General features: G+C 36.9%; 55 protein-coding genes and 1 pseudogene (2 of these 56 cut by a window edge). 27 read left to right on the top strand and 29 right to left on the bottom strand.

The features are described from left to right. The 3 genes from ABMA78_RS11320 to ABMA78_RS11310 all read left to right on the top strand — a co-directional run. On the top strand, positions 1-210 hold the 3' portion of the coding sequence (locus tag ABMA78_RS11320) for an ABC transporter ATP-binding protein (protein WP_392860129.1). 732 nt of this gene lie to the left of the window's left edge; the window shows 210 of its 942 coding nt (coding positions 733-942); its start codon lies beyond the left edge, outside the window; its stop codon occupies positions 208-210. 123 nt (positions 211-333) lie between these two features. Then, positions 334-858: a hypothetical protein gene (locus ABMA78_RS11315; RefSeq protein WP_392860127.1), complete on the top strand. Its 525-nt coding sequence runs from the start codon at positions 334-336 to the stop codon at positions 856-858. Between the two features lie 16 nt (positions 859-874). Continuing rightward, complete coding sequence (locus ABMA78_RS11310; RefSeq protein WP_392860126.1) at positions 875-1,375, top strand: hypothetical protein; 501 nt, start codon at positions 875-877, stop codon at positions 1,373-1,375. Between the two features lie 60 nt (positions 1,376-1,435). Here the strand turns inward: ABMA78_RS11310 and rpmG are convergent, their stop codons facing one another. Further along, positions 1,436-1,612, bottom strand: a complete 177-nt coding sequence (rpmG, locus tag ABMA78_RS11305; RefSeq protein ID WP_021268365.1) for a 50S ribosomal protein L33 — start codon at positions 1,610-1,612, stop codon at positions 1,436-1,438. A 126-nt stretch (positions 1,613-1,738) separates the two neighbouring features. Between rpmG and ABMA78_RS11300 the strand changes: the two genes are divergently transcribed. After that, a complete protein-coding gene (locus ABMA78_RS11300; protein WP_392860124.1) occupies positions 1,739-2,035 on the top strand; it encodes a hypothetical protein in 297 nt (98 codons plus the stop codon). 123 nt (positions 2,036-2,158) lie between these two features. Continuing rightward, positions 2,159-2,425, top strand: coding sequence for a type B 50S ribosomal protein L31 (locus tag ABMA78_RS11295; protein WP_392860122.1), 267 nt, complete (start codon positions 2,159-2,161; stop codon positions 2,423-2,425). 56 nt (positions 2,426-2,481) lie between these two features. Here ABMA78_RS11295 and ABMA78_RS11290 read toward each other — a convergent pair whose 3' ends face one another. Next, on the bottom strand, positions 2,482-3,066 hold the full coding sequence (locus ABMA78_RS11290; protein WP_392860121.1) for a hypothetical protein: 585 nt from the start codon (positions 3,064-3,066) through the stop codon (positions 2,482-2,484). A 239-nt stretch (positions 3,067-3,305) separates the two neighbouring features. Here ABMA78_RS11290 and ABMA78_RS11285 point away from each other — a divergent pair, with 239 nt between their 5' ends. Continuing rightward, the gene (locus tag ABMA78_RS11285) at positions 3,306-3,731 is read left to right on the top strand and encodes a hypothetical protein (protein WP_392860119.1); all 426 of its coding nucleotides are present in this window, start codon (positions 3,306-3,308) and stop codon (positions 3,729-3,731) included. Between the two features lie 28 nt (positions 3,732-3,759). Here ABMA78_RS11285 and ABMA78_RS11280 read toward each other — a convergent pair whose 3' ends face one another. The 3 genes from ABMA78_RS11280 to pyrE all read right to left on the bottom strand — a co-directional run bounded on the left by ABMA78_RS11280 (position 3,760) and on the right by pyrE (position 6,895). Beyond that, complete coding sequence (locus tag ABMA78_RS11280) at positions 3,760-4,791, bottom strand: small ribosomal subunit Rsm22 family protein (protein WP_392860117.1); 1,032 nt, start codon at positions 4,789-4,791, stop codon at positions 3,760-3,762. A gap of 69 nt (positions 4,792-4,860) precedes the next feature. After that, a complete protein-coding gene (locus ABMA78_RS11275) occupies positions 4,861-6,132 on the bottom strand; it encodes a citrate synthase (protein WP_392860115.1) in 1,272 nt (423 codons plus the stop codon). A 130-nt stretch (positions 6,133-6,262) separates the two neighbouring features. Next, positions 6,263-6,895 carry an orotate phosphoribosyltransferase gene (gene pyrE / locus ABMA78_RS11270; protein WP_392860113.1) on the bottom strand — a complete coding sequence of 211 codons (633 nt, stop codon included), beginning with the start codon at positions 6,893-6,895 and terminating at the stop codon, positions 6,263-6,265. 179 nt (positions 6,896-7,074) lie between these two features. Between pyrE and ABMA78_RS11265 the strand changes: the two genes are divergently transcribed. From ABMA78_RS11265 to ABMA78_RS11255, 3 genes are all read left to right on the top strand, one after another. Then, positions 7,075-8,439, top strand: a complete 1,365-nt coding sequence (locus tag ABMA78_RS11265; protein ID WP_392860111.1) for a hypothetical protein — start codon at positions 7,075-7,077, stop codon at positions 8,437-8,439. Positions 8,440-8,569: 130 nt separating this feature from the next. Beyond that, positions 8,570-9,001, top strand: coding sequence for a DUF3015 family protein (locus tag ABMA78_RS11260; protein WP_392860110.1), 432 nt, complete (start codon positions 8,570-8,572; stop codon positions 8,999-9,001). A gap of 59 nt (positions 9,002-9,060) precedes the next feature. Continuing rightward, positions 9,061-10,932: a DUF4105 domain-containing protein gene (locus ABMA78_RS11255; protein WP_392860109.1), complete on the top strand. Its 1,872-nt coding sequence runs from the start codon at positions 9,061-9,063 to the stop codon at positions 10,930-10,932. A gap of 10 nt (positions 10,933-10,942) precedes the next feature. On the opposite strand, the gene ABMA78_RS11250 is transcribed toward ABMA78_RS11255, so the two are convergent. Further along, complete coding sequence (locus ABMA78_RS11250) at positions 10,943-12,295, bottom strand: hypothetical protein (protein ID WP_392860107.1); 1,353 nt, start codon at positions 12,293-12,295, stop codon at positions 10,943-10,945. 81 nt (positions 12,296-12,376) lie between these two features. Between ABMA78_RS11250 and sfsA the strand changes: the two genes are divergently transcribed. Then, positions 12,377-13,129, top strand: a complete 753-nt coding sequence (gene sfsA / locus ABMA78_RS11245; RefSeq protein WP_392860105.1) for a DNA/RNA nuclease SfsA — start codon at positions 12,377-12,379, stop codon at positions 13,127-13,129. Here the strand turns inward: sfsA and ABMA78_RS11240 are convergent. The 6 genes from ABMA78_RS11240 to ABMA78_RS11215 form a co-directional block, all read right to left on the bottom strand. After that, positions 13,124-13,945, bottom strand: a complete 822-nt coding sequence (locus ABMA78_RS11240) for a hypothetical protein (RefSeq protein ID WP_392860103.1) — start codon at positions 13,943-13,945, stop codon at positions 13,124-13,126. The genes sfsA and ABMA78_RS11240 overlap by 6 nt on opposite strands. Positions 13,946-14,042: 97 nt before the next feature. After that, positions 14,043-15,083 carry a quinone-dependent dihydroorotate dehydrogenase gene (locus ABMA78_RS11235; protein WP_392860102.1) on the bottom strand — a complete coding sequence of 347 codons (1,041 nt, stop codon included), beginning with the start codon at positions 15,081-15,083 and terminating at the stop codon, positions 14,043-14,045. Then, positions 15,083-16,006 (bottom strand): hypothetical protein, encoded by a 924-nt coding sequence (locus tag ABMA78_RS11230; RefSeq protein ID WP_392860101.1) that lies wholly within the window; start codon positions 16,004-16,006, stop codon positions 15,083-15,085. Before ABMA78_RS11230 ends, ABMA78_RS11235 begins: the two co-directional genes overlap by 1 nt. Further along, complete coding sequence (locus ABMA78_RS11225; protein WP_392860099.1) at positions 16,003-17,400, bottom strand: hypothetical protein; 1,398 nt, start codon at positions 17,398-17,400, stop codon at positions 16,003-16,005. The genes ABMA78_RS11230 and ABMA78_RS11225 overlap by 4 nt, the downstream gene beginning before the upstream one ends. A gap of 36 nt (positions 17,401-17,436) precedes the next feature. Continuing rightward, positions 17,437-21,066, bottom strand: a complete 3,630-nt coding sequence (gene dnaE, locus ABMA78_RS11220; RefSeq protein WP_392860098.1) for a DNA polymerase III subunit alpha — start codon at positions 21,064-21,066, stop codon at positions 17,437-17,439. Positions 21,067-21,144: 78 nt separating this feature from the next. Continuing rightward, positions 21,145-21,582: a YqaA family protein gene (locus ABMA78_RS11215; RefSeq protein ID WP_392860097.1), complete on the bottom strand. Its 438-nt coding sequence runs from the start codon at positions 21,580-21,582 to the stop codon at positions 21,145-21,147. Between the two features lie 97 nt (positions 21,583-21,679). Here ABMA78_RS11215 and ABMA78_RS11210 point away from each other — a divergent pair, with 97 nt between their 5' ends. From ABMA78_RS11210 to ABMA78_RS11170, 9 genes are all read left to right on the top strand, one after another. Continuing rightward, entirely contained in the window at positions 21,680-22,153 is a 474-nt protein-coding gene (locus ABMA78_RS11210; RefSeq protein WP_392860095.1) for a CBS domain-containing protein, read from the top strand. Positions 22,154-22,287: 134 nt separating this feature from the next. Beyond that, the gene (locus ABMA78_RS11205; RefSeq protein WP_392860094.1) at positions 22,288-22,914 is read left to right on the top strand and encodes a hypothetical protein; all 627 of its coding nucleotides are present in this window, start codon (positions 22,288-22,290) and stop codon (positions 22,912-22,914) included. Positions 22,915-22,938: 24 nt separating this feature from the next. Continuing rightward, positions 22,939-23,568 carry a hypothetical protein gene (locus tag ABMA78_RS11200; protein ID WP_392860093.1) on the top strand — a complete coding sequence of 210 codons (630 nt, stop codon included), beginning with the start codon at positions 22,939-22,941 and terminating at the stop codon, positions 23,566-23,568. A 17-nt stretch (positions 23,569-23,585) separates the two neighbouring features. Beyond that, positions 23,586-24,092, top strand: a complete 507-nt coding sequence (locus ABMA78_RS11195; RefSeq protein WP_392860091.1) for a hypothetical protein — start codon at positions 23,586-23,588, stop codon at positions 24,090-24,092. A gap of 1 nt (position 24,093) precedes the next feature. Then, entirely contained in the window at positions 24,094-24,957 is an 864-nt protein-coding gene (locus tag ABMA78_RS11190) for a TIGR02147 family protein (RefSeq protein ID WP_392860089.1), read from the top strand. Next, positions 24,954-26,030, top strand: a complete 1,077-nt coding sequence (locus ABMA78_RS11185; protein WP_392860088.1) for a hypothetical protein — start codon at positions 24,954-24,956, stop codon at positions 26,028-26,030. Before ABMA78_RS11190 ends, ABMA78_RS11185 begins: the two co-directional genes overlap by 4 nt. Before the next feature lie 106 nt (positions 26,031-26,136). Next, the gene (locus ABMA78_RS11180; protein WP_392860087.1) at positions 26,137-27,048 is read left to right on the top strand and encodes a hypothetical protein; all 912 of its coding nucleotides are present in this window, start codon (positions 26,137-26,139) and stop codon (positions 27,046-27,048) included. Between the two features lie 384 nt (positions 27,049-27,432). Next, a complete protein-coding gene (locus tag ABMA78_RS11175; protein ID WP_392860086.1) occupies positions 27,433-30,207 on the top strand; it encodes a fibronectin type III domain-containing protein in 2,775 nt (924 codons plus the stop codon). 130 nt (positions 30,208-30,337) lie between these two features. Continuing rightward, positions 30,338-30,685, top strand: coding sequence for a hypothetical protein (locus tag ABMA78_RS11170; RefSeq protein ID WP_392860085.1), 348 nt, complete (start codon positions 30,338-30,340; stop codon positions 30,683-30,685). A gap of 110 nt (positions 30,686-30,795) precedes the next feature. Here the strand turns inward: ABMA78_RS11170 and ABMA78_RS11165 are convergent, their stop codons facing one another. The 7 genes and pseudogenes from ABMA78_RS11165 to ABMA78_RS11135 form a co-directional block, all read right to left on the bottom strand. Further along, the gene (locus ABMA78_RS11165; protein WP_392860083.1) at positions 30,796-32,121 is read right to left on the bottom strand and encodes a hypothetical protein; all 1,326 of its coding nucleotides are present in this window, start codon (positions 32,119-32,121) and stop codon (positions 30,796-30,798) included. A gap of 40 nt (positions 32,122-32,161) precedes the next feature. Further along, positions 32,162-32,524, bottom strand: coding sequence for a hypothetical protein (locus ABMA78_RS11160; RefSeq protein WP_392860232.1), 363 nt, complete (start codon positions 32,522-32,524; stop codon positions 32,162-32,164). Between the two features lie 69 nt (positions 32,525-32,593). Then, positions 32,594-33,010 (bottom strand): annotated as a pseudogene (locus ABMA78_RS11155) (signal peptidase II); the annotation flags it as partial. Between the two features lie 308 nt (positions 33,011-33,318). Further along, a complete protein-coding gene (guaA, locus tag ABMA78_RS11150) occupies positions 33,319-34,872 on the bottom strand; it encodes a glutamine-hydrolyzing GMP synthase (RefSeq protein ID WP_392860081.1) in 1,554 nt (517 codons plus the stop codon). Between the two features lie 11 nt (positions 34,873-34,883). Beyond that, entirely contained in the window at positions 34,884-36,362 is a 1,479-nt protein-coding gene (gene guaB, locus ABMA78_RS11145; RefSeq protein ID WP_392860079.1) for an IMP dehydrogenase, read from the bottom strand. 93 nt (positions 36,363-36,455) lie between these two features. Then, positions 36,456-37,733, bottom strand: coding sequence for a hypothetical protein (locus ABMA78_RS11140; RefSeq protein ID WP_392860077.1), 1,278 nt, complete (start codon positions 37,731-37,733; stop codon positions 36,456-36,458). After that, positions 37,699-38,418, bottom strand: coding sequence for a tol-pal system YbgF family protein (locus ABMA78_RS11135; protein ID WP_103219163.1), 720 nt, complete (start codon positions 38,416-38,418; stop codon positions 37,699-37,701). Before ABMA78_RS11135 ends, ABMA78_RS11140 begins: the two co-directional genes overlap by 35 nt. A 243-nt stretch (positions 38,419-38,661) precedes the next feature. Here ABMA78_RS11135 and ABMA78_RS11130 point away from each other — a divergent pair, with 243 nt between their 5' ends. Further along, complete coding sequence (locus ABMA78_RS11130) at positions 38,662-40,842, top strand: cytochrome c biogenesis protein CcdA (RefSeq protein WP_392860075.1); 2,181 nt, start codon at positions 38,662-38,664, stop codon at positions 40,840-40,842. Here the strand turns inward: ABMA78_RS11130 and ABMA78_RS11125 are convergent. Together ABMA78_RS11125 and ABMA78_RS11120 are read right to left on the bottom strand one after the other, a co-directional pair. After that, the gene (locus tag ABMA78_RS11125; protein WP_392860073.1) at positions 40,839-41,657 is read right to left on the bottom strand and encodes a flagellin; all 819 of its coding nucleotides are present in this window, start codon (positions 41,655-41,657) and stop codon (positions 40,839-40,841) included. The two genes, ABMA78_RS11130 and ABMA78_RS11125, sit on opposite strands and share 4 nt — an antisense overlap. A gap of 174 nt (positions 41,658-41,831) precedes the next feature. Continuing rightward, positions 41,832-42,110, bottom strand: coding sequence for an HPF/RaiA family ribosome-associated protein (locus ABMA78_RS11120; RefSeq protein WP_392860072.1), 279 nt, complete (start codon positions 42,108-42,110; stop codon positions 41,832-41,834). Positions 42,111-42,316: 206 nt separating this feature from the next. Between ABMA78_RS11120 and ABMA78_RS11115 the strand changes: the two genes are divergently transcribed. Together ABMA78_RS11115 and ABMA78_RS11110 are read left to right on the top strand one after the other, a co-directional pair. Further along, positions 42,317-42,835, top strand: coding sequence for a MotA/TolQ/ExbB proton channel family protein (locus ABMA78_RS11115; RefSeq protein WP_392860071.1), 519 nt, complete (start codon positions 42,317-42,319; stop codon positions 42,833-42,835). Further along, positions 42,832-43,230 carry an ExbD/TolR family protein gene (locus ABMA78_RS11110; protein ID WP_392860070.1) on the top strand — a complete coding sequence of 133 codons (399 nt, stop codon included), beginning with the start codon at positions 42,832-42,834 and terminating at the stop codon, positions 43,228-43,230. The genes ABMA78_RS11115 and ABMA78_RS11110 overlap by 4 nt, the downstream gene beginning before the upstream one ends. 13 nt (positions 43,231-43,243) lie before the next feature. Here ABMA78_RS11110 and ABMA78_RS11105 read toward each other — a convergent pair whose 3' ends face one another. The 3 genes from ABMA78_RS11105 to ABMA78_RS11095 all read right to left on the bottom strand — a co-directional run bounded on the left by ABMA78_RS11105 (position 43,244) and on the right by ABMA78_RS11095 (position 46,974). Then, entirely contained in the window at positions 43,244-44,374 is a 1,131-nt protein-coding gene (locus tag ABMA78_RS11105; protein WP_392860068.1) for a glycosyltransferase family 4 protein, read from the bottom strand. A 32-nt stretch (positions 44,375-44,406) separates the two neighbouring features. After that, positions 44,407-45,876 (bottom strand): LysM peptidoglycan-binding domain-containing protein, encoded by a 1,470-nt coding sequence (locus ABMA78_RS11100; protein ID WP_392860067.1) that lies wholly within the window; start codon positions 45,874-45,876, stop codon positions 44,407-44,409. Between the two features lie 99 nt (positions 45,877-45,975). Next, a complete protein-coding gene (locus ABMA78_RS11095) occupies positions 45,976-46,974 on the bottom strand; it encodes an enolase C-terminal domain-like protein (protein WP_392860066.1) in 999 nt (332 codons plus the stop codon). Positions 46,975-47,018: 44 nt separating this feature from the next. Between ABMA78_RS11095 and ABMA78_RS11090 the strand changes: the two genes are divergently transcribed. The 3 genes from ABMA78_RS11090 (at position 47,019) to ABMA78_RS11080 (ending at position 50,804) form a co-directional block, all read left to right on the top strand. Further along, positions 47,019-47,960 carry a hypothetical protein gene (locus ABMA78_RS11090; RefSeq protein ID WP_392860065.1) on the top strand — a complete coding sequence of 314 codons (942 nt, stop codon included), beginning with the start codon at positions 47,019-47,021 and terminating at the stop codon, positions 47,958-47,960. Positions 47,961-47,982: 22 nt separating this feature from the next. Next, entirely contained in the window at positions 47,983-49,626 is a 1,644-nt protein-coding gene (locus ABMA78_RS11085; RefSeq protein ID WP_392860064.1) for a hypothetical protein, read from the top strand. A gap of 80 nt (positions 49,627-49,706) precedes the next feature. After that, positions 49,707-50,804, top strand: a complete 1,098-nt coding sequence (locus tag ABMA78_RS11080) for a type IV pilus twitching motility protein PilT (RefSeq protein WP_392860062.1) — start codon at positions 49,707-49,709, stop codon at positions 50,802-50,804. Positions 50,805-51,066: 262 nt separating this feature from the next. Here ABMA78_RS11080 and ABMA78_RS11075 read toward each other — a convergent pair whose 3' ends face one another. The 4 genes from ABMA78_RS11075 to ABMA78_RS11060 all read right to left on the bottom strand — a co-directional run bounded on the left by ABMA78_RS11075 (position 51,067) and on the right by ABMA78_RS11060 (position 55,950). Next, positions 51,067-51,312 (bottom strand): hypothetical protein, encoded by a 246-nt coding sequence (locus ABMA78_RS11075; RefSeq protein WP_392860061.1) that lies wholly within the window; start codon positions 51,310-51,312, stop codon positions 51,067-51,069. 12 nt (positions 51,313-51,324) lie between these two features. Further along, on the bottom strand, positions 51,325-53,520 hold the full coding sequence (locus ABMA78_RS11070) for a carboxy terminal-processing peptidase (protein WP_392860060.1): 2,196 nt from the start codon (positions 53,518-53,520) through the stop codon (positions 51,325-51,327). A 115-nt stretch (positions 53,521-53,635) separates the two neighbouring features. After that, positions 53,636-54,847, bottom strand: a complete 1,212-nt coding sequence (gene thiI / locus ABMA78_RS11065) for a tRNA uracil 4-sulfurtransferase ThiI (RefSeq protein ID WP_392860059.1) — start codon at positions 54,845-54,847, stop codon at positions 53,636-53,638. A gap of 11 nt (positions 54,848-54,858) precedes the next feature. Next, positions 54,859-55,950, bottom strand: coding sequence for a cysteine desulfurase family protein (locus tag ABMA78_RS11060; RefSeq protein WP_392860058.1), 1,092 nt, complete (start codon positions 55,948-55,950; stop codon positions 54,859-54,861). Positions 55,951-56,097: 147 nt separating this feature from the next. Here ABMA78_RS11060 and ABMA78_RS11055 point away from each other — a divergent pair, with 147 nt between their 5' ends. Continuing rightward, positions 56,098-56,583, top strand: a complete 486-nt coding sequence (locus ABMA78_RS11055) for a hypothetical protein (RefSeq protein ID WP_392860056.1) — start codon at positions 56,098-56,100, stop codon at positions 56,581-56,583. Between the two features lie 58 nt (positions 56,584-56,641). Then, the gene (locus ABMA78_RS11050) at positions 56,642-57,463 is read left to right on the top strand and encodes a phosphatase domain-containing protein (RefSeq protein ID WP_392860055.1); all 822 of its coding nucleotides are present in this window, start codon (positions 56,642-56,644) and stop codon (positions 57,461-57,463) included. 20 nt (positions 57,464-57,483) lie between these two features. Here the strand turns inward: ABMA78_RS11050 and ABMA78_RS11045 are convergent, their stop codons facing one another. Continuing rightward, positions 57,484-57,671, bottom strand: partial view of an AMP-binding protein gene (locus ABMA78_RS11045; protein WP_392860053.1) — the final stretch only. It continues 1,381 nt past the right edge of the window; only the last 188 of its 1,569 coding nucleotides appear in the window; its start codon lies off the right edge, out of view; it ends in the stop codon at positions 57,484-57,486.

Below are 57,671 nucleotides of genomic sequence, written 5' to 3'. Positions count from 1 at the left end.
TTAAAATCAGCTCATGCTGTTGAAAACGAAGTGATTAAGACATTCCCTCCACTTAAGAATGTGGAACTTCCCTCACCTCTTGATCCACCGACCGGCTGTAACTTCCATACTCGCTGCCCTCTTGCAGTAGAGCATTGTAAGAGCAAAATTCCAGAGTGTCGTCACATCGACAGTAGAGATGTCTTCTGCCACGAAGTTATTGAAAAATAGATATGTTATGCCCTCCACATGTAGGCCTTTGGAGGGCCTTCTTTGTAATTCTTTCAACTTATTTTTATTTACTCTCAAAAATTGATATAAGCCTTCAAACAAAAATTTTGAAGGAGAGATCAGATGAAGAAAATCATCGCAAAAGTACTAATTATTGCAACAATATGCTCAACAGCTGCAGCATCAACTTGCTCTGAGCAATATCAAGCAGATATCACTGCATATAATAATAACAAGCTAATCAAATCACTTAGAAAGAATACGTCGGCCTACCATGCGGTAACAGCAATAGGTCTATACATGGTTGGTGTTCCTGCATTTCCTGCATACTTTGCCCTTCCAATAGTAGGACTGGCCCTAACATCACAACAGAAAAAGCTTAAAGGTTATGTTCAGTTCTTTAATAGTGCGGAATCTCAACAAGAGCAAGCAGCACAATTGCAAACAAAGCTTGCAAAGAAAGGTGTTGAAGTATCAACAGAAGAAATTATTAATGAGCTGATGATACTTAATGAGACTGGTGCTCTTTGTGATGGATCTATTTTCTACACAATGACTGGTGGACATCGTAACGATAATAGAAAGCGTAAGGCGGTAAAGGCCCCTTCACAAAATCAAGTTGTTAAATACCTAAAGAAAGCTCTTTAAGAAAAAGGATAAGTATATGAAAGCAATTATTTTACTAGCACTAACATCTTCTGTATTTGCAAATTTCTGTGCCAATGAGACACTCTTTGACCCAAGCTGGCCAGAGAACAAAATTTCAAATGTAATTAAGTGTAATCGCGTGAAAGCAAAGTCGTACGTTCTTGAAGAGAATATGCTCCTTGGTGAAGTCGCTTGTTTTGGAATTATAAAGAATCAATACTCAGACTATAAGAATACAACTTATAAAGTGTCTTTTTGGAATACTGAAAAGAATTATGAGGGACTAAGTATTATCCCAACAATTCTTGAAAACGGTAGAATGTTTGAGAAAGCGAAGGTTTTAGTAAGTGACAATGGCGAGACACACCTCTCTTTCAGAGATCCTAGTCGTGGTTACACAACAGAAGTTGACTTCAATCTTGATAACCCTTCTTCAATGAAGGCCCATGTCTTTAAAAAGAAATTCTTTTCAAAGAAGTCACTGGAAACGGCCGAATACGAATGTCAGTTTGAATAATAAGCAAAAAAAAGCCTCGCAATGCGAGGCTTTTTTTATATGTAAATTTGAAAGATCAAATTACTTAATTTCTTTGTGAAGTGTATGCTTTCTTAAGAAAGGATTGTACTTCTTAACTTCAAGTCTCTCTGGGTGAGTCTTTTTGTTTTTAGTCGTTGTGTAACGAGATGGAGTTTGTCCATTCTTTCTCGCTTCTGTACACTCAAGTGTAATGATAACTCTTGGCCCCTTTGCCATAACTGCCTCCTAAAATATATAAAACCTTAAAATTGTTTTCTCTAATTGATACAAATTACAATTCGTAGGTTAGAAACTTACTAGAAATACATTGTCATGGCAAGGGCCAACTGCTAAAAATACAGCATGGAAACACAAAATCTTGTAAATCTAAAGAACTGGAACTTTGCTCACTTCAATAGCGAGCACTTTAAGTCATTCATTGGCATGACTGGAGATGTCCAGGAAGTAGATGGGCAAATAAAAGAGCTCATCCTCTATTCAGTTACTGTTGTTGACGGTGAAGATATGGAAGTATTCCAACGAGATTTCAGCTCTTTAAAGAGCGCTATTGACTTTATCAATGAAAAATATGGACATTGGCAATTCAATGATCCTACCGATAAGTCTGGCGGAGGCTGTGGTTCTTGTAGCGCTCACTAGGAAGTACTGGAAGCACTACATTAGATCTTGACAAATGGTCCTATATGGGCGAAATTGCTCAAATCTCTAATTAATACTAAATCAGCATTGTACCAAGCAATGCAAAAGATAACGAGGTTTAAAATGAAAAAAGGTATTCACCCAGAGTACAGAGAAGTTCTTTTCCATGACATCTCTGCAGACACTAAATTTGTAGTAAAATCAACAATCAAAGCTGATTCAGAAGAAGAGTTTGATGGGAAAACTTACCCATACGTAAAGCTTGATATCTCAAGTCTTTCTCACCCATTCTATACTGGGAAAACTAAAGTTCTTGATACTGAAGGTCGTATTGACAAGTTCAGAAAGAAATTTGGTACTTCTTACGCTTCACTTGGGAAGAAAAAGTAATTATCGAATTAAATTTTTCGAATATAAAAGAAGCCTCGCATTGCGAGGCTTTTTTTTTAGATACCTGTACAGTGTGAGTAGTACGTATCAAATGAAATATTTGTATCGTAACCGTATGGAGTATTCCAACTTGAACCGTTATAGACTCTAACTCCTGTATAAGACAAATACCCAGGAGAAGTAATAGACATCGAAAAGTCACCTCCTGCAGTATCAACAACAAGATAGTAAGTTTTCCCAACTTGAAAAGGAACAGGGGAAGAAAAGTAAAGGTCATGCTCTGTTGCAGGATCAGCACTCCCCAGCCCACTAGTTAAAGTTGCACTTCCTACTAAGACGCCATCATCAGGGGTGTGCAAGTGTGCTTCTTCAAGGTCTCTATATACACTTACTGTAATTGAAGTTAAATTCTCGGAAGACATAAAGAGCCTGATTCGGTCCATATAAATAGTTGCACCAATAATTCCATTCATCCATAGCTCTTGCGCGACTCGCTGGCCAGATGTTAAATCCACAGAATAACCTGGCCCCGAAATATCTTCACTTGAAGGACAGTGGCCAAAAACAGAATCTAAATCATCCTCAGATACACAACTAGTCATAGTAGCTAGCATAAAAAGTAACATGATAATTTTCTTCAAGGCGCTCTCTCCTTTGTCTTAGTTAATCACTCAAATACTATTCGGCGTGACTAAATAAAAAGATGAGAAGAAAAATTCATAACATACTGATATTACTAAACATATCTAAGTGGAGATAATATAAAATTGAGTGATTGCGTAACAAAGCTTAAGGAATCATCTACAAAAAAACTTTGGTTACACTTATGGTTAAAAATTTATTCCATGTTAAAATTTAAAAATATAAAGACAGGACTTCTATGCGTAAGATTTTATTTCTCTCATTTTTTCTACTATCAAATTCGGCATTGGCAAACCTTGATAATAAGATCAATTATATCGCCGACATTCTTATCAAAGAACAATACTTAATCAACGACTCAAAAGAGCGTGCGGATTTTGTTAAGAGACAATTGATAGAAAAGTCTGCAAAGAGTTTAGATAATAAGAAACTCGAAAAAATTATTGATGACAATACAAGCTTCGTTGATATCAAAGAAGAAATCAAAAAGCGTATAAAGGCCAATTACACTGAAGAAGAAGTAAATCGACTTATGGCCATTCTCGAAACAAAAGAGATGAGAAAACTAGCTAAAGATGTTCTCTCTAAAGTTTTAACGATGCCACACTTCAAAATGGATAAAGAAAAAATTATCTACGAAGTCAAAGAGTTAAAAAGTAAATAGTGGGGTAGCCTAGCTAAGTGTCGCCCCCCTATTCAATCCCTTCAACGACAATACTCTTAACTCGCACAGTAGAGTTTTCGAGTTCCTTATCGATTGTATAGCGCACACTAATTCCTGAAGAGATCTCTTCTAGTTGTTTGACAACTTTCTTTTTAAAAAGCTTCTTAGGAACTTCAAGAGTAACGGACTTATTATTTTCATCACAAACATCCCAAAGGAATGCATGTTTAACATTCTTTTTAAGACGAATGATTCTAGCTTGTCCGGCCTTGTCTTCAACATGCTCAAGAGCATAGAAGTGAATTGTTGCAGGCATGACCTTGCGGTCTAATTTAGCAACTTGTGAGAGAGACTCAAGTTCGAAGTCTAGGGATGTTTTGATCGACTGGTGGCACCAGTCATCGATTCCTTCAAGAGGACAAGTCCCCTGTCCCATGCAAGGATATTGAATTTTATAATCAATAAGAAGAAGTTTTTTTCGAAGCGCTAGCAGGTCCTTAAAAACATCCTTTGTTCCTGGCTCAATACAGATAATGAACTTAGGATTATAACGTTTAATGATTTTAAAGGCCGCCGGCATTCCCATCTCATTAATCGAGTTTCCAAAGATAAGAGTTCGTGGGGCATCATCAACATTTGGAAGAGTCTGTGAAAAACTAATTTTAGAGTTTTGAAAGTACTCATCGTTTAGCTTATTGGCCTGGTCAATCATAAGCTTCGATTCATCAACTCCCGTAAATGAGAGAGCATCTGAAAATAACTCACTGGCCGCAAAGGCATATGTTCCAGGCCCAGTTCCAATATCTAAGATATGAGTTTTAGATATTTCTGCCTTCATTTGCTCACTTAAATGCTCAACTAAGAATTCAAGTTTTAGAGCGTTTGTAGGAAAGTAAAATGATGTATAAGCGCTGATTAAATCTTCATCAGAGTAATTATTCTTAAGCTTAGTACGCTCACTTGTAAATTGAGTTGATTGAGTCCCAATAAGTTTTGCAAGTTGTTGCTTATTAAGATTTGGATTTAAAAGACTCTTTAAAATTTTATCGTATTCAAACATTCCTACTTCCTAAAAAAAAGGGCCCAAGAAGTCCTTGGGCCCAAATTAAATATGCTTTAAAAGATTATACTATCTTTTTTCTGGCGCTACGTAATCTCTTTCGTTTTCACCAATATAAACTTGGCGAGGACGTGAAATACGTGCTCCATCTTCTCTTAGCTCTTTCCACTGAGATAGCCAACCTGGAAGACGTCCTAATACGAACATTGCTGTAAACATATTAGTTGGGATTCCAAGTGCCTTGTAGATAATACCAGAGTAGAAGTCTACGTTTGGATATAGGTTACGCTTAACGAAGTACTCATCTTTAAGAGCAACTTCTTCAAGACCTTTAGCGATATCAAGAAGTGGATCTTCGATTTTAAGCTTAGTAAGAATTGTGTCACATGCTTTCTTAATGATCTTTGCACGTGGGTCAAAGTTCTTATAAACACGGTGACCAAATCCCATAAGACGGAATGGATCTTCTTTGTCTTTCGCTTTCTCGATGAATTTTTGGTAATCACCACCATCTTTCTTAATTTCTTCAAGCATTTCAAGAACTGCTTGGTTTGCACCACCATGTAGTTGTCCCCAAAGAGCTGTTACACCAGCTGCAATTGAAGCAAATACGTTAGCGTGTGAAGAACCTACAACTCTTACAGTTGAAGCAGAACAGTTTTGCTCGTGATCTGCGTGAAGGATAAGAAGAGTATCAAGAGCGTCAGCAACGTCTTGGTCAACTTCACCATCAAACATTAGATTTAAGAAATCTGCTGAGTAATCAAGTTTTGCATTTGAAGTAAGTGGGCTTTTACCCATCGTCTTGCGATAGAATTGCGCCATCATTACTTTTACTTGTCCCATAAGTTGAACAATTGCCTTGTTCTTGATTTCTTCTGTTGCTTCTGGATCTAGGAACTCTGGGTAGAAACCACTTAGAGATGAAATCGCAGCAGCTAGAACACCCATTGGGTGAGCAGAACCAGGGAATTGGTCGATAATTTTCTCAACACCACCTGGCAGCTTGCTATTAGCAGAAATTTCTTTATTGAACGCATCTAGTTCTTTAACAGTTGGAAGTTTTCCATTGTAAAGAAGGTATGAAACTTCAGAAAAGTTTGAAGATTCAGCAAGTTGTTCAATTGGGTAACCACGGTATCTTAGAATACCCTTTTCTCCGTCTAAGAAAGTAATCTTTGACGTACATGATCCTGTGTTAACAAAACCAATATCTAAAGTAATTGCACCTGTTTGTGCTCTTAGCTTTGAGATGTCTAAAGCGACTTCGTTTTCAGTTCCTTTGATCACAGGAACTTCAATAGTTTGACCATTGATTTCAATTTTTGCACTATCGGCCATTTTATTCCTCCAAAATTTAAGTTGGATATAACTTAAATACGTTAAAAAATACGAATTAAATTAAGTAGATACATATCTTTTTTTGCTAAATCTGTCGACACGTCTTGCGTCTAAAATGCACAGCGTTGCATTAATTTTCCCAATTATCTGGGTCTTGCTGCCATTTCATAAGAAGGGCGTGGCCTCTTTCTTCGATCAATTTTTGCGACAAACAAATATCGGCTAATTGATTCAGATTTATTAAAGAAAAAATATCAATTCCTAGCTCTTTGGCAACTCTTTTGGCATTAGGGGTTTGGTAGTCAACCAAACACAGCACAGAGTCTACCACATGGCCCTGCTCGCGAATAAGCTTAATGACTTTTTCAATACTTGAGCCTTGATTAACGAGGTCTTCCACTAAAAGTAGTTTACTATTTTCGCCAACTTTTCCTTCCACTACTTTACCAGTGCCATGGGCCTTCGGCTTTGAGCGAACGTAATTCATTGGCTCACCACGATGATATGCTAATGCTGCTGCGTGAGATATTCCAGCAGTTGCAACACCAGTGATAAAGTCATAAGAAAGTTGATTTTCATCAATTTGCTCACACATTAATTCAATAGCAAGCTTCCACATTTTTGGATCTGAAGACATAAGACGGTTGTCGCAATAAATAGGCCCTGTTTTACCAGAAGCGTATTTAAATGGATTTTGTGGAGAAATTTTAATTAAGCCAAATTTTATCATCTCTTTTACAAGAGCGACTGTCTTTTCTGTCATGCTAACCCCTTTAAAATAGTTTAAACAAATTTATCCATCTTAAAAAGTCGAATTCTTGTATAATTACCAATTGTTTGTTTATTTTTTTTACTAACTAAATTTTATTATTTCAATAACTTACCGATGTAGAGGATATATTTAAAAGAATTGATTATTTAGTTGATTAAAGGAGTACGTTTTTGAAAGCATTATATATTTGTGATGAGAAGGATGAATGGGGATATATTAGGGATTCATTTTCTAATTGTTTTCCAAATATCCAACTTCATTGCGCAATTAGTGGTGATGATGCAATTGACCTATTAAGTTTTGAAGGTCCATTTGCCATGATCATTATAGAAGTTTCTCTTAAAAACGAAGACCCTTCTCAACTAGCAGGAAAAATACTTTCCATTACTGGTCAAAGGCCATTTATCTTTATTGGTATGGAGGCCATGATTAAGCAGAGAATTCCAGATGCTCTGTATGCACGAAGTGAATCAAGCTCTGCCCTTATGCGCCCTATTGAAGAAGAAGATTTTATGGCCGCAGTAAATAAGGCCCTCGCTTGGGTAAAAAGTGAAGACTTCGGCTCAAGCATCGAAGAATTCGAAGACGAAGATTTACTACCAATGAAAATTCGTGGCTTCTACTTATTTGATACTATCGCCTATGATGTCTACTTAGAGCTAACACAAACAAAGTATACAAAGATTATTTCAGCAAATAAGAAGTACTCTCATTCAACGATCCACTCTTATGCAAGAAAGAATATCAAGGTTCTCTATTTAAAGAAGAACGATTATTTAAAATTTCTAGAAGAAGGAATCGAGAACCTTCTAAAAACATTTGAAAGTAGAAAGAAGCTACAAGACTCAGAAGTTATTGAGAACCAAATTAAGGCGGTTCTTCTTATTCATCAATATGTAAAAACAGTTGGTGTATCTGAGAACGTCATCAAATTATGTGATGAAGTTATTCTTTGCAGTCGCGACATTATTCTTGAGAATAAGAAGTATCGTAATGTTCTTTCATTATTTCCAAAAGGGCCATTTGATGTTGCAACACAATCGATTATGACTCTTTACTTATCTCACTTTATTCTTCAGGCACTAGGTTGGGCCTCTGAAACTTCTAAAAAGAAACTTGGACTTGCTTCACTTCTGTATGATTCAATGCTTGATAATGAAGACCTTGCTTCGATTCAGTCGCTAGAAGATCCACAGCTTAAAATGTTCAAAGAAAGTGAGCAGGAAAATTATCGCGTCCACCCTCTTAAGGCGGCCGAGATTGCACAATACTTCACAGGCTATCCAGAGGCAGACTTTGTCGTGGCCCAACACCATGAAAGACCTAAAGGAGATGGCTTTCCTCATAAATTAAGTACAAATAAACTGACGGCCCACTCATGCGCATTTATCCTAGCAAATAACTACATTTTAAAGTTATGTACGAGTACTGGCGGCAAAAAGAACTTATTAAATATCTTCCGAGAGATTAAGGAAGTTTACAATCAAGGTAACTTTAAAGACCCGCTTAACGCTCTACAAAGGACGATTCTGTAAATTAAAGATTTCTTAAAAGATGGAGTCCTTTACTCTATTAAAAACGAGGGATTTTTAATTTACATTTTTCTTAGTTGAGTTAAACTCTTTGTATTGTTTTACAAACATCTCAATATTAAGGAGTTTATTGATGAAAAAACTATTATGCGCAGCTCTTTTTACAGTTGTTACTTCTTCTGCAATGGCAGCTCACGGGCCAGCTGGTTGTGGTCTTGGTTCGGTAATTTTCGAAGGTAAGTCAGGACTTGCTCTTAACGTATTAGCAGCAACGACAAACGGTATCTTTGGTAACCAGACATTTGCAATGTCAACAGGTACTCTTGGTTGTGAAGATGCGAAAACTGCACGTGTTGCAGCTGTATCATTTGTAGAAAACAACATGATCGCACTTTCAAGTGATATTGCTCGTGGTGAAGGTGAAAGCCTAAATGCATACCTTGCACTAGTAGATGCTCCAGCAGCTAACAAAGCTAGCCTTAAGCAAAACTTTGATATGATCTTTGCTGAAAATGCTGACGCTCAAACAATCCACAATAACATCCAATCTGTATTAGCGATGTAATATGGTGGCCTACGGTGAAAGCTGTAGGCCATTTTTAATACGCCAAAGTTGATTAAAGAATGAAATTACTTTTTACTGCAACACTACTCGCCTTTGTCTTTGGACAAACGTCTTATGCAACGTGGGCACCATCTAACCTAGATTCTTTTTCAAAATCACAAAAGTGGTTAAAGCTAATCCGTTATGAAAAGGGACTGTTCGGTTATGAATCCCTTGTGAAAGCTGACGAATACTTCCTCTCAAAAGAGGGAAAGACTTCTCCTCTCCAAGAATTAAAGAAGTCAATTTCAGGCATTGAATCTGCTGCAATCAAAGACATGAATAATCATCCAAAATGTCTTTTCCCTGCAAGATTTATGCTTTTAAAAGAACATAAATTAATTAATCAGTCTCTTAATTTAAAAGACTGTCCTGCTTACCAAGCTTATATTGAAAAAATCGATATCTCATCTGTATCAATCATTTTTTCTTCTTACTTTATTGAAAAGCCGGCATCAACTTTTGGCCACACCTTCTTTCGTGTTCGATCAAAGTCTTCGGAAAACCAAGATAATGACCTCTTAGATTATGGAGTCGACTTTAGTGCTAAGGTTGATACCATCAATCCTCTTGTCTATGGCTACAAAGGGATCTTTGGTGGGTTTAAGGGCATGTATGCCATGATGCCATACTATGTGAAAGTTAAAGAATATAATAATATGGAATCAAGAGATCTATGGGATTATGAATTAAACCTAGATAAGGAAGATCTCATTTATTTTCAGGCCCACCTATTTGAGATGAATAGGGCCTATTTTGATTACCTCTACTTTACGAAGAATTGCTCTTATCATATTTTGGCCTTCGTGGATGCGATAAGAACAGACTGGAAATTAATCGATAATATTGATACTACAGTTCCACCTGTTGATACGATCTATGCTCTCTTCAAGCAAGATAATATCGTAAAGAATATTAAAGTTAGGCCTGCTTCTTATACAAAATTGAAAGCAAGATATAATGAGATGGCCCCGGAACAAGTTGAACTTTTTAAAGAGCTTGTAAAGAATTCAAAAAATATTAGCAATATCAAGGATAACCCAAAAGAGCTCTTTGTTCTGGATACTTATAACCTCTATGTCGATTTTAAAAATGCTGATGTTGATGCAACAAAGTCTTTAAAGAATAAAGAGAAAAAAGAGTATCGAACAAAGAAGTTTCGTATCAATAGTAAGCGTGCAAAACTTGCATCAAAGTCACAAGATATTAACTATGAATTTCTTATGCCAAAGTCCCCTGATAAGGGCCACTACACAAATCAGATCACTCTAGGTTCTAGCTTTGATACACATGGAGAATACCTAAACTTCGAATTTCGTGGTGCCCTTCACAATGCACTCGATCGCCAAGATGGCTATCTACCAATGTCCACGACAGAATTAGTGAACTTAAAATTTGATTACAATCGCTATCAAGAAGATCGCCTTAGATTAGTTGATGCAAAGCTTGCCCGTATCGAGGCCCTTAGGCCTGTTAGTGTCTTTGCAAAAAAACTTAGCTGGCAATTTGGTTTTGGTTTTGCTGAGAGCTTTACATATCAAAGCCGAACGCTAAATCCATACCTGGACTTTGATCTTGGCTACACTCTTGGTGATGAAGCATTCGCAGTAGCAGCATTTATCGCTACTCAAAACTCATATATCTACGAATCTGACTATGACTACTCTCTAACATATGGGCCTAAGCTAAGACTTATCTATTCAGGAAAGTACCTATCATGGCAAGGAAGCTACCAGTATGCTTTTAGAAACCATAGTAGCTTAAATAAGTTTCATGAATGGAATACTGAGGCAAGATTTCACTTCACTAAGAATGTGGGCCTTAAGATTGCTTATGAGTACTACGATAGTATTTATCAGAGAGCTGTGGCCGGATTAAACTACTTTTACTAATTGATATAAGTTAAATTTTAATCGTTGCCAGCGTTTCAATAATTTTCTTATATGTGTGCTTAGTGAATCGTTCACGTAACTTAGTGATCACATCTTCAACATTGATCTTCTGGCGATCTTCAATTCGTTGATAAATCTCTTCAGTGAACGCTTCAGCAATAATCAGAACTTTTGCAAGTGGTGAAATATCATCTTTGAAACTTGTGGCAAAGCCAAGTCCGTTTGATGTACCATGGTGTTGCATAATAATAACATCGGCACCCAGTGGACAGGCAGGATAGCGCCTAATTGCGTCTGCGGCCTCGGCAGCGTGGTTAATAATGATTTCCTTATCCTCTTCAGAAACTTGAGGATCAAAGATAATCTTATCTTCATACATAAGATCAGGATATTTCTTATACACCTGAACAAGGTACATATCATGAAAATAGAGAACAAATTTAAGCTTTTCTTTGTGAGCTGGGCCACCCCACTCAACATTCTCAAGAATGTGAGAAGAAACATAACCAGCAATAATCGAGTGACTATAAAGAAAGCCCGATTTAAGAGCAGCGAGGTCTTTTAAAATTGACTTAAGATCTGGCACGCTATCGATAACTTCTTCCATTGTATCCATACACATTTGTGATAACTGGACGACTTCTTTAGTCACGCCTTCATCTTCAAATAATTGCTCAGCAATCGCATCAATACTCTGTTCGACAAAATCTAAAGATTCTTGCTGTGGTGTCTCTGGTGTTACTTTTTCCATACTTTCGATAAGTAGCTCTGTCACTCTTTTCGTAAAAGCAAAACGCTCTCTTGCAGGAATAAGAAGATGAGAAACATTCTGATCCAAGAACTCTCTTACCTTGGGCCAAACATCACTGTCTGTATCATAGATCTTGGCCGGAGTTTTAACACCATCATTTTCAAGCATATAGTATGTGTCACAGAATGCTTTATTAAATGGAAAGAAGAGACGGATTGGCATTTCATATAACTCTTCAGTTACAACGGCCAAAACTTCTCTTGGTGTAATTTTTAAGCATTCAAAAATATTTTGTAAAATTCCAGGAATATCAAATTGATTCTTTACGACATAATTCTCATCTGGAACAAGATCCCCTTCTCCAATAACAATTGAAGGGATGTCGCGATCATTTTCAATAAGATTATGAAAGGCCAAAAGGGCCGTATCCTCATCTCCAATGGATGCCATCGTCACGAGTAAATCAATTGGGATATCGGTATTTTCAATATGAATAAGCGCCTCATCTAATGATGACGTAAAAATTAAATTCAACTCTGTATAAGTTTTGAGATTTACACTATAAATTGAATTTAAAACTTCATTGTCACAAATAACTAAAGCGGTTTTCACAAAGTCCTCTTAAAATGATATCGTATTGCTAATTGTAACATATAATTACAGATGCTTAGCAACTTGCACACAAGGAAAAATATGCAATTTAAAGAAAATGAATTGGTTTTAGGAACAATTATTGAACGCTATAAACGATTTTTATTAGACTTTAAATTGGATAAGAACTTTAAAGAGTATAAGTCTAAGGATGTCCTAACGGCCCACCTCGCTAACACAGGAAGTATGAGAACCTGTTGGGAACCAGATTGGAAAGTTCTCATGACTCACTCGGATGATCCAAAAAGAAAACTAAAATTCTCTGCTCAAATGATATCTAACGGTGACTCTTGGATTATGGTTAATACTGGACTAACAAATAAAATCGTTCAAGAAGGACTTGAGCTTGGAAAATTCAAAGAGCTTAAAGATTATGAATACTTTAAGAGTGAAGTAAAAATAGGAAAAAGTAGAATTGATTTTATCTTAAGTAATAAAGAGATTGATAAGAAAGATCTGCAACTTGAAGATGCAAGCTTTAAGTATAATTTTGTTGAAGTAAAGAATGTTACTTTAAAAGTTGGTGAGCAAGCTCAATTTCCAGATGCAGTCTCAACTCGTGGACAAAAACACCTCGAAGAACTTATGGCATTAAAAGAACAAGGCCATGAGGCCACAATGCTCTATATTATTTCACGTGAAGATGTGAAAAGCTTCAATGTTAGTGATATCGATAAGGAATACAAGAGACTACTAATTAAGGCCAAAGAAGTTGGAGTACAGATACTCGCCTACCAACTTAGTTTAAATGAAAATGAAATAGCAATTGCAAAGAAATTGAAAGTCGTTCTATAAATTAGTGGACTCAAATTTCTCAATATGATTTGCGAGCTGAGAGTAAACACGACTCTCGTTTGGTATCTTTGTTAGAAGATGATTAAACTTCTGTAGGTTATCTTTATTAATAAAGCGGTAAAGCTCTTTTGTAATGAGAGAGTTCTCATTGCTACGACTAGAAGCTAAAACCGTTACAATTTGATCACTTACCTTATCTTTAAATTCTTTAGATGCTGCATACTTCTCTAACTCTAAAATAATGAGTGAATGAAGATCTTTTCCGTACACACCTTGTGATAATTGAATAAGTGCATTCAATGATCTTAGATCACTTCTTTGTGTACTTAATAGTAAAACGAGATTCTTCTTTAAATCTTCATTACCAAGGTCAATAAAGTCTAAAGCTGTTGTGATAATTGAATGAGAACGAAAGCCTCTTTTTAATGTGAAATTATAAAGCTGATTAATATTTTCGTTAATCTTAGCTGTGACAAAATCCCCATACTTATCATAATTTTCAGAAACCTCTTCACTTGTGAAGTATTCCTGACAAATAGTTCGCATACAACCCTTAAGCTTAGATAAGGACTCTTCATAGGACTTATACATATGCATATCCTCAACCCTTCTCTTCTTAAGAGCGCGGGCCGTAACGTCATCAGACAAGGATGCAATTGATCGTTTTACAAAATCAGGAGAGCGATCTACATGTTTATAAGGATTCGCACCACTGCCAAGCTCTTGCTTAAGAGTACTTTCAATATCACTACTAGTGAAAAATACAAATGCACTTAATGATGCAATAACGACAGTATGAACTAAGCCTTTAATCATTTCTTTCCTTAAATGTTTAACCAACCTTTTTACTCGTTTCGGTTAATTTTAGGAAAAAATTAAGTTTAAGTTTTAGTTCATATGAAAATCTAATAACTTACAATGAATTTAAATGATGATAATGCTCAATTAGTTGCTCAACACAATTAAAACCCTTTAGTTCCATATCATTTAAGATGGCCTTATTAAGGTTTTGTAAAAGCTTTGGCCCTTGAAAAACAAATGCAGAATATACTTGTAAGCACCTTCCCCCATCACGCCAGTAATCAACGACATCTTCATATGATGAAAATCCACCTACACCAATGAATTCGAGATTAGGAAATTCTTTCATTTTATCAAGACAGGCCTTACGAATTCCACGGGCCTTTTTTAATAGAAGCTTTCCAGATACACCACCGACACCACGCTCCTGCATAATCGTCGTATTAGTTGCAATAATACCTGTAAGCTTATAGTCACTTGCAACTTTGATAATGCTATCAATCTCATCTTCTTCGATATCAGGAGAGATCTTTAGATAGAGGTCCACCTCACCTTCTTTACGCTCAAGGGCCGCAAAAATCTTCTCTAGTGATTCACGAGTTTGATGAGAGCGAAGTCCTGGTGTATTTGGCGAAGAGACATTGATGACAATATAATCAGCTAATTCTTTAAAGTCTTGATACAAAGAAGCGTAGTCTTCATAAGCAAGCTCATCTGGCGTATCCTTATTCTTACCAATATTCACTCCTAGCGGAATTGAACGTTGGGCCAAGCGAACCTGATTCTTAAGAAACTCTCCACCTTCATTATTAAAACCCATACAATTGCGAATCGACTCTTCTTCAATATAGCGAAAGAGTCTTGGCCTTGGGTTTCCGGCCTGAGGCCTAGGAGTAACTGTTCCAACTTCAATTGCACCAAAACCAAGGTGTGAAAGAAATTGGTAGCCTCGACAGTTCTTATCAAGACCTGCAGCAAGTCCAATGGGAGTTGCCCAGATATTATTTCCAACTTTTAATTTTAAATTATCACGACGATAGCTTGGAAAGATTTCAGACATAACGGGAAACTTTTCCATTAAATCAATCGTTAGATCGTGAGCATCTTCAGCATCGAGTTTAAATAAGAAATTGCGCGCAAGAGAATAAATCATTAGTACAACTTAACAAAGTCACCTTCGTGAACAGAGCCTCCAGAATGTAGAATTCCAATTGAAGCGTCTGCACCGATAAAGTCGACAACCTCAATTGTTCCTTTAATCTCCCCTTTAGAAACACCAATTAGTGCCCCAGTTTCAGGATCATAAATATCAACACCTTCAGTTACAACTTTTAAAACGTCACCAATATTAAGCCCAGAATCGCGTCCAGCATTAATATAGATATTATTTCCAATGATCTTTGCAACACGGCCTATCCACTCTAGCTTTTGGGCCGTATCAAGAATTCTTGGGATAGATTTTCTAACTGATACCTTTGTTACATAACGAAGAAGGTCTTGGCGATACTTCGTCTGAGAGTCACGATCAGACTTAAAGAAACGGTAGCTATTATCATCAGCATAACCATCAAGGGTATCCGTATAGATTTCTTTATTTGAATTTACATCATAAATTCTAATTTCAACTTTTGCTTCACTGTAGCTCTTTGTGCTTCTAACAAATCCAACCTCATCAGACTTCTCTCTAACTCTGGCCTCAATAATTCGTCCGAAAACAACAAAGTTTACACCCTCACCCTTGGCCTTTCTTGTCATCTGAACAAGCTTAGAGCCACCTTGAGAATAAACTTGTTTAGATGAACCAAATAACCTTGCAGACATAGGATCAACGATAAATTGTCCCGTCTTTTGAAGTTCACGGCGTAATTCTTCTGTCGCAACAACACCTAGGTCTTGTCCTCCAAATGGAGATTCATTAAAGAAAGTTAGTAGTGCAACTTTCTTCTTAACACCTGTAAAGTGTTGACGCTGAGTCGTTCTTTCTTTTCTTCCGTGATAATCTCTTCTTTGCGGAGGAGCTAAAAGAGAACACGATGTTGTTATAATCAGTAAAATTGGTAATAAATACTTAATCATAGGTTCTTGGCCTTCGTGGCTTCCTTATCTTCTTTAATAACTTTTCCATTCTCTCCAGCATGAATAATATTGAAGACAAATGGTAAATTCTCATCTCTTTTAATTGAAGCTTGATCTGATAGCTTTGTGTTTGAGAACTTCTTTAAAACATCCATTGCCTTATCTTTATCACCAGAGAATGTGATACTAATACTTACGACATTTTGAAGAGTCGAAGTAATTTGTGGGTCAAAGAAGTAAACAACGCCCTCTTCCTTAAGCATACTTGCAAAGTCAAAAGCTTCGTTAATATTGTGTGTATTTCTTAGAACGATATCAAAAGAATTCTTTACAGAGACCTTCTCCTTGATCGTTCTCTTGAGGCCCTTCATTTCAGAAATTGGTAGTTGATAAACAAAGCTAGCAATATCTGAACTTTGCTTATGTGGATCAACTGTTGAGTACTGCTGTCCTTTGGCCTCAAAATCTTTAAAGTTTACAATTGTGCCGTCACGTAAATCCGTTAAAACAATTCCACCATATGTTTGAATATTAATTTGTTTTTGCTTTTCATCTTTAAATTCTTTTTCAAGAACAATATCAAGAGTTAGCATAAGTGAATTTCTTAACTCTTCCTGACGAGTCCCTAGGATCTCACCTTCACTTGAGCGTAGTGCAGAAAGAGGCTTCTTTAGATGTTCAAAGATCTCTTGTCTCGTCGAAGGATTAACAATTTCAATCCCCTCTAAAAAGACACCACCAACACTTCCAGTTAATTCCTTAATCCAGTGGTCTTCAACAACATCAGTAAATTTGGACTGAGAACTAACTCCCACTTCTTCCCAAGTAAGGTCTTTAAGCTTGTAATTGATATTTAGGTATAGCTTTGTAAAATTTCTTGTCTTACCTTGCCCGATATAGCGGTAGTAAATCTCAGAAACAAGTTTGCGATCAACTTTTGCATCAATATTGTAGTAGTGAGTATCGGCACGAGATAGTGACTTAGACATTTTCTTAACAGTATAAGAAGAGATGATTGAATTAAACCCACCAAATGAAGCACGGGCCTTTAGTCTCTTACTTCTTAGGCCTCTTTCATATCTTTCCAGAGCACTGCCTGTTAGAACGACAGGATTACCTTCTTCATCCACTGCACCTGTTTGGCGGTCATATGTCTCCTTGATCGGCGCAAAATATTCTTCAAATTGTGTTTCATAATTCTGCCAGAATGTCTTAGTGTCTAGACCTAGTTTTTCAAGCTCTGAATCGAGAACATTTCTAACAGCGTTGGCATAAAGTTGCTCTTTAATAAAAGATAAAGAGTCACCTGTTTGTGATGTGAACTGACCTCTTGCACTCACTGATGCTGCAAGAGTATTTGTTGCTAAAAGTAGCAATAATATTAGTTTCTTCATTATCCATCCCTAGATTTAAATATATCTTTAAGTATTTTACCCTACATCGCTGATTTTTCCATCAATAATAAACTTCACCGCATCAGCATCAAAAATCTCATTAATTTTTGCCGCCATTTGTGGTGTTGGGTTTACCAGATAGTCGCTTCCGAGCGGCATTCTCGCTCTTCCCGAATCGTGTTCAAAAATAATATGCAGTGGAACAGTTCCTCGGTGACCTAAAATCGTCTGCTTAAGACGGTTTAGACGCCCTTCATTTAAAGAAGTCATTGGAACGTTAAGACGAACAGATGATACTCTTTCTTCGGCCTGTTCTTTAAGCTTTTGAATCTTTGACGGGAAGAATTTTCGCGGTTCCTCGGCCAAATTTACCTGTCCAGTCATAATGATTGGATCATCACTTAATAGAATCTCTTCATATTGAACAAATGTTTTTGGGAAGACAATACACTCAATCTTACCTGACAAGTCCTCTAGGGTAGCAAAGCACATGCGATCCCCTTTCTTTGTCATGATTGGCTTTCTCTCAACGATCATCCCTGCAAGAACCATATCTCTTTTTGATGTTCCATCAATATCTTGAATTTGCCCAATAGGCATTGAGGCCATCTGCTCAATAACACCTTGGTAGCGATCAAGAGGGTGACCTGAAACATAAACACCAATTAACTCAGCTTCATAAAGAAGTTTCTCTCTATCATCCCAGTCGGCCGTGTGTTCAAGATCAAGTTTGTTAGCACCAGTATCTTCAGATCCTTCTGCCATATCAAAGAGATTAGTCTGTCCCATCTCTTTTTCTTTTTGGCGCTTACTTGCGTAAGCAACAACCATTTCCATATTTTCAAGCATCGTGCGACGGTTTAGCTCTTTTTCACAACCGTCGAATCCACCTACGCGAATTAATGCTTCAACTGTTCTCTTATTAACTTGTCTAAGATTTACTCGCTCACAGAAATCAATAAAGCCCACAAATGGCCCATTTTCTGTACGCTCACGTACAATCTCTTCAACTGCACCTTCACCAACACCCTTAATAGCACCCATTCCAAAACGAAGGTTTCCATCAACAACGTTAAATAACCAAAGAGATTCATTCACACATGGAGCAAGAACTTCAATATCGTGATTTCTTGCATCGTTAATAATTGTCGTGATCTTATCTGTATTAGAAAGTTCCGTACTTAATAGACCAGCGTAAAACTCTGGTGGGTAATAAGTTTTTAAGAAAGCTGTTTGATAAGCAATATATGAATAGGCAACGGCGTGAGATTTATTGAAACCGTACTCCGCAAATTTCGCCATCTGGTCATAGAGAGTTTCAGCAATCTTAAGATCGTAGTCTCTCTCTTTTGCACCATCTAAGAAGATTTGCTTATGGCGCTCCATCTCCTTAAGTTTCTTTTTCCCCATCGCCTTACGAAGCATATCCGCTTGACCAAGAGAGTATCCTGCAACCTTACGAGCGATATTCATAACCTGCTCTTGGTAGATAATGATCCCGTAAGTATCGTTTAGGATTGGCTTTAGATCTTCAAATGGATAAGTTTCTTCTTTACGCCCGTGCTTGATTTCAACGAATTCATCGTGCATTCCCGATCCCATTGGACCTGGACGATAAAGGGCGTTGATGGCCGTAATATCATCAAGTGTATCCGGAGAAATACGACGACATAAATCCTGCATCCCTGAAGACTCTAGCTGGAAAACTCCAATCGTGTCCCCTTCAGAAACAAGGTCATAAACTTTCTTATCTTCGTAATCAATAGCTTCAATATCAAAGTCTGGATCATAGTCACGCTTAATAAAGTCAGAAGCGTAATCAATTACCGTTAGAGTCTTAAGTCCAAGGAAGTCAAATTTTACAAGTCCAATTAACTCCGAAAAGTCCTTATCAAATTGAACAACCTTTTCACCCTTAGCACCTTTAAAAAGTGGACAGTAATTCACTAGAGGTTCAGAGGTAATGATAACTCCGGCCGCGTGAATACCAGCGTGACGATATAGTCCTTCAAGTCTTTTTGAAATCGTAAAGATTTGGCGAATCTTAGGATCTGTTTCAATGAGCTCCTGAAGTTTCGGTTCCATCTCAATTGCTTTATCAAGTGTAATCCCGATTTCATCAGGGATTAGTTTTGAGATCATATTGGCTTCAGCAAATGTTAAGTCGTAAACACGGGCAACGTCTTTTACAACGGCCTTGGCCTGAAGCTTACCAAAAGTAATAATCTGACCTACTTTATCTTCCCCGTACTTCTGCGTTACGTATTCAATAACTCGCTGACGTCCCGCCTGGCAGAAATCGACGTCAAAGTCAGGCATCGAAATACGTTCAGGGTTAATGAAACGCTCAAAAAGTAGATTATATGGAAGCGGGTTAATATTGGTAATCGTAAGTGCGTAGGCAACAAGAGAACCTGCTCCGGAACCACGCCCAGGACCTACAGGAATCCCGTTATCCTTTGACCACTGAATGAAGTCCGCAACGATAAGGAAGTATCCAACGAATCCCATTTGTTTAATAAGATCCATCTCATATTGCAGACGCTCATAATACCTTGGCTTCTGCTCTTCCCAATCTGGTTGGTTCACAATATTTCTAAATTGAGGCCCATCAAAGCGAGCTTGTAGACCTTCTTTAGTTACGCGGTCGAAGTACTCATCAAGAGTTTCGTCCGTATCAATTTCATAATCTGGTAAGTGATAAATTTGATTACCGTTTTCATCTTCCCAAGAAAGTTCAACATTACACTTATCTGCAATCTCAAGCGTGTTATCACAGGCATCAGGTGCATAGTGAAAAGCCGCTCTCATTTCTTCAGGTGACTTATAATAGAATTCTTGCGACGTCATACGCATACGATTTTCATCAGCGTAGGTCTTTCCTGTTTGGATACACAGGAGAACTTCCTGAGCAGTCGCATCCTCAGGTGTCATATAGTGAGAGTCATTTGTCGCAACAAGTTTAATGTCATTCTTGCGTGCAAAATCAATAACTCTTTCGTTAACAATTCTTTGCTCTGGAATCCCATTTTCTTGGATCTCTAGGTAGAAGTCGTCAGGGCCAAAAATATCTCTTAGCTTTTCAATAGCACGAATGGCCTTATCGTCTTGGCCAGTAAAGAAATTGTAGCCAACCTCTCCCTTAAGACAAGCAGTCGTACAAATTAGACCTTCCGAGTACTCGCGAAGTAGTTCGACGTCAGCACGTGGCTTATAGTAGAAACCTTCAAGATAAGCTTTTGAGAGAAGCTTACAAAGGTTTTGGTAACCTGTATTATTCTTAGCAAGTAAGATGAGGTGGTGAATTTGTCTTGAAGATTCTTCTGCATCTTGTGAGCTTACACTTGCAGACTTCTTTGCGGCACGACGATCAAAGCGAGAACCCGGAGTAAAATAAATTTCTGAACCAAGGATTGGTTTAATACCTGCATCTTTACAGCGAGTATAAAAATCAATGGCACCAAACATATTACCATGGTCAGTTTGTGCAATTGCTGGAACACCCAATTCCTTAGCTTGTGGAATTAAATCTTTTAAACGAATCGCACCATCCAGTAGTGAGTACTGTGTATGTAAGTGAAGGTGTACAAAGCTATCTGGGTGAGTTTCTTTTAGTGGTTTCGTTTCGCTAGTTTCATTAGATTCGACGTTACTATCTTGTTCCATGGAGTCCTCAAAATGTCTTAATTAATCAGTGTGTCGTGCTATTTAATTATCCCATTTTAAAGGTGTTTTGTCATATTCTTAGAGCTTATTTGCCAACCAAATTACAAAGACATAACGCAGGGCTTTGCCAATATACATTGTCACAAAAACATATTTGGGGTGACAGCGAAAATAACCCAGCGCGACAGCTAACGGATCCCCAACAATGGGAAGCCATGTCAAAATGGCCAGTCCTGGACCATAGCTTTGAATTAAATCCTGCCAGCGATTGATTTGATCTTTACTAATCTTTAGATATTTTTCACACCAGCTTAGCTTTCCCAAGTGACCGAGATAGAAACAACTAACCCCTCCCAGAAAATTTCCAAGACTAGCAGACCAAAAGATATCGGCCTTCGATAGCCCCGCCTTAACAGCTCCAAAGAGAAATGCTTCTGAACTAAAAGGAAGAATGGTTGCGGCAGCAAAGCTTATAAAAAAGAGCCCTACGATGCCATATTCATGAATAAATTCCATTACGAGCTATTATGATGATTTCTCTACATTTAATCAAAATCTTTTCAAGTTTTAACAATACAATTTGAGATAGGTTTAAACAAAAAAGGGATGCATAATGGTTAACTACACTCCACCTATCGAAAGAGATAAAGCGCCAAGACAAAGAGAAAAAGATGAACATTTCACTTCCAGCTACAATATCATTAATCGTGTCATCAAGGACCTTGCACCCTTACAAAATACAATGGATATGCAGGAAGCAGGAGAATATTTCATCAAGCATAATATTACAGGACTTCCTGTCGTCGATGAACTTAACAATATAGTAGGATTCCTCTCACAAAAAGACTGCCTCAAATACAGTCTCGATGCGAAATACTACAACCACCGTTCTTCACTCGTTGAACACTATATGAGCGAGAATGTTGTAACCATTCCTTCAAAGTCCAACCTCACCTTCATCGTTGAACTCTTTCTCCACTATCCTTTCCATGCCTTTCCTGTCGTTGATAACGAGAAAGTTATTGGAATTATTGAAAGAACGACTGTTTTTGAAGTCATTCACAATATGAAAGGAACCAACTGGTAGCCCTAGACTACATAAATCTTACTGACATCCAAACCAGCTGTTTACATTTTTGATACAGTTTGTGTACAAATGCGTTCAACTTTGACTTTTAAATCGATACAACACCCCCATTGGAAACGATCTGGGAGGATTTGATGAGAAAGTTACTAGTTTTTATTTGTACATTTTTAGCACTGACAACTAACGCCGAAGTTAGCAAGTGGTGTAAAGATACGAGTTTTATTTTAGAGAACGCAATTGTATCAGGTTTTGAAAGCGTGACTTATGAAGAGGAATTAGAAATCCTCTTATCTGCTTCACACTTTGTTCTTGAGAGCACTCCAAAAAAGAATTTCTTCTACTTTTACACAACTCTTGCAAGTGCAATTGAAGGTACTGAAATTTATGAATCGCCAGAGCATAAGGTTCTTTTTCTAAGAAGACACTTAAGAGATGCAATTGGTGATCTTAACAAATTTCACGACAGACTTTCTAGAAGACTTTGTCTTTGGTGCTACGGAAACCATAGAGAGTACGTTCAAGATATTCTTTCCAGAGGTATCACTGAAGGTGAAAGATCAAAGAATGATGAAACAGAGATTGCAGTTTTAAATCGTGTTGCAAGTCTGGCCATTGAATTGATCGAAGAAAGTACATTTTCGAGAAGTTATGAATGTGCAAAAAAGAGCTTAACTTTTGTTCTAGTCACAAATGATGTCGTGACTAAGAGAAAGAATGTTTTAAGCGCATATAGAATTATGAGAAATAATGGTTGTAACTAATAAGTTAGAACTAGGGAGAGAGAAATGAAAAAAGTATTAATCGCAGTATTTAGTACAGTCATCTTAAGTACAAATACTTACGCACTTTTTGGTAGTAAAGATAATGGCATCACGGGAATGTACAAGGGTAAAGAAAGCATTTCCTTAAACTACGATGGCGTTAAACTCCTTAACAAATGCTCATTCGATGGAAGACTTGGCTACAATGCACTTTCACTAGGTGCTGCTGGAGCAGCGTGGTCACTTGGACCAATTGGAATCATCGGAACATTCATCCTGATTCAAAGTTACAAGCAATCTGTATGCTTCAACAATAGCTATGTTCGCGAAAATATTTTCAAAGTTAGACTTGAAGCAAAAGTTGTTGAGACAAGTTCGGAAAGAATTACTCTTATGATTTCTTCACAAGACAAGAAGAAGTGTGCGGGTTTCTCAATCAAGCTAATCGGTGAGCCCGATGGTTTTGGAGGATATGATCTATTCAAAAACAAAGAATCATACTTAAAAAATGAGGTCTTTGGTACTGCAACTTATGCGCAAAAAGAATTAGATATTGCAATTTCAGAAGAGTTATCAATGCTAACAAAAGGTCGCAACGGTCACAACTGCGTATGGGATCTTAAGCACGGATTAAACGTAAACCTAAAGAAATAATACTATAAGGATAAAAAATGAAAAGATTAATAACAGTAATTACCCTACTAACACTCTCATTAAGCACTCAGGCACTTGGAAAGAAATCAATTGAAGGCGAATATAGTGGAAAGAAAAAGATCTCTTTAACTTACACTGGTTATTTTGAGATTGATTGTGGCAAGTTTCTTTGTTTTGATTACGAAGACTACTATGGAAAAAGTAAGACACTAAATATTAAGTTAGACGTTCAGATTACAAAATCAAGTACAGGCAGAATCACTGTTCTATTAAAGTCACAGGACAGAAAGAAATGTGCAGGTTTTGCAATGAGTTTCATCGGTGAAGAAGATGGCTTTGGAGGATACGACTTATATCGTAACAAAAAAGACTATTTACAAAACCTTAATATCGGAACTCTGACTTACCAAAAAGGTAAAGTGAATATTTCAATCCCTGAGAATATGACCCAAAAAACAAAAGGGACAAATAATTACACTTGTACTTGGAATTTAGATTACGGACTTGATTTAAAAGTAAAATAGATTGGATATCCAAACAACTTCCCCATATTTATCAGAAAAGCATTCCGTAGATATTTACAACTACGTGAATGCTTCTCTTTATCTAAGAGATACTTGGTTAAAAAAGAAAGAGCTTAACCCAAACTTTTCCATTAGATCTTGGGCCCAAAAGCTTGGAATAACTTCCCATTCTCAGCTCCACCAGGTTCTAAATGGAAAGCGTAACCTTCCAAGTAAGTATATTGTGACTCTTGCAAGAGACTTAAAGCTTGGCCCGCATGAAGCTGACTACTTTGAAAAGTTAGTAAAACTTCAAGCAGCTAAGTCAGAAGAAGAGAAACTATTCTATTTAAAATCAATTCAAAGAAATAATGAAACGCTAGAAGTTTATGAAGTTGACAGTTACGAGCTGATTAGAAACCCTCTTAACTTCTTTATCCTTGAATTATTTTGCTTGGTTGATACGGACCTTACGCCAATAAAGATTCAAAAGTTATTAATTCATAACTACCCTCTTACTGAGATTAGAAAAAGCGTCGAATTATTAACGAAGCTTGAAATGCTCACTCTTATCGATGGGAGCTACCGCAAGGCCCACGGGACAGTCTTTACAGCAAATGACATCCCAAATCTTGCCAAGCAAGAATATCATAAGAATATTGCAGATCTTGCAAAAGAGGCCGTTGCAAAACAAGATGTACAAGACAGAGAGTTCTCTGGCTTTACATTTGGAATTCGCGCCGAAAATCTTCCAAGAGCGAAGGAAGAATTAAGAAAATTCAGAGAGGAATTTTCTCAAAAATTTATCGAGAAGGACTTTGAAGGAAATCAATTATATCACTTAGCAATTAACTTCTTTGCTATTTCAAATAAGGTTGACCAATGAAAGTACTTTTAATTTTAGCACTATCTTTTTTGACACTTTTCACTCATGCAGGAGAACGTCCTGTTCTTCGAGAAGGTGGTTCAGGTGTTGGTAATGGTGGCGATACTGTAAGGCTTAGATTCATCAATACAGGAAATGGTATCCTTGAATATTATAAAGAAGGTTTTAAATCGATAAGTGATGTACTTGTCTCACCGCTATTTCTTAAGGCCCATTTAAATATCAAGACGATTAGTACTTCTAAAGAAATCTTAATTGATAACCTTGGAAATCCAGTCAGTGCTATTGGCGAGCCTGGGAAAATAACTTTATATGTTGGTGAAGCTATTCCAGAACTTCATTGGAATAGTATTTTTAAGAACTCTCGCCTAGCCAATATTATGGTTTTGCACGAACTACTAAGGGCCCAAGGAATTAATGATGATAATTATGTCTACTCGACAAAGGTATTAGTTAAACAAGATATCTTAAATATTGGGGACTTTAAAATGAAATGGGCCAAGCAGTCTTTCGACATCGTGGAAAACACTCAGCTGCGCTCATTTAATTCACGCTCAATTCAAGAAGAGCTAACGTATTTTAAGCAAGGAAACCTTTCCCTCGACAGATATAACACTATCGATCTTGCACCACTTATTACTCTAAACCTGAGACTATCAAAAGAGTTGTATGAACAAACGAGTGATATAAATAGATTAAAGAACCTAAGAGCAGATTATAAGCTTCTTAGAGATATCATCCCAATGGTGGACCAATTATCTTTTGCTCAAATTGAGAACAATCCGAACTATGCTTTATTAAATCGCCTAGCACTTATCCTTCTACGCGACTTCTTCTTTAAAATTAGAATGACTAATTATGAACCGACTAAAGAAAATAGTTATATCATTTCAAACTATACGAATGATCTTTTAAGTGCAATTAGCTTTGCCTCTGAAGATTGGATGATATGTACGGGAATTGAGCAAAGTCTCTCGGCCCTATCAAATAGCTCACTGGTATTTGATAGCAATGACCTTAAAATTATGACATCGGCGACGATCACCCTACTAAACGATAGTAAATGCTATTAATTTTCAATAACTTAGTATCTGTAAATATTGCAGATACTAAGCTCTTTTCTTGAACGCGACCATGACTTCTGCGAATATACGGCATAAAAGTTTATAGAGAGACAACATGGTTTTTACTCGTAAGAAAAAAACACCAAAGAATAAGGAGCAGCTTGAGTTTAACTTTGAGCTTCCTCGCGAAAATGATCGCAACTTCCACCTTGGTGGAAAATCTTTCTATTTCTTCGACTTTGACGACAATGTCGTTTTCCTTTCGACTCCAATTATCATCTTTCACAATGAGACAGGCGAAGAGAAGCTTCTTTCTTCTCACGAATTTGCTGCTCATAACAAGATCATTGGAAAAGAAGGGCCATACGCAAATTATCACATGGATTTCGATGATGAGACGGGAACTTTCAGAAATTTCCGCGATTCAGATCTTTCGCTTACTCAACGACTAACCGGAAGAAAGCAATCACTTATCACAGATATCCAGGATGCACTTGAAAGAAGTGATTCGACTTGGAAAGCTCCGAGCTGGAATCACTTCTTCCATGCAACTTATAATCAAAGACCTGTTTCTATCATTACAGCTCGTGGTCACAGAGAAGACACTATTAAGCAAGGAATTGAAGTTATTTATAACGAAGGTCACCTGCCTAATATGCCAAACTTCCACACTGTTTACGCCGTTTCAAACCCTGAGACACGTGTACGCCTTGGTGGCCGTGATGAAGACTATAATGTACCAGAGCTTAAGTACAAGGCAATTATCGAGTCTGTTGAGCTGGCCATCCAAAAGTATGGTTACTCTGATTATCATCGTTTTGGTATGAGCGATGATGACGCTGGTAATATTGATCTAATCACTGATGCCATGAAAGAGCTAAAGGCAAAGTTTCCACGTATGTCTTTCTTTGTTATTCAAACTTACGATAATGGATTTGAGAAACGAGAAGTTCTTGAAAACTCAGTCGAAACAATCTTTTCTAAGCACGAGTCACGCCTTGACCAGCTTAACCTTTTTGCACAGTAGTTTTAAAAAAACTGAACACTACCTAGGCAATTATCAAAAAAGTATTTTCAATTATTAAAATCTAGTAAGATTTCACCATGGAAAAGAAATTTATCAAACAAGTCATGGCAACATTCTTCATCTTCTTATTCTCGGCCTTAATGTCCAATGCATTTAGCAAGGATCTTTTGAAGCTCATTCAGTAACTGAACTTCTGACAACTAAACTTGTCGAAAGTAAAAACCAAGTATGAGTATCAACTATCTTTCAAAGAAATTTATTTTCTCATTTTAAGCAAGTGAATATTTATTATTTACAATGGTTTAGCACGAGTTTCTAAAGAAACTGACTTTTGTCAGTTATTTTATTTATAAATATTTATTATCTTTATCCGATAATGCAAACATGTTCAAAATAAAACAGTTTGTAATATTAATAACTTCCGTCGCTTTCCTCTTAATAACATTAACATCATGTTCCGCAGGAGCTGATGAGGAAACCCTAAAGAAAGTAAGTATTGGCAATGAGCAGACTCCTCCGGGAGAACTCTATATTGATAATATTACGATCTTAACACCTGGTTACTACACACTTGGAGAGACGATTTCTATCTCGGTTAACTTTAACAAGACCGCAACAGTCATTAGTGGCACTCCCCGACTCGAATTAGAAATTGGTGCCACAACTGTTTTTGCAGACTATGTCTCAGGAAGTGGAACTGATGAATTTACTTTTGAATATATCGTGGCCGCAACAGATAATGATAGTGATGGCATTTCTACGATCTCTCCTTTGGATGTTTCAAGTGCGACGATTGAAGACGATCAAGCAAATGCATTAACAGATACTTTTACAAATAAGAGCTTCCCTTCTGTTTTTGTGGACACCCAAGCACCAAGCTTTTCTTCTATGACACTTCCAGCTGATGGCAGCTATATCATTGATGATATCTTAAACTTTGCTGTAACCTTTGATGAAAGTGTTGTGGTAACAGGAAGTCCAAGAATTGAACTACAACTAGATAGTGGTAATGTCTTTCTTGATTACAAAAGTGGTTCTGGAACAAACACACTTAACTTTGAATATACAATCACAAGTGCTGATAATGACCCAACAGATGGAGTGCTTCTCTCATCTGCAATTGAACTTAATAGTGGAACTATTAAAGACGGCGCTGGCCATGATGCAAGCTTGGCCATAACTCCTGGTGATACAAGTGGAATCAAAGTAACAAATGATATTCCACATACCATAAGCTTTTCCATCAATAGCGGAGAAAGTGCTACAAATCAAACAAGTGCAACTTTAAGTATTACAGCATCAAATGCGAACGAAATGTATATTACAACAGATGCGAGTTGCTCGACGGGAGGAAGCTGGCAAGCCTATGCAACATCTCTTCCTTGGACTCTTTCTTCATTAAATAGCGTCAACAATGTCTATATTAAGTTTAGAACTGTAACGCTTTATGAGTCAGACTGCCTTAGTGACGACATCATTCACGATGATATCGCTCCAACGCCACCTACGATAAGCCTAAATACAGATGCAACAACAAGCGCCTCAGATTCATTTTCACTAGCAAGTGCTGACGGAACAGGAAGCTCAATTGCAGGTTATGAAGTGGCAATTTCAACATCTCCAGCAGATGCAGATATTTTGCCTGGAGCAAGTTATACACCCTTTATGTCTGCTTCATATCAATACACTGGTGTCACACTAACTGAAGGAGAACAATACTATCTCATCTTAAAAACAATTGACTCTGCAGGAAATGAAACAATCACCTCATCTTCTTCATGGTACGTCTTAGCACCACCAAATAAGATTAATAACCTTTCTCTAGTAGAGAGAACCACTGATTCAATTAAAATTGCTTGGACAACTCCAGATCCTAATGGGCCAGCAATTAGCGCGTATCAAATCGATTACAAAGAAGGAGTCGGAAATTGGCAAACAATCACGGCCACTCATACCCTAACAGACTTTACGCACACGGGACTTACACCAGACACAGAGTATAGCTACCGAGTCTATGCAACTAATGGTGCCTACAATTCTGAATCATCGAATATTCTAATTTCAGAAACGCTTCCGGATATTCCAATATTTCAATCCAATTATATGGCCGTCAATGTAGGAGGCGCGACTTCTTGTCGTCTCGTTTCCCTTGAAGATGGAAACTCTTTTGAACACAACGGAACACCTATCGCTGGAACTTTTAACAAGACAGACACTCATAGTTTCACTTGCGCTCAATTTGATACTATTGAGGCAACTGGGAAATTCTTTGTTGCAGGAAGAAGAAGTGACAGCAATAGCACTTCCGCAAGTAAGAATGCGAATATCGTTTGGAACCCAACAAGTTGGGTGGGAAAAAGCTTTCTCTTTAATCATACAAGACAAAGTGTCAGCAATATTTCAATTTATGCCTACACTGATTCTGAGATTGAAATCACAAGAAATGGTGCTGTCGTTACTTCTGCGAGCTTAGTAGCAGGAACTTCAACAACACTAACTGTTTCAACTTATGCTTCTTATGAACTCAACTCAACGGGATATATATTGGCCTACATGATGGCAGGAACTGGTACTGATCACGTGGACCCAAAACCTCTTCTCCCAACGGCCACTGATATTATTGGCTTTCCTTCAACAACTGGAAATATCACAACAGCGGCAAGTAGCAATAGTGTGACAATTTACAACTCAGAGTCCATAACTCAAACTGCAACACTTACGGCCGGTACAACTTATGCACACACAGTAAGTGGAAATCGAAACCTCTATGACACACAAGCAACACGTATTATTTCAGACGTATCCATTCCAATGATTGGAAATTCAACAGCTGACTCAAACGGATACTGTGCAGCACCATTTGTACCAACAGCATTAATGAAGAACTCATTTGGAATTAATACCAATGCTGACTTTGTGGCCTTCACTTCCCTCTCTCCAGCTGTTATCACGGTGACAGATGGAAGTGATGGATCGAGCTCGACCATTACCCTAACAAGAACAACTGACGAGGATGACGTGCCTTACCGAGCCTATCTAAGCACTAATATTGCCTCTGGCTCAGTATTTGAGTCCCCTGACAAATTTCAGGCCTGGTATCAACCTAATAATAATAGTGCAAGTGGTGACGAAGATGAGACCGTATTATTTGGTTGGTAACAACGTGCAAAAAACAAAGAAAGAAAGTGATAAAAATCTAACACTTTCTAACTATTAAGCTTCATCTTTTGCTTTGATGTTTCTTTTTCACTAGAATTCCTTATCTCACAAATCAGGGTAAGGAGTTCAAATGAAAAAGATCGCAAAAATTACGTTAACATTACTTTTAGCATCTTCGGCCTTATCTATGGATTGTATCGGTTCTAAGAGATACTTAGATGACAGAGGACAATCTCAACTTAAAGAAGTGAAATTAGAAAGAGCATTTGATTATACAGATGCAAAGATTCACGCAGATATCGACGAAGCATACTTCGTTTTCACAAAGTACGACGAAGAACAATTTGTCGCTAAAATCACATTTGGTCCCGACTACACTCAAGGGATCGTCTCAACAGCAACATTTGACCAAAACAGCCGCTTTGAGCTAGTTAGCGTTGATGGTGCAACTGTTTATAAGCTGGTTTGTACTAAGTAAGGTACGCGCCACCTTTTCGAGATTTAAATAAGTTAGCGAATCATACAAGGCACTAAGTGGAGGTTTCTTCTGCTATGAAAAGAAACCTCGCACTCGAATTATTTAAGAAATTACATTCTTGGGGCCGAAGCAGGGAAGTCCTTTGTCGAGTCAGTTGAAAACTGAATGTCAAAGGCAACACAGTCGTTAGGCCAAACTGCACCCATAGGACAGTAGCCATTTGTCACGGCATCACTTTGGCTATAGCCTTGATTAAGGTAGTATTGGCATGACCAATCCCATTGAACATCAAGAATATCAACGATCATTGGCCCATATGTTGACGGTAGTGTTGAGCCAGAAAATTCCTTAACTTTTGAAACTTCTCCGTTTGCAATATCACCAAAAGTTACAGTTCTTGTTAAGTTACAAGATTGTCCTTCCGCTCGAATACAAAGCTTAATTTTTAGCTTCTTATACTGTTGTGGATTGTAATGACATTTAACGCCGTTGTCGTCATAAGTTCCTTGAGAAGGAGCTGTTCTTGGACGAACGCGAATATTAAAACGAGAATCAGTATAAAGCATAGCTTGATCGGTTCCTAGAGATGTTGTGGACCATCTTACATTGGAGCCTGAAGAAACACGTGAATTTCCGTGTAGGATAATGCTTCCGACAGTGTAGAAATTTTGAGTTTGGCCACCATCGGCATCCCCCTCTTCGTTACCATCACCGTAGCCATCACCTGGATCAGTTTGTTCAATATCGCTATCATCTCCACTGCCTCCACTACCGTCACCCCAGTCCCAGCCACCATCGCCTGTTCCTGTGTTACCGTTGTTCTCCCAACCGTGACTTGAATCAGAATAAGTAACTAGAATCTCTTTTTCATTATTTTCAAAATCAACATAATGAATTACAACCTCACGACCCATATCAAGATCTGAAGGTTTATAAAAAAGTTGATTATTAATCATCTCAATTCTACCTTCACCACTAATAATACTATAATTAACAGGAAGATTACCGCATGCATAAGGAAGATGAAAACTCTCTAAACTAGTAAAATTCACTTCAAAATTACTATTAGTTACTTGATACTTAAGATATTCATTTGGGCATGGAACACTAGCGGAGAACATACTATCGGCTATAATTTTTATGCCATTATTTTTAGTCACAACAACTTCATGAAGCTTGTTCATCAATAAAGATTCTTCGGGAAAGTCACAATAAAATCGATCATCTCCTTCTGGTAAAAAATTTGAACACTCATATCCAGAAATAGAGACTTGGTCACCTCTGTTAACAATGCCTTTCTTTAAGTTACAAAAAAGTCGAAAATTTCCATCTATAAAGCGACATTTGTTCTCAATACTTTTAAATGTATTACCAGTCTCAGTTCCAGGATCTGTCGCATTAGTGCTATTGCTCCCGGTACAATTGTTATAGCTCAAGAACAAACCAATAATAGTAAGAGAAATTAATAAGGGCTTTCTATCTCTTTTTAGCTTTTGACAATAAAGATTCAATCCTTCTTGCATAATTTTCAATCTCTTTAAATTCATCATTATCCCTCAATTTGAACTCTTTTTCATTAAAGTCTTCATATTTTTTCAAAAGCCTATTGATACTATAAACTGGTCCGACAAAGGTATTTATAGTCAGTAGACAAATATAAGTTGTTACAATATTAAAAATTAATAAAACGATTACTATTCCTAAAACAAATGTAGTGATGAACTCATTAAGATTGAAATAATTAAAAAATGAAATCGCATAAATGATAAACAATAAAGAAATAGAGACATTGATAACTAGCATTTTAGATAAAATTTTTCTTGTTTCTTTAAACTTCAATAAGTGATTCTTTCGCTTATTTAAAACATACCAAATTTCATCCTTATATATGTTAATGTAGAATAGTAAACCGAACGTGCAAATAGTTATATAGATATCTGCAATATTAAAATAGAAATCTCCAACTAGATTAATAAAGTCTCTGACATATCCAAAGATAACTAAATCAAACACGTTACTTAAGATTGAACCAAAGAGACCCCAGATATAGAATAGAAACGTAACTTTATGTCGTTGTATTCTACTGGTTATAAAAGAGCATATTAAAAACAAGATAACCACTAGACAAGAAAATATAGTGACTCTAAATGGCCGAGGAATTGAAAAGTCTAGGCCTCCAAAAAAGTTATAATTAATAACTGTTCTAAAAGAAGATGCATCTTTAGCTACGATAAACTTTGTAAATTGATCAAATAATAAAATATGTAAGACAATTAGTGTTACATATAGATAAGTATATTTAGGAGTGTATTTCGTCTTAAACATGAACAGCTTATCGGAATCAGTGACTGTCTATTGAAAGATATCAGTATATTCATAATAAATGAATAAACGGTGAATAAGATATTTAAATTACAAAGTGATTCATATGATAGTTTCTATAAAGATTATCAAGGATCTAGTAATTTTAACATTATAGCAGGTTTGAGGGGGCTTTATTGCGAAGGCTTTCCCATTGCGCCTGAGGCAACAAAGCCGACATAAACGTCGGCTTGTTGAATAAGTATTGAAATTCAAGACAGGGGCGCTGTAGATGCGTCCAATAGTTTGCCATCAGGCAAACAATGACGCATCTACTCCCATTCAATGGTACCAGGAGGTTTCGACGTGATGTCATAAACCACACGAGTGATGCCCTTAACCTCATTAGTGATGCGATTTGAAACACGAGATAAGAAAGCGTGTGGCATATCAGTCCACGTCGCAGTCATCCCATCACTTGAGTTAACCATACGAAGACAAATAACTTCTTCATATGCACGGCCATCACCTTTTACCCCAACTGTTTTTACTGGAAGTAAAACAGTTAGTGCCTGCCAAGTTGATTCGTAAAGATTATTCTTATGTAGCTCTTCAAAAAGGATTTGATCACTTTGCTGAACCTGAGCGATGCGAGTTTCAGTAAGTTCACCTAGAACGCGAATACCAATTCCTGGCCCAGGAAATGGATGGCGATGAACCCAACCATGCTCAAGTCCTAACTCCTCACCCATCTTTCTAACTTCATCTTTAAAAAGATAGCGAAGTGGTTCAAGAAGTTTGAGATTCATTCTCTCAGGTAGCCCACCAACATTGTGGTGAGATTTAATTGTTACTGACTTTCCATCTTCTTCATGTGGAGAAATTGATTCAATAACGTCTGGGTATAAAGTACCTTGAAGAAGGTATTCAAAATTAATTCCGTGGTTTTCTTGGTATTCTTTTACTTTCATCTCAAAGATATCAATAAAAGTTTTACCAATAGCCTTACGCTTATCTTCAGGATCAGACTTACCTTCCAAGTTTGCCATAAACTCGGCCTTGACATCGATCACTTCAATATTAAGTTGAGTTTTTTCTTTTAGCGTTTCAATATGCTGGTAATCTTGTGGACGAAGAAGTCCATGATCAACGAAGAAGCAGTAAAGATTATCTCCGATTACTTCATGTGAAAGTTGTGCTGCGACAAGAGAGTCAACACCACCAGAGAAAGCGCATAGAACTTTTGATTTTTCAATTCCACGTACGAGCTCTTTAGCTTCTTCAAGCATCTCTGTTGCATCCCAATCTTTTTCAAGCTTGGCGATATCTTTAAAGAAGTGATTTAGGATATCCTTCCCGTGTTCGCTATGTTCAACTTCTGGGTGAAATTGTAGTCCCATCATTGGGCGCGTCGTATGCTCAATCGCCGAAACAAGTCCATTTGCTGATTCCATCACAAGGTTGAAATTTTCAGGTAGTTTTGAAATATGATCAGAGTGAGACATCCAAACATTAACTTCTTCTGGAACACCATCCATTTTAAATCCATTAATTAAATGAATCTTCGCATGGCCATACTCACCGATTGTTCCCTTCTCAACGACACCACCAAAGTATTTACCCATAAGCTGCATACCGTAGCAGACACCTAGGATTGGGAGATTTTCATCTTCAAAGACAAAGTCATAATTTGTTTCATCTTCAAAAACAGATTGAGGGCCACCTGAAAGAACAAGAGCATTTGGCTTCTTGCCTTCACTGAAAAGTTCACGGGCCTTTTTCACAGTGATGATCTCACTTGAGTAACCTAGCTCACGTGATTTTCTTGTAATTAGTTGTGTGTACTGTGAACCAAAGTCCACGATCCAAATTTGTCTTGCACTCATATTTTTATTTCCTATTTTTCAATTTGATAATTTGGCGCTTCTTTCGTAATCATAATGTCATGTGGATGACTTTCTTTAAGAGACGCTGCCGTGATTTTCACAAACTGTGCCTTCTCTTGCATTTCAACAATTGTTGAAGCTCCAACGTAGCCCATACCACTTCTAATCCCACCATTTAATTGATAGATATTTGAAGCGAGACTTCCTCTATATGGCACCTGCCCTTCAATTCCTTCTGGAACAAGTTTTTGATCATCAACATCACCTTGGCCATAACGATCTTTTGAACCAAGCTTCATTGCTCCAAGAGAGCCCATACCACGGTAAACCTTATAAGTACGACCTTGATAAAGAACCATCTCACCAGGCGTTTCATCACAACCAGCAAACATAGAACCTAACATGACACAACTTGCACCAGCGGCAAGAGCTTTTACGATATCACCTGAGTATTTGATCCCACCGTCTGCAATGAATGGAATCCCCGCTTTTAAACAAACATCAGCACAATCCATAACGGCAGAAAGTTGAGGAACACCAATCCCTGCAACAACACGAGTTGTACAAATTGAACCAGGCCCAATTCCTACTTTTACGCCATCAACTCCAGCATCAATAAGTGCTAAGCAAGCTTCAGGTGTAGCAATATTTCCTGCGATAATATCAACACTTTGATCTTTAGGGATTAGACCACGAACAGTTTTCACCATTCCAATTACACCTTTTGAGTGGCCATGAGCTGTATCAATAATAATACAGTCAACGCCTGCTGCAATAAGGTGCTTCGCACGCCCAACTTCCTTGTCGCCAACTCCAATGGCCGCTGCAACTCTTAGTCGCCCAAGAGCATCTTTATTTGAATTTGGAAAATTAATACGTTTTAGAATATCTTTAATTGTAATTAGACCCTTAAGCTTTCCGTTCTTACAAACAATTGGAAGCTTTTCAATTCTGTTCTTATGAAGAATTTTTTGGGCCTCATCTAATTCAATTCCCTCAAGAGCAAAAACCAGCTTCTCTTTAGGTGTCATGATATCTTTCACTTTCTGATTTAAGTTTTGTTCAAAACGAATATCACGACTTGTAAGAATACCAACAAGGTAGTTCTCTGAATCAACAACTAAAACACCAGTGATCTTATTCTTACTGGTAAGTCTAATAACTTCTTCCAATTGCATTTCAGGATTTACTGTAATTGGATTGAGAACGACACCTGATTCAAACTTCTTCACCTTCTCAACTTCCCAGGCTTGATCTTCTGGTGTCATATTCTTATGAATAACACCGATACCACCTTGTTGGGCCATAACGATTGCCGTCTTGGATTCTGTTACTGTATCCATAGCAGCTGAGACGATTGGAATATTTAAAGCAATATTACGTGAAAATTTTGTTTTTAGTGAAACATCTCCTGGCAAAACTTCTGAATAGCCTGGTTTAATTAAGACATCATCATAAGTGAGGGCCTGAGGAATTTGTGAAATAGACATACGACTGATCCCATCTAAATAGTTAAAATATAAGCAAAATAATTGCTTATATTTTAACTGAGATCATTTTTTTATCATACCGGGATTTTTTTCTTAGTAGGCTTCTTTATAATCCTGACTATAACTCTCAAGATCATTTATTAGGCTGTTTACAGCATCACTGTGCTTTTGTTGACTTAAATACTCTCTTCTTAGTGAAGTCTCGAATACATCATTCTTAACCTCTTCATCAACAGGAGATGGAACCGATGCTGGATTACGTAATGATTGAGGTTTCTCTGGTCTAAACTTACGTTCAGGACGTACTCCTTCTTGAGGAGCTTCCCTCTCATACTCACGCTCTTTTTGCATTTGAGCAGGGGCCTTCTCTTGTGAAGCAGGAACCCTAGAGTTAGGGCCATAAACATTAACTTCGACATCAGATTTTGTTTTATAGTCTGGCTTAAATTTCTTTACGACTTTCTTCTTAGGAGCTTCTTTTGCCATCTCCTTAAGTTTTTCTTCATAGAATTGTTCAAGACGAGTTGCTCTCGCCCCACCTTCAACTCCAACAGAAGCAATATCACGACGAGTTTTTACTGTATGAGATTGTCTAACAACAATTTCACCAGGTTTATTTGAAACTCTCATATCTTCTCTAAGAGTAACTGAAGCTGTCGATCTTTTAGGAGTCTTATTATAAAGCTCTTGTGAGATCTTGTTATCCTTATGTATTGGTGCCCTTGCAACTAGAGTGCGTTCATTCATCGGCTTAACCGCAGGAAATAAAGACGTCACCGCTTCATATGCACTTGAAGAAATAGGTGTTGGAACTCTTGGCGCTCCATTTTCATAATCTTCTTTAACAAAAGAGAAACGGCCTGGGCCAACTTGCTCTTTCATAAATTCGTAAACATTATTATTAATTGTATGAGTTCCTGTAATACTTAGAATTTGTGTCTTTCCATTTTCTGGATCATAAGAAGCAATATACTCTCCACTATCATAAGAGATTGTTGCATTTACTGTTTGAAGCTGAAATTTATCATCTGTTTCTTCAATTGACTTAACCCAAACATATCCAGATTTAAGCTCAACAATTTTATTAAGCATTGAAATATAACTTGAACCTGAAACATGATATTCGTGATCAAAGTAGTCTCTAAAAACAAGTTCAGCACCTACCTCAGTAAAAATATCATCAAAGTCATAGATGAAGCTACCTGCATCCAATTTCTTAGTTTGTTGATTACTAGTAACAAAAACATTTCCCTGCACTCTCGCAACGACGGCCCTTGGTGTTTTTGCCGCTTCGGCACCAAGAGCGAGACTTGAAATAAATGCTAAGATTAGAAAACTAGTTCTTTTTATATTTCTGTACGATTTTCTCATAGTGCCCACTTAGGATATTCCATTCAGGAGTGTTTCTATATTTCTTTCTGAATTCTTCTACTACTGCGAAGAATTCGTCTTTACGATTTTGCTTTAAATAACTCATACCTAGCCATAGCTTTGCACCTAGGTAGTATTTTGAAGTAGGATACTTCTTCGTTAAATACGTGAAGTACTTCTCACTCCAATCATAGTGCTTTCCAGACTCATAGCTTGCAACACCGGCCTGAAATAGGAAGTCAGCATCAAGCTCTTTTGAATTTGGGAAGTTCTTTGTATATGCATTGAAGAATTGCGCACTCTTTTCATAATTCTTTGAATCAAATTCTTTTTGTGCAATTGAGACCATTTCCTTAGCGTCCCACTTGTACACGTCATATTTAACGAGATCATTACTGTCCACTCGAGCAACGCTTGCAATTGTTCTCTTTGTATAACTCTCCTTCTTAGGAGCCTTATCTTTCAGTTGTGTTTCGAGATAGTAATTCTTGCTTTCAAGAGTTTTGATTTTGTAATTAGCTTGCATAAGCTTATTATTCATCTCTTGATTCTCTTTTGATAAAACTAGAATCTTGTCCTCTAACTCGTTAATGGCCTGGGCGCGTTTTTCAAAATGCTCCACATAGCTACACGATGTTAGCGACATCAATGCAAGTCCAAAGAATAAAGAATTAACGGTTTTCACTTTTTTTTCCTCGTTATTAGTACCTCTTCGCTCATCTTTTCGGATAATGGACTAAAATATTTAGCAAAATTTGCAACTACGTATTTTCAAGGATTTACCAATGTGAATGTTAAGATTTTTTCACAATGTTAAGGAAACAGCTTTTATCGTCAAATCTTTGTCAATTCCTAGATTTAGCGTCATGCTTTAGCGTATAATACCGCTAAGGTATGAAATTAATTAAGAAATTTTAAGGAAAAAATAATGTACAGAATCCTACTGGCCCTTGCCATCACCCTCTTTGCCTACGCCGATAAAACAGATTACTCAGACCTACTCAAGGCCCAGGTAACAACAATTGAAAAGGACAGTAATAAGTACTTAACAATCAACTTAAGAAATAAAGATGGTTGGCATACGTACTGGCAAAACCCAGGTGATTCAGGACTAGCAACTGAAGTTGAGTTTAAACAAGGTGGCGATAAGATCGTGCTTGATTTAGTTGAATGGCCAACACCTCATAAATTTATTGAGAAAGGTGATATTCAAACCTTTGGTCATAAAGGAGACTATACTTACTTTTATTATTTAGGAAATTCATTTGATAACGCAAAGAATTTTGAAGTCCATTTAAAGTATTTAATTTGCCACGATATTTGTATCCCACAGGAAAAGATTATTAAGGGTGACTTTGACGGCGGGATCTTTAAGTCGAAAGATAATCAGATTCAGGTAGCAAATTCAGAAATGGAAAAAAGATTTAATAATCTTCCAACACTAAGAGAAACTCCGACATACCTAAACCTTCAACTAACAAAGTATGAAGGAGGACTAGCTCTCGTCTACAATATTACAGGAGACAATCAAAAGCTTAGTGCCGGACAAAATGTCTTAACACCTTATACGACAAATCCTATTAGTTTTAAAAGAGAAGCTCTTTATAAAGACACAAAAGGAAATCACTATGGCCTCTATCAACTAGATTGGGATGGTGAATACCTAGAACCTGAGTACCCTTTACCGGCCGATGGACGTTTTGTTGAACCTCTGGCCTTTAAATTTGTTTTTAATGACCCTGTTATTGGTGAGACATACCGAGTTGATTTCGATATTAATTCATTTGGCACAAACGAAGAATCTTTCAAAACATTCTATTCGCGTCTGACTAAAGTTAATAATGACAAAGCTGTTCAAGACGTAAAGATTGTCAGTAACGAGGAAGGCTCTTCTTCCCTACCTTACTTTTTACTAATGGCATTTATTGGTGGTTTGATCTTAAATATTATGCCTTGTGTACTACCTGTTATTTCTTTAAAACTATTTGGGCTTATAAAGCATTCAAATGAAAGCCGTTCAAAAATATTAAAACATAACCTATTCTACTCACTAGGTGTTCTCGCAACATTTGCGGCACTTGCTCTTACCGTTGTAGGGCTTAAGTCATCTGGAGAACAAATTGGTTGGGGCTTCCAACTTCAATCACCGATGTTTGTTGCCATCATGGTTTTTGTCATTTTCACAATGGCACTTAATCTCTTTGGGTTATTCGAATTTAAAACTCCAGGGGGAACAAAACTTGGAAATGTTGAAGTTAGGAATACTTTCTACGGAGACTTTATTAGTGGTGTCCTAGCAACAATTCTTTCAACTCCGTGCTCAGCTCCATTTCTTGGAACAGCACTGACTTTTGCTTTTTCAGAGTCTAGCACAAATATCGTAATGATCTTCTTAGCAATTGGACTCGGTTTAAGTGCTCCATTTATCCTAACAGGTATCTTTCCGGCACTTATTCGCTTTCTGCCAAGACCAGGAATGTGGATGGATCATGTTAAGAAGCTTTTAGGGCTAACTCTTATTCTTACAGTTGTTTGGCTACTTGATGTCTACTCAGCACTTGTAGGCTCTCCTGTTGCTATGATGTACATTAATTCGGCCCTTGTTTTTACTTTCTTCCTTTTCTATATGAGAAAACATATGACGAAGAAAGTAATCACAACGTTACTTATCATCGTGCCTGTTTTCTACTTAGGTTACTCAGCGATTACAACACCTCTAAATACTGGTGGAAATGGAAACTCTCTTATTGAAGATAAGAAGAGAGAAGGCCTTAATTGGACAAAGTGGACACAAGAAGAAATGAATAAGCGCATTGATCAGAAGAAGCTTACGTTTATCGACTTTACTGCCCGTTGGTGTATCACTTGTAAGGTAAATGAAAAGCTTGTCATCAATACTGATTCATTCAAAGATATGGTTGCTGAAAATCAAGTCGACCTTCTACTTGGTGACTGGACACGTAAAGATGAGGCCATTGGAAAGTGGCTAGAGTCGCAAGGAATGGTTGGAGTTCCGGCCTATTTTGTTATCAATGAAAATGGTGAATTAATTAAACTTGGTGAAACCATTACACTTGGAAAAGTAAAGAAAGCCCTAGGTGTTAACTAACCAATAAGCTTTGCAATTGCTCCTGGCGCAGTGTTTGCTTGCGCTAGGAATGCTGTTGCAGACTCCATCTTAATCGAATCCAGGGCCTTTGCCGCTGTCGCCTTAGCAATATCTGTATCTTCTATTTTTGATCTTGCCGCTTCTGAATTTTCATAATTGTGTTGTAGATTAACTGTCGTACTCTCTACCCTCTTCATTGTTGAACCTACTTTGGCACGAGAGTGAGAGATCTTATCAATTAAAGCATCGGCCGCTCCCATCGCTGACCTTGCCCCTTCTTTTGTAAGAACATTTTGACTGAGTAATTTGCGATTAGAAGTCATGACATCACTGATATTATATTTAATACGATCATTTTTTTCAGAGTTACGAATTCCAATTTGCATCTCTAAATCACGGCCACCATTTAAAAGCTTTGTTCCATTGTATTCTGCATTTTCTTGAATACGAATGATTTCACGAGCAAGCTGTTTAAATTCACGATTTGTATTAATGCGGTCACTGTCATTATAGGTATCAGTGGCCATTTGAATTGAAAGCTCTTTTAGGCGAATTGCGATATCTTGCATACTCCCCATCGTTGCATCTGCAACTTCAAGCATTGAAAAGCTATCATTTGAATTTCGCTGGGCCTGGAGATTGGAACGGTTTTGGGCCGTCATCTTAAGAGATATCGCTGCACCGGCCGGATCAATTGCGGCCTGATAAATGCGCTTTGCACCTGCTAGTTTGCGAACCTCACTCGTTTGGTGATCGTTCACTTCACTTAGCATCCTTTGCGCCAGCTGTGATGTGACATTAGTCCCTACTCTCATCCCTGAAGACTATCCTTTAAATTTTGAGATCCCTTTCCACCATGAAAGAGTCTACTACTTAAAATTTATCGGAAAAAAATGCCCAAAGTTTATACGTCTGAGTAAAAAACTTTGGGCACATGTTTAGTTTGAATTGAGAGTTAAATTAACCTAGTACTTTAGTATCTTATTTAACTAGCTTGCAATTTTTTGGTCGCGATACCAGTTTTTAAAAGCAACTAAGACATCAGAAGCTGCTTGGTATACATTATCTCCTTTGGCCTTTTTGTGGAACTGATGCTTGTGACCGTTCACATTGGCCGAGAATACATATTCTGGACCTTTCTTATCGGCCACGAACTGAATATGACCCACATTCCTAAAGTCGTTTGAAATTCCCTTTAACTTTTTAGCTACATAATTCTCAAAAGCAGCTGAGTGATCAACGTTATGAAAGCTTAGTTCGTAGTTCATAGGACCTCCAATTTTTTCCTGTGTTCCTCTATGGATATATAATATCAGGCCAGCACAATTAATTATCTGAGCTATGTTAGATTTCTGTAAAATTCTCTAAAAGTAATAAATTGTTTGAATTGAGCATATCTGATCAAAATATTTTAGTGTTCTCATGGCCCCATTTTTATAATAAAATTAATATGTTTTATAATAAAGGAGACGCAATGCGCTTATATGAATACATCCAACAGGGTGGTCTAATTATGTATATTCTACTATTTATCAATGTAGTGGGATGGGCAATCATGTTATCAAAAGCTTATTTTCTTTCAGTAGAGATGAAAATGACGGCACAGACATCAAATGATATTCAAAAGAAAATCAAAGATAATGGTGAGCACATGGATACTTCATCAACTATCGAGATTGCAAAGCAATATCTGGCCGGACATATTATGAATGTTGAAAAAGGTCTAAACACAGTTAAGATTATTGCTACGATTTCACCTCTTCTTGGACTTCTTGGAACAGTTGTTGGTGTACTTACGGCCTTCCATGTAATGTCTGAAACGGGACTTTCAAATCCAGCATCATTTGCTCAAGGTATTTCAATGGCACTTATTACAACTGTTGGTGGAATGATCGTTGCAATCCCTCACTTTGTTGGTCACAACTACCTACTGGGTTCAGTAGATAAACTAGAGACAAAGCTTGAAAAAGAAATTATGGAAAAAGTTCTATGAGTTCTCGCACAAAAAGAACAAGACAAGAAGCAAATGCTGACATCACCCCATTAATTGACGTCGTCTTTCTACTTTTAATTTTCTTTATGACTTCGACTGTATTTAAGAAGTCTGAGCTTGCACTTCTATTAAATCTACCAAAAACAGAATCAGGAGAACAAGCATCTGCAGATTCTAAAGTATTAACAATTGAATTATCTAAAGAAGAAGTTGCCATCGCTGGTAAGAAGTACACTGTCGATCAGCTTGATACAGAACTTGCGGCCATTAAAGATAAGAATAAGCCGATTGATCTTAGAGTTGATCAGGAAGTTCAATACTCGAGGCTAGTGCGTATTTTAGATGTTCTAAAGAAATACAGCTTAACTAACCTCTCATTAATTACTGAAAAGTAGATTTAGAAAAACCTTACATAGAAGAATACAAATCAATTAAATTCTGGGCCGTCTTACGACGATGAAATTTTTCAACGAAGTTACGGCCCTCTTCTACCATCTCAAAAGCAAGATCAGAATTCGTAAGAACATTAACAATTTGCTCACTCATCTCATGCTTATCTTTAGGATCGATATAAATAGTATTTGGGCCACCGGCTTCAGGGAATACTGATCCCTTAGAAGTGATGACAGGAGTCTTTGAAAAAAGAGCTTCAATGATTGGGATACCAAACCCTTCAAAGAAAGAAGGAAAAACAAATAAGTCGCTTCGCTGATAAAATGCCGGAAGGTCATCGTTAGTCACATTTGACAAAATCATGATGCGATCTTCAAGGCCTTTTGAGTGAATGTAGCTTTCAATTTCTTTCTTATAGCTACCACCATTTCCAATAATAACAAGTTTATGATTAATTGATTTTTTAATATCAGCATAGGCCTTAACGAGAGTTAGAACATTCTTATTTGGCTCGATTGCTCCAACATAGAGAATGAACTTGTCATTAACGCCATAGCGCTCAACTGTTGCAACTTGTTTCTCAACAGGGATAGGAGAATAAAAACGTGGATTACATGTTTGATAAACTACTTTAATTTTATTTGGGTCACAACCAAGATAATTTATTAAATCACTCTTCGTTTGCTCACAAATTGCTAGAACAACATCTGCAACTTCCGTAGCATATTTAATTTTTCGAAGATAGACCTGACGATCAAGCCACTTGAAATTTTCAGGAAAACGCATAAAGAGAAGATCGTGAATTGTCACGACACTCTTAATTCCAGTCTTCTCAATTCCATTTGGTAGCTCATGTGATAGGCCATGGAAAATATCAATTTCTAATTTCTTTGCTTCATCTGCAACCTTAAATGATCGCCATGCTGCTGGGAATTTCTTTGACCAAAAATCACTAGGCTTAACAATATTTAAATTATCGTATTGATCTAACCAGTGGATGGCCCTAGGGTCATCAAATTCTGGTGTAAAAAGATAATATGAGTTCTGTGTGTGATAGCGACTTAAACTTGCAATGAGGTCTCTTGAGTAATTCCCAAGGCCTCTGAAGTTATGAAATGCTCTCTTTGCATCAAATCCAATTTTCATTTGATTAGTATAAGGGAAAGGCAACTATTTGCCTATCCCTCACTTGGAACTTTTATCACTTGTCCCGCATATAAAGCAGATCCTGAGATATCATTTACTTTTTTAATCGTACCGATTGAAGTCTTAAATTTTCTAGCGATTGCAGTTAAGTTATCACCACGACGAACGCGGTATCTCTTATAGGCTACACTTGATGGTACTCTCGTTGTCGAAATCTTTAATCTTTGCCCAATGAAGATACGGCTAGACCTAAGGTTATTTAAAGATTTAATTTTCGAAACACTTACACCGTATTTGCGAGCTATGTCAGAAAGGTTATCACCTCGACTAACCTTATGTGTAACAATCTCACCTTTTGAATGATACTTAAGTCTTTGACCCACAAGAATCTTTGATCCTCTGATACCATTAATTCTCTTTAGATCAGTTACTCTAACACCAAGACGATTTGCAATAATTGATAGGTTGTCACCACGTCTTACTTTATAGACACCGTTTGACTTCTTACCATTTGAAGAGCTTGCAACTTTAATATACTTGCGAGTTTCGTACTCTGCTAAAGAATCATAGTCCGTAAAGTCTTTAGAAGGTAGGAAAATACTTTGCGCATGTCTTCTCTTTACCTTCACCCATTTTCTTTTTAAGTCTGGGTTTAGAACTTTTAATGTTTTAACATCAACACCTTGAGCGCGTGCTAATTTATATAAGTCAAAAGATCCTCTAACATTTAGCTGCTTAACTTTTTCAAATGGACTATCTTTTGATTCAGTTATTTTCATCCCATATTTTGCTGCATTATTATAGATCTCACGAACAGCAGCAACTTTTGGAACATAGTAAATTGTTTCTGTAGGAATAAGCTTACGAGAGACAAGCTTCATATAATCACGAGTCTTACCTTTTCTGATTGCTCTGATAATTCCATACTCACCTTTGTTATACGCTACAAGAGCAAGCTCCCAAGAACCAAAGATATTATAAAGATCTTTGAAGTACTGGGCCGCGGCCTCTGTTGATTTGATGATATGAGTTCTTTCATCAACATAACTATCAACTCTTAGCTTATATCTCTTACCTGTCGCCTTGATAAACTGCCATGGGCCAACTGCTGCGGCCTTAGACTTAATAAAAGTGTTATAACCTGATTCAATTAGGCCGACGAAGAATAGATCCTCTGGAATCCCATGAGAACGCATAATTTTTTCAATCACATTACGGTAGCGGGCACCATTATTAACATAGCGTAGAAAGAGGTCCCTTTCTTTTTCAGTAAAATACTTTACCCAAAAGTCAAAGTGCTTTTGATGATAGTGAAGCTCAAGCTTATCCATATTATTAATGGTATAGGCCTTTACACTCCCGACATCTTTTGATTTATACTTTACGACTTCCTTTACAATCACTTTTGGATTTTGTCCGGGTGCTTCACCAACATAAGTAGGCTTAACATTCGCACATGATACAAGAATAAATAAAGGTAATAAGATATTGATTTTTTTCATTGGGCTCCCAAAAAGCTTCCATACAGGTTTACTGTAATTCTACCAATTTACATATCTTACTATTTTAAATGAACACCACAATTTTTCGAGGGGGGGAATTTAATTCATATTAGACAAAATCACTTTTCCTTTTTCCCAAATAACGTGAGGTTCTGAATCATCTTTTAACTTTGTAAAACCATCAAAATCAAAATAATCAAAACCGTATGCGATATTAAAAAGAGACGCGATCCCTACTGTCGATTCAACCATACAGCCAAGCATTGTCTTTAGTCCAAGCTTCTTGGCCTGCTGTAGTTGAGCAAAGGTCTTCATAAGCCCATTTGCCTTTGATGTTTTTAGAACAACACCATGACAAAGGTCTTTAAATGGATCGAGGAATCTGTGATCTTCAATGCCTTCATCGAGAAAGACATCAATCGGTGATTTTTCTTTTAATTCTTTATATAGATCAAATTCATTACGATAGAGAGGCTGTTCAATAAAGAGAACATTCTCATCTTCAATCAGAGCTAAGTGCTCAAGTAATAAATCCAGATTATTTGCATAAGACTCATTAGCATCAAGAACGAATACACGATTTGATTCGTTAATCAGCTCAACTTGAACTGGGAAGGTCTCGTGAGTAATCTTAAGCTTGATTACACCATTAGTATCCGCCTCCTCAAGAAGCTTTCTTCCCTCTTCCAAAGAGTCAAAGACAGGAAATGAATCAAGAGACTCAACACTCTTAACAGTATTAGTTCCAAGAATTTTCCAAGGACTTAGCTCAGTTGCTCTAACTAGATAATCAAGAAATGCCGTTTCAACTCCTAGTCTTAGACGAGGAACATGAAAATCATATTGGTCAAGGTACTGAGTTAATTCATTATATTGAACGATTCCTGCCGATTCATAATCTGATGCAAATCGCTCAAGTTCTAGCTTTAAGTCTTCAATGCTAATATCTTCTTTTGAGCCGTAGCTAATCTCTCCATAACCTTTGTAATCACCATTCTTGAGTGTTACATAAATGATTTCCTTGGCCAAAACCTCAGCTCCAGAAATCTTCCATGGTTTATTTAAGTTAACTAGTCGTGTATCTATTGCCCATTCCATATTATGCCTTAAAGCGTTAAAATAATTATTAAAAAGACTAAATTATGTTACCAAAAATAATTTCAAATATCACACTAGCATTTATTGCCATTGTCTTGGCCTATATGCTTGCGCCTCTTTTCAAAGAATTCTTTGATGGAATTTTTAATCCTCACAAGAAAACCAATAAGTCTCACTCCAAAGAAGAGTTTGATGAGATGGTTAGAAGAAAGATTGAAAGAATGTCAGTCTCTGGTAGCTCGGCCCCAAGTGAGTCCCAAACGTCTAATTCGACAAAGAATGGTCAACGAACTTTATTATCTTACTTTGAAGAGAAACAAATGTTTGCAACAGATGAAGATTTAAAATTCTTTCAAGGGCTTCTCTCCTCTCTCCAATGGGGTGATTTCAAGGAAGGAGAAGAGATTTTAAATCGATTACGAAAAGACTATAAATTCGATAAAGAAGAACTAAATGCGCTAATTAATCCCTTTATAAAGCAGTTCTTCTCTAAAGACGAGCTACTGAAACTTGGAAAAGTTAATCAGTCAAAACTATCTAAAGAAGCTTTTATCTCTTATGCAACAACAGTGTTTTTATTTCAAAACTTAGATCGTGTTGAACACAAGCGCTATGATAAGAATATCCTTACTTTCCTAATTGCCTACTCCGCAAAGTCTGCAAACCAAGTGGAGATAATTGAGGGCTTTATAAATCAAGAGCAAATCTCAATGCCAAGAAGAAATGAGGCCCTGTTTGAAAGTATGACTAAGAAAGTAAATGCTTCATATGATGAACTCTTCGCAATTTTCCCTATTAATGAAAGTAAGTTAAGTGGCGAATTTAGTTCACTAAATGAAGAAAGTGACCGAAAAAAGAAGTATAAGAAATTAGTGCAAACATACCATCCTGATAAGTGGAGCACCAAATTTAAATCAAAGATCATTGATGATCGCTTAAATGAAAATTTTAACAAAGTACAAAATATCTATAACAAGACCAAATAATTTAGTTAGAGAGAAGTAGAAGATGCAAAAAAGAAAAGAACAAATCATCAACAATATCGAATGTGAGCTTATTAGAATTGTCAGTGAGACCAATGGTATCTCTTTAAATGACACTCTTGAGCTACTCGTTCACTCTCCTAGTATTCGTGACAACCAACTACTAGAAAAGCCCGTTCTTGAATTCATGAAGCTATTGTCTTCTTTTCAAATTGATGAAGTTGATATTGAAACTCTCCTAAATCACCCAGTCTCAGATGCGGTCTTTAACTTCTTTCAAAAGTTTCCAATTCCATACTATGAAGAACATATCCACTTAACAGGCTCTCTGAATGCAGAGTTTATCTATCCAAGACTTAAGAAGCTATTAAGTGGCAAGAATAAGAAAATCTATGAGAAGAGGATTGCGGAAGTATACGGAGAGGACGCCATTCCTATCACTTGTGTCGAAGATGTGGATAACCTTATCCGTCTTAAAGAAGGTGAACAATTTGCGACTTACCTTCGTATTCTATTCTTAGCAAAACTTATTCTGACTTCAAAGAAGGCACACCAAGACGCTGCCTATCATATGGCAAAAGAGTTATACGAAAATTACAACGTTGGAAGTATTAGACTAAAGTTTACACTTTCTCGTGCTTCAAAGATGGATGCCGAACAAATCCCAGGTATCGGCGAAGTGACGGAAGAAGATGTTGTCCTAGGTCTTTATGAAGGCTTTAAGAAGTTTGAAAAAGAAGTACCAAGCTTCAAGTTCATCCTCTCTCCTTCATTTAGAAAGGAATTGAACTTCTTTGATGATACAAATTTTGAAACTAAAAAAGAACATTTTGAACACCAAGTAGATGCTCTCTTAGAGATCTTAGAGAAATACCCATACTTAAAAGAGAATCTCGTTGAAGTAGATACAGTTGGAGACGAGAAGGCCCTTTACCGTAAGGCGCATTTTAAAGAGCTTAAAAGTGGCCTGCGTAAGCTTCAGTATCGAGGATTAAAGATTCGCTCACACCACGGTGAAACATGGCTTACATTAAAGAAAGGTATTCAATCAGTAGATAATGCGATGAATATTTGGCATATCGATACCCTTGAGCACGGACTAAGCCTTGGTATCAATCCAAATTATTACTACCACCGCCTTTTCCAAAGAATTGTTGAGGTAAATGCTAAACACCAAGCAATTGATAAGAAGTCCACAGAAGGCCATGAGCTAGAAGAAATGGAATGGGAGTCATATGCTATTGGTGTGAAAAAGAAGCTTTTTAAAGGAGAGCCTCTAACTGCTGATGAAGTAACTTTATTTTTAAAGACAAAATTTCACAACGCCCGTGAAGTTGAGCACTATCAACACGATATTCTTAATCGTATTATTCAAAAAAGTGTTTCTCTAGTAGCACTTCCTTCTTCAAACCTTAAGCTAACTGGAGTCTTTCCAGACTTTAAGGACCATCCATTTTCTTGGTGGGAGAAAAAAGGTGTAAGACTAGGAGTTGGAACAGATAATTACATTACTCTCTCAACAAATTTCATTCGTGAGATGCTTATTCTCCTCTACTCAGACCCTAAGAATCTTAAGATTACAAAACTTTTGATGTTAACAACGAAGGAGTCAAGAAGGCCATATATCAGCAATCTTCTTTGGGAGATGCGAAAGAGATACGCTAAGTAAGGTATTAAAAACACATAATACTAAACTTTTTCACACGGTCTTCCGACAAGTATCTAACTATACGATGAAGGAAGACATAAATGGCGTTTGAGTATACTCATTTCAAGTCACTAATCAATGTCGCAATTGATAATAATGCCAGTGACATACATATAAGGGCGGATGAAACCCCTTGCTTTAGAATTAGCGGCGATATGGTCGCTGTTAAATCAAACAAACTACTAACACAAGAAAGTATCTACGATATTCTTCGTCTGCTTATCGGCGATAAAGATCAACAAGAACTAGAGGCAATTAAAGACCTTGATGGATCATTTGATTTTGAAAACAAGTGCCGACTAAGATTCAATTATTTTAAATTCAATAATAAAAATGGCCTCGTTTTTCGAGTCATTAAAAAAGACATTCCAAGCTATAGGCAACTAGGTTTAAGTGATTCTCTTAAGCAAATCATTCGCGCAAAACGTGGACTTATTCTAGTAACTGGGGCAACAGGATCTGGAAAATCCACTACCCTTGCCAGTATGATTAATTATATCAATGAGCGCCGAGCAAAGCATATCATTACAATTGAAGACCCTATTGAATTTATCCATGAACAAAAGAAATCTCGTATTACTCAAAGAGAGCTTGGAGTTGATACAGATAATTTTGAAGACGCACTTAAATTTGCACTAAGACAGGACCCAGATATAATTTTACTGGGAGAGCTTAGAGATCAAAAATCAATTGAAATTGCCCTAAAAGCAGCTGAAACAGGACACCTCGTCCTAGCAACAATTCATACAACAGATGCCATCTCGACTATTAGTCGTATTATTTCAATGTTTCCAGGGGAAGAACAAGCGGATGCGAGGAAACGCCTTGCAGACTCACTCTATGCTACAATTTCACAGCGTATGATTCGCTCAAAAAAATCATCTAACGGAGTTCGTGTTGCACAAGAGATCATGGTAACAGGTCCAGGTGTAAAAGAATGTATCCGTGGAGATGAGCCATTAGATCGTATTATTCCTATTATTGAAAATGGTGGAACTAACTCTGCAGACATTCCTTGCCAAAGCTTCGATCAAGCAATTCTTAATCTCCTTGAAGGTAATTATATTACTGAAGAAGATGCTTCTAAAGAGGTTCGTAGTGCAAGTGACTTCATGAGAAAACTTATGCTGACAAAGTAGTGATCTCGAATGCTGCCTCAAGAATAGAAAAGGCCCTGGTGGGGGCCAGGGCCAATCCGTCTAACGCGAATTAGACTAACTTGATGTGAGGATAGTAAGAAAAGACTTACATGGTATTTATTATTCGCCATTTTTCCCTTTTTATTAAGGGGAACAATTTTCAGACAATAAAAAGTAAAAGGCCAAGTACTTATGACTTGGCCTTACTTAATTTTAAATATATAAAAAAGTTGAAACTTTTACTCTTTTTTACCTTAAAAAATTATTTTTGATGTGACAGAATTTCTGTTACGACTTTATCGACGAGCTTTTTAGCATCGTCGCATTGAGTTTTCCAATGAGCGTGATCCAAGTTAGGATCCTTATTCATAAGTAATTCACCTAACGCTTTCGTACTATCATTAAATTTTCTAAGTAACTCAACTGATAATTGCTCATCATCCATGTCTTCAAGAACTGTCATCACTCGATCAATATCTGAATTATCAATTAATTTATTTAAGTCCATTTTTTATCCTTATTATTTCTTAGCTTGCTGAGCAATCATATCACGCATAATATAGATTGCCTCTTCTAAACCTGCATCTTTACGTAGTGAAGAAACCCACTCTTCTTTACGTTGTTTGAAGTCTTCCTTCCACTGCTTTTCTTCGCCTTTCTTTACAGTTTCATGTGACTTTAGAGACTCTTCAAAATGAGTTACGTTTAGATTCATATTTTCTTGATCTAGTTTTAGATCTTCCAACTTCTTCTTATTCGCTTCCTCTTCTTTCATCCAAGAGTCAATATTAAGTTTAAGCTCAGTTTCTTTACGTCTCTTCTTTAGATAAGCTACACTTTCCTGAATCTTCTGCATACGCTCATCTTTAGTAACACGTTTTTGAGAAGCTTTGATTAGCTTCTTCATATTGTATTGTTTACCAGGCCACTTTTGGAATTCCTTAGGCTTAATCTGATCCCACTTAAGAGAATAAGTTAAGTCTTGTTCACGATTTTCAGCATATGACATTGGATCAGGAATTACAATATCAGGAGTTACACCTTTATACTGAGTTGAACCACCATTTACTCGGTAGAACTTTTGGATTGTAAGCTTTAGCGCCCCAAACTCTTGTCCCATCATTTTATTTAAACCTTGATCTAGGCTATAAACAACTTGAACAGTTCCCTTACCGTGAGTAACAGCACCACCAACAATAACAGCTCTCTTATAGTCTTGCATTGCCGCAGCTAGAATTTCAGAAGCTGATGCCGAGTAACGGTTTACCATAACAATTAGTGGACCACTATATTCAACACCTGGATCAGTATCAGCTAGTGTCTCAACTTGGTTTAAGTAGTTTCTAGTTTGAACAATTGGCCCTTCCTTAATGAAAAGCCCAGACATAAGTTGTGCATCAGTTAAAGCACCACCACCATTATTTCTAAGGTCGAGAATAACGCCATTAACTTTTTGCTTCTTTAATCTTTTAAGCTCTGCTCTAACATCATCAGTACAGTTAATTGTTCCATTAAACTCACGGTAAAATTTTGGAACGTTGATATAACCAAACTTCCCTTTTACACCCTTAAGTTCAAGAACAGATGACTTTGCAAATGAAGCACCAATCTTAACAACGTCTCTTGTAATACCAATTGTCTTTCTTGATCCATCGGCCTTCTTAACGTGAAGTTTTACAACAGTTCCTTTTTTACCACGAATATATCTAACGGCATCATCAACTCTCATTCCAACAAGATCAACTGGTTCTTTCTCAGAGCTTCCTTCACTAACAGCAAGAATTAAATCATCAACTTCAAGTTCTTTTTGTCTCCATGCGGCCCCACCAGGAACGATTTCAACAACTTTAATATAGCCCTCGTCTTCAGATAAAACGGCACCAATACCTTCTAGTTGCCCAGACATATCAATATCAAAATCTTCTTTTCTCTTTGGAGCAAGATAAGCTGTGTGCGGATCAAATACAGCACCAACTGAATTATAGAAAAGTTCCATATAGTCTTCTCTAGTATCTTTAAGAAGTCTTTCAAAGTATAAACGATACTTCTTATCAATCGCTTCATGTGCCTTAGCAACGATTTCTTTTTCAGTTAGGATTTTTTCAGAGCTAAGATTCTTCTTCTCTTTTTTCCCATTCTTTTTCTTATTATTCTTTTTAGGATTCTTTAGATCTTCTTGATCTTCCTTCATCGAAATATAACGGGCCATTACAGATTGCTTATAAGTTAGACGCCAGTTCTTTTCAAACTCACTCTTATTCTTAGCAAAGTGTCTCTTTTCAGGATCAAGCTCAACAACTTCATTTCCGTAGAAGTTAAACTTCTCTTTGAACATTTTCTTTCTCAGAGCATCCGCTTCTTGAATTCTTTGAGTTTTAATCTTCATTGCATCAAGGACAAGTTTATAATTCCCCGATCGCATTTCATCATCCATTAAAGACTCGTACTTCTTAAGTTCCTTAACGTCTGTGTCATATAGAAATTGCTTTGAATAATCGACTTTTTGAACGAATTCTTTGAATGCATTCTTAGAAAGATCATCATTAATTTTTAATTTCTTATAATGAAGTTTTTCGAGTACTTCGATTAATAAGTTTCCTAAAACTTGATCTTTATTGATGCTAAAAATTCCATTTTCAGCTCTTAAGACAAATGGCGTTGATAAAAGAATGAGACCTAAAAATAGTCCCAACGACTTTCGAAATTTCTTGTGCATTGAAGCTCCAATTCTAATAATATTAGGTAGTTCCTAAATTATATTTTAAAGCCTCTTTAACATTAATCAAAGATTAATTATTCAGGAAGAAATTACTTGCGATGCACAAAGAACTCTACTCCTGCTCACTATTTCTTTTTTCTTTCTTCTCAAAATTGCCCTGAATATCATACTGATATACTTCAGCATTATTCACGCATTCTTTAATTAACTCTGAAAGATCATGCTCTTCACAGAATTCCATAAAATACTTTGTGTCGGCCTTAATTACCGGATGCTTTGGTGCAAACATCGAACAGGCATCATCATGTGGAATAATAGAAGTTTCAAAAGTATCAATCTTCTTGGCCTCAGTGATGATATCTAATTTATTCATCCCAATAAGCGGTCTCATCACAAGCATCGGACAAGAACGATCAAGTACACTCATATTCTGAAGAGTCTGACTAGAAACTTGAGCTAGAGCATCACCCATAATTAGTGCACCGGCCTTGGCCCTTCTTGCAAGATATGCAGAAGTGTCCATCATATACTTTCTAAAAAATAACGTGCGGTAATCTTCCTTACAATTCTTAGCGATATAATTTTGAATATCACCATAAGGAAGAACATATAATTTAAAGCTGTCTTGAAACTTAGATAGAATTTTTCCAAGTTCTAAAATTTTCTCTTTAACCTCTTCGCCAACATATGGATAAGCATAGAAGAATGCAAAAGACTGTCTCACTCCTCTTCTTGCCATAAGATAACTAGCAACTGGTGAGTCAATACCACCTGAAAGAAGTGTAACTGCGTGGCCACTCGTACCAACAGGAAGTCCACCAATACATGGGATCTTTTCCCATGATAAGTAGATCTCTTCATTCATAACCTTAACATCAACCATAAGATCAGGATTTCTCACATCAACTTTAAGATCGGTATTCTTAAGAATAGCTGTCGCAATATAGCGATTGATTTCATCACTATTTTTTGGAAATTGCTTAAGAGCTCTCTTTGTCTGAACTTTAAAAGTCTTAACATTCGTTAATTGACTTAATTCTTTAACGGCAAGTTCACATACATAATCAAGATCGAGTGGACATGATCTCATAGGAGTTACCGAGCTTAATCCTGCTACAAAAGTTAGTCTTTGAATTAATTCTTCACTAAACTCTTCTTCACTCTCAGCAACTAAGCGTTGTTGATTATTTTTTAACTTCCAAGATGTATGATGATACTTGCTAAAGATTCGACTTAGGTTTGTTTGCAGTTTCTTATAGTAAGACTTTCTGTTCTTACCTTTAAGCCATAATTCATCAACAGTTAAAATTAAACTCTTATACATCTTTCTTATTCCTATTTTATTAAAAAACCAATTTCTTCGATTACTTCACTAAAGCCTTGCAACATACCCAGAACTTCTTCTTGTGTCGTAGACTTTCCAATTGAGATTCTCAAAATATTCTTATGAAATTTCTCATCAATCCCAAGGCCGGCAAAAAGAGGATTTAATCCCTTAATCTTTGATGAACAGGCAGTTGATGATGAGATCATGATTCCCTTCGTTTCAAGGTGTCTCATAATAATATCACTCGCAATTCCTTCAAAGAGAACACACAGAATAAATGGTGAAGTGTTTTGATCCTCAAATGGATAACTAATATTCTTATGAAGGCCACTTAGCCCAGCTTTAATTTCTTCTTTTAATGTCTTTGCTTTCTCAAATGAATCATCCAAGTCTGTGAAAGCGAGCTCACAAGCTTTTGCCAGAGCGAGCACTAGTGACGTAGAAGGAGTTGAGGCCCTAAGACCTTTTTCATGTGCTCCACCTCTAAGATAGCGCTTGAGAAAATGCACCTTACTCTCTTTAAAAATAAGACCGCCAATACCTCTTGGCCCTCCCATTTTGTGCGCGCCGAAAGTAACAAAGTCAATTTCAGAATCTTTAAGAGTAAAAGGAACCTTCCCAAAACCTTGAGTCGCGTCTACATGAACGAGACATTTTCTATTCTTGGCCTTAACAGCTTGTGCGATTTTTTCAACTTCAAAATATTGCCCAGACTGAGAGTTTACAAGACTGATACAAACAAGTTGAGTTTCACTTGTTACTGCATCAACAATCTCTTCAATACTCTTAAAGCCTTCTCCGTTATCAATAACTTTTGTAACCGAAGGATGATCTCCACTTAGGAAGATAATCCCTTCCTCAATTGAGCGAATAATTTGATTATTAGCTTCTGTTGCAGAAGAAGTGAAAATCAGGCCATAATTCTTGGCATCGATAAATTTTAAGATATTAGCTCTGGCGCCCTCAATCTTCTTGGCACATTCCTTTCCTGCTAAATGCTTAGCAGCTGGATTAGGATAGTCCAATTCGAAGCTTTTCGATAAAACTTCAATAACTTCAGGATAGAGCTTAGTAGAGGCCGCGTGATCAAAATAGTACATAAATTGCCTTATACCATGTTTTAAACAGTAAGTACCTTAAATAACGATATTTTTAGACACTGTCCATATCATAAACACTCCAAGTTACTGAAAGATCGTATTAGCATGCCCTATTTCTTGGCACTTTTCTTGCTCTTTAAAATGCATATGAAACTGAGATACTTTATCTTTATATTATTAGGAGTCTACTGGCTTTCAAATTCGGTCCACGCTGCTGGACTAAAGGCCAATGATTACCTCTTTCGCTCTCAAGTAAAGATTGAAGAATTCAATAATTTTTCAAAAAAAGGGCTTGGCCATCTTGCGGCCAGAAGCTTAAATGAATCAAGAGGCTATCTAGCAAGATTAGGAGAAATTAGTCACGAACTCTCACAAGAACAGCTTGATCTTATGAAAGAGCTTCAAAATGAGGTCACTCAAAAGCAGAAAATCGAGGCCGAAACTATCAGCACCTGTGATTATCGCAATATTGAGCACTATAAAGAGATCGAAAAACTTAAGGAGCTCAAGGTTAAGGGCAGTATCCTAACTTTTAGATCACACAAGAATCTCTACCTTCTCAAGGCAAAAGAGGTCCAAAAATGCCAACAATTCAGTACTTGGATGGAAAACTTTAACGAAATCTCTGTATAATGTTCATACTAACGCGATACATGGTGAAATCTATGAATTCATTCAATATGATTTCTTCATGAAAACAAGAAACATCAAATCTGTAATCCTAGTACTTACGTTAAACCTTTTAGCATCAGCAACACTAGCTTTTACTCAAGATAGTGGAAAAACGATTCTAATTTCTGATATCGACGACACAATTAAGGTCGGCCATATCAGATCAAAGATTGATGCTGTTTCAAACGCCTACCGCACAAATAATATCTTCCTTGGTATGGCCGATCTTTACCGCATTATAAAGAATCGCCTTGATGCAGATGTATTCTACCTGACAAATGCGCCTGAAGAAGTGATGGCATGGTCACACACTGAATTACTTAAGAATGGAAATTTCCCAGAAGGTAGCCTTGAAATTAGACCGATTAAAGTTTCAAGCAAGGTCTTTAAGGCCCAAAGACTTGAAGAGCTAATCTCTGAGCACAGGCCAGACACTGTTATCCTTGTTGGTGATAATGGTGAGCACGATAACTCTTTCTACAATGGTATCAAACAAACTTACCCAGGTATCAAGTTTCACACATTTATTAGAGCAGCATATAATTTTGATGAATCAAATAAGCTTTATAAAGGTCAAGCAAGTTTTGTAACACCATTTGAAATTGCCGATACACTCTATCAGAGAAAAGTATTAGAAAGATCTGATTCAAAAGATCTTCAAGACCTACATTTAAAAAGCTATATGGAAGAATACCTATTAAGAGATAAAGGTCAGCTTTATACTCCACACTGGCAAAGATGTTATGGACATAAAGTGAATAGCTGGTCAAACCTATTCTCGACTCTACCTAAAGAGTTAACAAAGAAAATTTCGATACTTTGTCAAAATTACGAAAACTAAATAATATCATCCAGCACACTTTAGTTGTGCTGGATTCCTTCTCTTATGGCATTGCGATCAACACGAGAAAAATGTCTCGAATCAACAGGAACTCTCCCAAACTCAATAATTGCATTTGCTAAATTCCAATCGCTTAAAATTTCACTAAGATGATCTTTAATTTTTACTTCGCCTTCAATAAGACATTTGATCTTATCTCCAACTTGGA

This window comes from Halobacteriovorax sp. RZ-2 (genome assembly GCF_043196685.1).
Taxonomy (GTDB): domain Bacteria; phylum Bdellovibrionota; class Bacteriovoracia; order Bacteriovoracales; family Bacteriovoracaceae; genus Halobacteriovorax_A.
The sequence above is the reverse complement of the archived record's forward strand: the minus strand, read 5'-3'. Positions and strand labels throughout refer to the sequence as shown.

What these genes read in the sequence shown, in the direction of transcription:
- ABMA78_RS11310 (WP_392860126.1), top strand. Translation starts at nt 875, where the DNA reads ATGAAAGCAATTATTTTACTAGCACTAACATCTTCTGTATTTGCAAAT.
- ABMA78_RS11215 (WP_392860097.1), bottom strand. Translation starts at nt 21,582, where the DNA reads ATGGAATTTATTCATGAATATGGCATCGTAGGGCTCTTTTTTATAAGC.
- ABMA78_RS11200 (WP_392860093.1), top strand. Translation starts at nt 22,939, where the DNA reads ATGAAAAAAGTATTAATCGCAGTATTTAGTACAGTCATCTTAAGTACA.
- ABMA78_RS11260 (WP_392860110.1), top strand. Translation starts at nt 8,570, where the DNA reads ATGAAAAAACTATTATGCGCAGCTCTTTTTACAGTTGTTACTTCTTCT.
- ABMA78_RS11050 (WP_392860055.1), top strand. Translation starts at nt 56,642, where the DNA reads ATGAAAACAAGAAACATCAAATCTGTAATCCTAGTACTTACGTTAAAC.
- ABMA78_RS11180 (WP_392860087.1), top strand. Translation starts at nt 26,137, where the DNA reads ATGGTTTTTACTCGTAAGAAAAAAACACCAAAGAATAAGGAGCAGCTT.
- ABMA78_RS11295 (WP_392860122.1), top strand. Translation starts at nt 2,159, where the DNA reads ATGAAAAAAGGTATTCACCCAGAGTACAGAGAAGTTCTTTTCCATGAC.
- ABMA78_RS11255 (WP_392860109.1), top strand. Translation starts at nt 9,061, where the DNA reads ATGAAATTACTTTTTACTGCAACACTACTCGCCTTTGTCTTTGGACAA.
- ABMA78_RS11225 (WP_392860099.1), bottom strand. Translation starts at nt 17,400, where the DNA reads ATGAAGAAACTAATATTATTGCTACTTTTAGCAACAAATACTCTTGCA.
- guaB (WP_392860079.1), bottom strand. Translation starts at nt 36,362, where the DNA reads ATGTCTATTTCACAAATTCCTCAGGCCCTCACTTATGATGATGTCTTA.
- ABMA78_RS11280 (WP_392860117.1), bottom strand. Translation starts at nt 4,791, where the DNA reads ATGTTTGAATACGATAAAATTTTAAAGAGTCTTTTAAATCCAAATCTT.
- ABMA78_RS11100 (WP_392860067.1), bottom strand. Translation starts at nt 45,876, where the DNA reads ATGAAAAAAATCAATATCTTATTACCTTTATTTATTCTTGTATCATGT.
- ABMA78_RS11300 (WP_392860124.1), top strand. Translation starts at nt 1,739, where the DNA reads ATGGAAACACAAAATCTTGTAAATCTAAAGAACTGGAACTTTGCTCAC.
- ABMA78_RS11235 (WP_392860102.1), bottom strand. Translation starts at nt 15,083, where the DNA reads ATGATTTATTCTCTTGCGCGCAATTTCTTATTTAAACTCGATGCTGAA.
- rpmG (WP_021268365.1), bottom strand. Translation starts at nt 1,612, where the DNA reads ATGGCAAAGGGGCCAAGAGTTATCATTACACTTGAGTGTACAGAAGCG.
- ABMA78_RS11195 (WP_392860091.1), top strand. Translation starts at nt 23,586, where the DNA reads ATGAAAAGATTAATAACAGTAATTACCCTACTAACACTCTCATTAAGC.
- ABMA78_RS11070 (WP_392860060.1), bottom strand. Translation starts at nt 53,520, where the DNA reads ATGCACAAGAAATTTCGAAAGTCGTTGGGACTATTTTTAGGTCTCATT.
- ABMA78_RS11105 (WP_392860068.1), bottom strand. Translation starts at nt 44,374, where the DNA reads ATGAAAATTGGATTTGATGCAAAGAGAGCATTTCATAACTTCAGAGGC.
- ABMA78_RS11080 (WP_392860062.1), top strand. Translation starts at nt 49,707, where the DNA reads ATGGCGTTTGAGTATACTCATTTCAAGTCACTAATCAATGTCGCAATT.
- pyrE (WP_392860113.1), bottom strand. Translation starts at nt 6,895, where the DNA reads ATGACAGAAAAGACAGTCGCTCTTGTAAAAGAGATGATAAAATTTGGC.
- guaA (WP_392860081.1), bottom strand. Translation starts at nt 34,872, where the DNA reads ATGAGTGCAAGACAAATTTGGATCGTGGACTTTGGTTCACAGTACACA.
- ABMA78_RS11110 (WP_392860070.1), top strand. Translation starts at nt 42,832, where the DNA reads ATGAGTTCTCGCACAAAAAGAACAAGACAAGAAGCAAATGCTGACATC.
- ABMA78_RS11060 (WP_392860058.1), bottom strand. Translation starts at nt 55,950, where the DNA reads ATGTACTATTTTGATCACGCGGCCTCTACTAAGCTCTATCCTGAAGTT.
- ABMA78_RS11120 (WP_392860072.1), bottom strand. Translation starts at nt 42,110, where the DNA reads ATGAACTACGAACTAAGCTTTCATAACGTTGATCACTCAGCTGCTTTT.
- ABMA78_RS11230 (WP_392860101.1), bottom strand. Translation starts at nt 16,006, where the DNA reads ATGATTAAGTATTTATTACCAATTTTACTGATTATAACAACATCGTGT.
- sfsA (WP_392860105.1), top strand. Translation starts at nt 12,377, where the DNA reads ATGCAATTTAAAGAAAATGAATTGGTTTTAGGAACAATTATTGAACGC.
- ABMA78_RS11240 (WP_392860103.1), bottom strand. Translation starts at nt 13,945, where the DNA reads ATGATTAAAGGCTTAGTTCATACTGTCGTTATTGCATCATTAAGTGCA.
- ABMA78_RS11130 (WP_392860075.1), top strand. Translation starts at nt 38,662, where the DNA reads ATGTACAGAATCCTACTGGCCCTTGCCATCACCCTCTTTGCCTACGCC.
- ABMA78_RS11210 (WP_392860095.1), top strand. Translation starts at nt 21,680, where the DNA reads ATGGTTAACTACACTCCACCTATCGAAAGAGATAAAGCGCCAAGACAA.
- ABMA78_RS11205 (WP_392860094.1), top strand. Translation starts at nt 22,288, where the DNA reads ATGAGAAAGTTACTAGTTTTTATTTGTACATTTTTAGCACTGACAACT.
- ABMA78_RS11075 (WP_392860061.1), bottom strand. Translation starts at nt 51,312, where the DNA reads ATGGACTTAAATAAATTAATTGATAATTCAGATATTGATCGAGTGATG.
- ABMA78_RS11055 (WP_392860056.1), top strand. Translation starts at nt 56,098, where the DNA reads ATGAAACTGAGATACTTTATCTTTATATTATTAGGAGTCTACTGGCTT.
- ABMA78_RS11125 (WP_392860073.1), bottom strand. Translation starts at nt 41,657, where the DNA reads ATGAGAGTAGGGACTAATGTCACATCACAGCTGGCGCAAAGGATGCTA.
- ABMA78_RS11170 (WP_392860085.1), top strand. Translation starts at nt 30,338, where the DNA reads ATGAAAAAGATCGCAAAAATTACGTTAACATTACTTTTAGCATCTTCG.
- ABMA78_RS11185 (WP_392860088.1), top strand. Translation starts at nt 24,954, where the DNA reads ATGAAAGTACTTTTAATTTTAGCACTATCTTTTTTGACACTTTTCACT.
- ABMA78_RS11140 (WP_392860077.1), bottom strand. Translation starts at nt 37,733, where the DNA reads ATGAGAAAATCGTACAGAAATATAAAAAGAACTAGTTTTCTAATCTTA.
- ABMA78_RS11115 (WP_392860071.1), top strand. Translation starts at nt 42,317, where the DNA reads ATGCGCTTATATGAATACATCCAACAGGGTGGTCTAATTATGTATATT.
- thiI (WP_392860059.1), bottom strand. Translation starts at nt 54,847, where the DNA reads ATGTATAAGAGTTTAATTTTAACTGTTGATGAATTATGGCTTAAAGGT.
- ABMA78_RS11085 (WP_392860064.1), top strand. Translation starts at nt 47,983, where the DNA reads ATGCAAAAAAGAAAAGAACAAATCATCAACAATATCGAATGTGAGCTT.
- dnaE (WP_392860098.1), bottom strand. Translation starts at nt 21,066, where the DNA reads ATGGAACAAGATAGTAACGTCGAATCTAATGAAACTAGCGAAACGAAA.
- ABMA78_RS11275 (WP_392860115.1), bottom strand. Translation starts at nt 6,132, where the DNA reads ATGGCCGATAGTGCAAAAATTGAAATCAATGGTCAAACTATTGAAGTT.
- ABMA78_RS11285 (WP_392860119.1), top strand. Translation starts at nt 3,306, where the DNA reads ATGCGTAAGATTTTATTTCTCTCATTTTTTCTACTATCAAATTCGGCA.
- ABMA78_RS11175 (WP_392860086.1), top strand. Translation starts at nt 27,433, where the DNA reads ATGTTCAAAATAAAACAGTTTGTAATATTAATAACTTCCGTCGCTTTC.
- ABMA78_RS11090 (WP_392860065.1), top strand. Translation starts at nt 47,019, where the DNA reads ATGTTACCAAAAATAATTTCAAATATCACACTAGCATTTATTGCCATT.
- ABMA78_RS11095 (WP_392860066.1), bottom strand. Translation starts at nt 46,974, where the DNA reads ATGGAATGGGCAATAGATACACGACTAGTTAACTTAAATAAACCATGG.
- ABMA78_RS11315 (WP_392860127.1), top strand. Translation starts at nt 334, where the DNA reads ATGAAGAAAATCATCGCAAAAGTACTAATTATTGCAACAATATGCTCA.